Origin of the sequence: Campylobacter sp. B0100352/1, from assembly GCF_020135855.1 — a bacterium.
GTDB lineage: Bacteria > Campylobacterota > Campylobacteria > Campylobacterales > Campylobacteraceae > Campylobacter_D > Campylobacter_D taeniopygiae.
On record NZ_JACHTP010000003.1, the window covers coordinates 1 to 57,671 of the forward strand.

The window sequence follows — 57,671 nt, forward strand, 5'->3', positions numbered from 1 at the left end:
AGTTTTATTGATAGTGCAATTAGCAGCATTGACATCAGCTCCATATTTGATCAAAATTTCCAAACAAGTTTCAACAGGTTTTTTCTTAGATCTTGCAGCTATATGTAAAAGGGTTTTTCCTGCATCGATATGACTATGTTCATGTTCTGTTTTAATCCTTCTCATAATTTACATCGGCACCAAATTGTAAAGCCACTTCTAAAAAATTTACAGACTCAGGGTCACCAAGCAATATCTAAGAATGCAAAGGGGTGGCACCTTTTTCATCATAAACTTCAAATTTACATCCTTTTTTAAAAAAATAATCAATCATTTTTTTATTTTTTCCACCCACTCCAATATAATCAGTAAGAGCATTATTTCCTAAACACTCATCATCAGCTTTAAGTCCTAAACTCTCAAAATACTCCATCATTTCAAAACTTTGACTCTTATCATAAGCGATCCCTGCCCAAGCTAAAGTAGAACTAGGGCTAAAAAAAGGTATAGGATGATTACACCAATATATCTTACAACATTTCTCTAAAAATACTTCAGGCACGGGATAATCTTTTAAAAACTCTTTAACTTCTTTAAGTTTATTATCTTTAATAAGATCAAAAAACTCCCAACCTATCTCCGTTGCCGTTTCTTCATCCATAGCTTGAATTTCTTCTAAAGTTTTCATTTGTTTTTCCTTTTTTTGCATTTTTAAAATGTTACCTTCTATTTCTTAAAAAAAGATGTAATTTTATCCAAAAATGATAATTGCTTGTTTTCTTGTAATGTAAATACATTATCAATCCAAACAACATCGCAATCTTGATGTGCGCTACTAAAAGACACTTCAAATTCTTTATAATTTTCATCATAAAAAAAATGTTTAAAAGCATTATTTTGCTCTATAAATTCGAAAATCTTTTTATTTCTTATTTCATGATCTTGATAACTAAGCTCCAAATCTTCCAATTCCTCCACTTCTTCTAAGCCCGCAAATTTTACAAATTCGCCTTCGTTGTCGAGGCTAGAATAAGATTGAGATTTGAATTTAGATTCGCTAGTTTTACGAAATTTGATAACCATATTCAAACTACCCGCTATATATTCATATTCAAGGAAAGTTCTAAATACTTTCTCAAAACGAAAGCTAATATAACCTCTTTTTGATTCATCATGAATATTTATATCTATCTCAAATTCTGTATATTCCTTATCTTCTTCTTTTAAAAATTGCATAGGGGTTAAATAAATTTTCTTAAATTCTTCATAAAATTTTAAAGCATTTAATCCATCAAAAGGTTTTAAATTATCATACAAATTTTTAGCCAATTTTGCACTTTCTAAAGAAATAAAATTTTCAGATTCAAATTCATTTTTATTAATCTTTAATTTTTCTATTTGAAGCTCTTCTTGTATATAAGACGTTTTTAAACCGCAAAATGCATAAGGACTGTTGGAATAAAATTTAAATTCCTGTGTGCAAAATGGAAAATATTTTCTTATGACTTTATCGATATATTTAAAATCATATTCTAAGCTAGAATTAGTATATATCTTTTTATCTTTGCAAAACATAATATAAAGCACATCATCCTTTTCATGAACAAAAAGACTACTGCAAAAATTTGTATAAAAATCAATATAAGATGGAAATTTTTCATCAAAATAACATTTAAATTCTTCATATTCTTTTTCATCATATTCTTCTTCATATTCTTCTCCATCGTATTCATATTTTTCGCTTAGCTCTCTACCCATATAACCAACAACGATTTTTTTCAAATCACTTCTTAAATATTTTGAAAAATAATCCTCGCAAAAAGAAAAAATATGACCTATATATCTGTCGATTTCTATAAATTCATCTTTATGTTTTAGAGTATAACGACCCTGATAAAAACAAGAATTTAAAGCCATTGCCCCATCTATTTCAACATATAAATTGGCCATAAATGGAAGGGCATTTTTATTAAATTTTTTCTCTTTTATAAATTTCAATATTCCAATTTCTTCAACACTAGCACCAATAAATAAAGCTGTTTTTAAATTTTTGTTTTGCTCATTTTCTATAACAAAAACTTGTAGCTCTGTGTCTGTATTTTTGAGACAAAAATTAAAATTTATCTTAAATCTTAATATTCTAAAAACTTTACTTAGATAATAAAAAATTTCATTACTATCACGGATAAAAATGATATTAAATATTTCTTCTTTCTTTAAAAATTCATCTAAACTTTGATAAAAATTCGTATTTGCATGAAATTGAGGACTTTTTATTATCTTAACATCTAAAATAATATCAAATTCAGATTCTTGCACCATATTTAAATAATCTAAAATCATAATGAGAGCAAATTCTGCTTCATTTTGTGAAAATCCTTCAAATAATTCTACCGCTTGCTCTTCTATTTCTTGCTCATTACAATCTATTTGAGTATGAGCAAGCAAACGGATCTCTGATTTTGGTTTTCGGTTTTCTTTTTTGCTATTGATAAATCGCATGCTATTGTTATATTTTGTTTCTACTTTGTCATAAATAAAAATTTCATTATTTTCATATTCCCAATTCTTAAAATCATAATTTTGTAAAAATTCTTCTTTTTGTGATGAATTTAAGTCTTTTATTTGAGTTAGAATTTCTAAAATTTGTTCTAACATTACAAAGCGTGGATGGCTTTGTAAAAAATCTTCTAAATCATCTATTTTTCTTAAATCATTTAAACAAATAAGGCCGCCTTTTCTTGTGGTGCATTTTTGTCCTTTATGAACGTGCAAATATTCATTAAAGAATTTAACATTTAATTTATGCAATAAAGCAAAAAGATCCTTTGCTTCTTTTAATTGCTTTAAATGTTTTTCTGTAATAACCACGCCACATTTTAATAAAGTTTTAAAAGAATCTTGATTCAATTTAAAGGCAATGCGTTTGTCTTCAACTTCCAATGTGTAATATCTTTCATCTTCTTTTGTTTTGAAAACAGGCATAAAAGTAAGGATATTGATCTTTTTAAAAGTATTTTTACTCACACTTTTTCCCATTACAAATTCAAAAATTTGATCATGGATTAAATTATACATAGTGTCATCATCTAAAATACTATTCGCCAATGAACTCTCGCCGCACAATCTTTCACAAATATATCAGAAAAGATTTTATTTATAATCTTTTGGTGGAAACTTTCAATATTTTTACTTTCATCTAAATTCAAAATTTCTCTTATATTTTTTTGTTCTTCAAGACTTAAAGGAATGAATTTAATATCATCGTTTTCATCTTTGGAATCTGGATTTTGATTATCTTCATTATCTAAATTTATATCTTCATTATCTTTAAGCGGATCTGGATCGCTTTCTTCTTGAAAACGTTCGCTTAAAAAAGTTTCTATTGTATCAAAATTAAATTTCTCTCCAAATTGCTTAACTTGTTCTTTAAAAATATCGATTTTTTGGTTTAATTCTTTTTCGCTTAAATTTAAATCATATACATCATAGGCTATAAGTTTTCTTCCATTTTTATTATCTGTTATAAAAACTTCTATATATTCTTCTTTGTCCCAATCTTCATATAAATCTTCAATATCATCAAGCATGAAAATACGATTTTTACCTCGTGTTACCTGACAGCCTTGCAAAGCCAAATTAACTTTATTTAAAATTTTATAATTAGGCAAAGAGGAGCAAAAATCTTCAATTAATTGATTATTAAATACTAAAGCTTTCTTTTTTTATTGTATTTCTCACAAAGCTCACTTTGTAAGAAATAATAAATATGTGATACTGTTGCAATCCTTTCTGCATCTTCAAAATCTATATTTGCATCAGCTTTTAAAAGATCAAAAAAAATACTCTTTAATGTTTTTTGTAATAAAATTTTTAGATTTTATGAAATTTGTTTCAATGTTTAATTCTTGCATTAAAGGTTTTACTTTAAACACTGTCAAATTAGCATCATCTATTTTGCAAATATCAAGATGCTTTAAAACATCCTCTTGCAAAGCTTCATCGATATAGTCTTGCACTCTTTTGAAATCTTTTGAAGAAAGTTTGATAAATTCCTCTTGAGTAAAACTTAAAGCACCTATTAAAACATTGTGTTTATGATTTTCTAGATAATTTCTTAAAGATTTTTCCTCAGGATCCATGAAATTATCAACATCACTGTAATTTTCATTTTCTTCATTATCTTGTTCATCATGTATTTTATTTTCTTCTTCGAAAATTATTTTGTAATTTTCCAAAGCAAACTCGATTGTACCTTTAGCAAAAAGTGATGACTCTGTAATAATGATATTTTTTTATTTTCATAAAGCCAAATAATTTCAACGGAATTGATTGTTAGTGTATTTTCTCCTTCTTTATGCACATTAAATACACTTTTTTCACTCATAAGCTCCAAAAAATCTTCAAATAGATTATCCCCTTCTATCTCGAAATAAAGCTTACCATTTTTTTCATGCATAGTATAAAAATCCATATTCATCCTTTTATATTAAACCATTAAGCCATTGATGCAAAGCTTTTTATTTTATCATCTTTTTATAATATTTTGACAAGTTTAAAATTATTTTTCTGTTTATATTTCAATAGTCTTAACTTATTAAATAATATAGTAAGAAAATGATTGATTTTTAAATAATATTTTTAAACTCTTAGAAAAATGCGGCTTTAGAATACTTTTAATTTTTCAATAAATTTTAAAACATGAATGTTTTATTTTTTAGATAACTCTTTAATTAAGATTTTATCTTTTAAACAATAAACAACAAAAGCTCTTGAATTTTTTTTCAAGATTTCATCCACAGCAAGTTTATATTCACAAATTTGCTCTTTGTGCTTATCCTCCATTGCAAGGCTTGTTTTATAATCTATAATTATCGCTTCCTTATCATCTAAAGCAAGCAAATCTAGTCGTTTAATTTCTCCTTGAAAACTCAATGTTTGTTCTTTGAAAAGTTTTTTATTTTCAAGGAGGTTTTGAAATTCTTTGTTATTGAGTAAATTTTTAATTATTACAAACAATGTTTCAAATTCTTCATCATCCAAAAAATACCTAAATTTACTCTTAGTATTTTGATAAGCTAATTCGATATTTTCTCCATATGGCAGTTTTAAATTTTGCATAAAAAAATGAAAAGCGTTTCCAAAATAAATTTCTTTAGAATCTAATTTTTCATCATGATCAATTTCTTGCAAACCAACCTCTTCAAATTCTTTCAAAGCAGGAGGCAAAATTTCCTCTTTTTGCTCATATAAATTTTGAAATTCTAATGTTCCAATTTCTTGCTCATTGATTTCAAGCATTGAATTTAAATAACTAGGATAACTCCCATGCTTAAATTCACTATTTCTTTTAATAACAATCAAAGAATCTCTAGCTCTGGTAAAAGCCACATAAAGTTTGTTCATATCGTCTTCATAATCAGCCTTGGTTATATTGTCTATAAAAGCTTGATAATTATACTCTTTAGTTAATTTGCGTATATTATCTCTTAGATGAAGTTGCCAACCTTGATTGATATCATATTCTAGCATGATATTATCGCTATTTGTATTATTTTTTGAAAGACTGTCTATCAAAATAACGTGCTTAAATTCCAAACCTTTGGATTTATGCACAGTCATAATGCTTATCCCCATATTTTGTTCATTGATAATTTTTAAAGGACAAGGTTCAAATAAAAGTTTTAAAAAATCCTCTTTTTCTCTGGCATATTCTATAAATTGGATTAAAGCAATATCACTAAGATCAAGTCTTAAATTTTTAATCAAATAAAGTAAATTTTCTATAGCACTTCTTGCTAAATCAAGATTTAATCTCAAAGGTTCAAATCCTAAAAATTCTTTTAAAAAATGCAAATAAAACTCATCTCCAAAAATACAATATTTTGCATATTCTAAAACAACCCTCACACTAGCTTTATTTTCAAGCAAAATATTGCTTTGTGTAAATGCTTGAATTTTGTGTTCTTGTAAAAATTCTAAAATCATATCTGCATCATTATTTTTCCAACATAAAACACAAATATCATCTAAAGAAATATTTCTATCTTTTAAAAAATAAATTTGCTCTAGCAAAGTTTCAAATACTTTTTCTTTTATTTCTTGAAACTGATCTTTGGCTTTAGTTTCTTTTGTTTCAACAACGCGTACAAAGCCTCCTTTTTTATCCTCCAAAGAAAGCTGTGGCATATAATCTTTTATTTTATTTTTAAACACTTCATTGACAAAATAAACCAAATTTTCTTTAGAACGATAATTGACTTTAAGTTGATCTTTTTTGATTTGCTTAAAATCAAGCTGCAATAAATCAAAAAGCTCTTTCTTGCCTTTTCTAAAACGATAAATACTTTGTTTTTTATCTCCAACATAAAAAAAAGTTCTATTTTTTTTCACGCCCTCGCCTGAAACTAATTCAGCGATTAAAGGATATAAAATCTTATATTGTATAACGCTTGTATCTTGAAATTCATCGATAAGCAAATGAGAAATATATCCATCCAAGCGAAAATAAATCATATCCTTAAAATCACTTGTGATTAAATCAAAAACTCTTCGACTAATATCACTAAAACTTAAAACATTTTTTTCTTTTTGTATAGAATTTTTTGCCTTACTATAATAATTTAAAAGATTTATTAAATTAGCAATTTTATATTGCTCAAGCTCAATAGCATAACCATTTAAAGCATTGATAAATTCTTCTCTTTTTAATTTAAAATTTGTATCCTCATCGTTTAATTTTTGCAAATATTCCGTTTCATCAAATTTTGACATAAAACTTGTTTTGATAAATTCATTTAAATCCAAAGTTTCATTTTTAAAATTTTGTATTAAATTTGTATATCTTTTAACATGAGTTAAACTTAAACAATACGTTCTTAAATCATTGTAAGCTTTGTTTATTTTTGCTTTTGATGGATTTGGAATTTTTACACAATCTTTATGGTAAGCGTTTTCATAAAATCTTTCTAATTCATTATAAAAATCTTGATTTTCTTCTATATTGACCAAATAATAAGCTAAATCTTTTAATTCTTCTCTATTTAAAAGCCTTAAAAAAACAGCCTTGATATCGAGTTTTTCTTCGCTAATATTAAAATCGCTACTAAGTCCCAAATTTAAAGCAAAAGCTCTAACAATCTTGCTAAAAAAAGCATCAAAGGTGCTGATTTTTAACTCTTGTCTTAAAAATTCTTTTCTTTTAGTATCTCTTAAGGCTATAAGTTCTTTTTTTTCCACATCTAAAAGTCGGCATAATTCTTGAGATTCACTCTGTTTTTCTTCGCTTTCTAAATTTAAAAAAGTATCAATGATTCTTTTTTGCATTTCATTAGCAGCTTTTTTAGTAAAGGTTAAAGCTAAAATTTCATTTATTTTTGCGTTTTTTAAAATAAGAGCTATAAAACGAACACTCAAAGCAAAGGTTTTACCGCTACCAGCACTTGCTTCTAAAGCTAAAAAAGGCTCAAAAGTCATTTCACTTCCTTTTTATAAATCAACCTATAAGGGCAATATTCATCTTTTTTGTTTTCAAACTCCATTTCTTCTTTACTTTCATCTAGTAAATTTTTTAAACTTTCCTTCAAATCAATCAAACTTTTAGCTTTTTCTTTTGTAAATTTCATACGTTTTAAATCATAAAAAAAAGCTTGTGCATTCTCATCATAAAGAACTTGATAAAAGGCTAATTGATAAGAATCTGTAGGAATTTTTCCACTTTTATAATCGATAATAAAATTTTCACCCGCACAATGATCAATTCTATCAATAACTCCTATTAATTTTATAAATTCTTGTTTAAAATTTAAAACTTTAGAAATAGACAATTCTAGTTTATCAACCTTATATCCTTCATCAAAATGCTTTTGTTCATTTTTGTAAAAATTTTCAAATCGTATTTTTAAAATTTCGAGTTCCAAATCGCCGATGCCATATTTTGAACTTTCCCTTTGTAATAATTTATTAAAAATACTACAATCAAAATAATTTTTTGAATTTTCTTTATAGTAAATTTCTAAAATCTTATGGATAAAATTGCCCTCATGTTTAAAATTGCTTTCATAACTTAAGGCTCTAGCTTCCTTTAAATTTAAAATATAACGATAATAATAAGTTCTTTTTTGATTTAGGAGTAAGTTAAAGCGAGTAAAAGATAAAGGTTTTTCAAATGGATCGTGCTTTAAAATAGGAGCTTTAATAGGCTCTAAATTTAATCTTGCACTCTGATAATCAAGCTTTAATGCATCTAAATAAGTTTTAGAATTTGGTTTTTCATAAAAATATTTTATATCAAGATCATCTAAAAAACGTGATTTTCTCTGCTCTTCATTTTCAACATAAGAAATGCTTACTTTTTTAGCGTTTTTGATTAAATTTTCATAATAAAATCTTTGCAAATTCTCTCTTCGTTCATAGCTGATTAACCCTGCTTTTTTGCGAATTTCATTATTTAAAAAAAGCTCATTAATACTTCTTTTAGGAATCACATCTTCATTAAAATCAACAATTGCAACTCCATCAAAATGAAGTCCTCTGCTTTCTAAAAGCCCCATAACGGTAATTTTTCCGCCGCCAACATAACTTAAATTTAAATTTGAAATGTGTATAAAAAAAAGCTGGAGTAATTCTTTAAATTTCAAAGACTGATTTTTTAACAAATCCTTGATAAAATACAATTCTTTTTGGATAATGCTGACAAGTTCTTGTTTTTCATTTTCTAAAAATTGAATTATTAAATTTTCAAACTGCTCAAAATTAAATTGTTGATCAAATTGACTCTTAAAATTTTCAAAATCAAGATTTAAATAATGCAAAAAAGTATTATGATAATCAAAAATTGTATCTTCATTTAAAAAATAATCTTCTTGCTTTTGATAATAAAATGATTCAGAATTTGCAGAATCATAAAGTATTTTTAGTTTTTGATAAAATAAACTCTCTTTGATATTAATACCACTAGCGAAATTAAACATATTGTTTTTATCAAACAATCTTAAAAGATCACAAAAACTTTCATCTGGTGTTATAATAACTATATTTTCAGGCTTTAATCCTTCCCTTAAAAAATGAGAAACTTCATCCATTGCAAAGGCACATTGCAAACTTCTAATTTCAAAGGATTTGACTTTAACTTGTGAGTTCTGAGTATAAATTTTCTCTTTTTTAAGAATTTTTCCTTCATTTAAACTTACTTCATAATAAAATTCTATTTCAAGATCTATTTCTTTTAAAAAATCAAATTTGGAAAAATACTCATAATTAAACCGACTTACCCTAAAACATAAAATCACTTCTTTGTAGTCGGCAATTTGCAAAAACAAATCTTCTTCAAATTTACTTAAAAAACCCTCTAAATTATAAATAATAACATCATATTCATCTATAAAATCAAAATTAATCGAATAATCTTTCACCAAAGATAAATCATCATGAAGATGATTCTTTTTAAGCAAGGCAAGATAATGATCAAATACTTCTTTTAAAATTTCTAAATGTTCATTATAACTTGCATAATAATCATTATTTTTAAGATCATCAATACTTTTTTTCTCTAAGCTTAATTCTTTGAAAAAAGAGAATAAATATTCATTATTTTTTAAAAAAGTAAAAAAATCAGCACTAATTCCTAATTCTTTCTCTAAATTTTTACTTTTTAAACACGCTTCTTGCATTAAAAGCAAACTCTCATAAGAACTTGCCTTATGAGAATTAACTAAACATACTCTCTCTAGAAAATCTTGTATGCTTATAGCATTATCAAGCAAAGCATTTAAAGCTTTGCTTTGATCGTAATATTCTTTGATCTTCCTTGTAGAACCAAATATTCTAAGCTTCATTTAGCGTATAATTCATAACTAAAAAAGCCTATTGTTTGAGGATTTGCAATCAGCTTAAATTTTAATTGCCATCTACCTTCTTCGATTTTAGAAGGAAAGGTGATGCTTAAAATTCCTTGTTTTATTTGTCCTTGTAATTTTTGATCATCTTTTTTTGTATGAGGTCTAGTAAGTAAAATTTCATACTTTAAATTTTGAATATCTGCTTTTCCTAAAGATTCTATTTTGAAATTAGCTACATAAGAATTAGAATCAATATTATAAACAGGAATTTTCCTAGCACCTAGCAATTGTAAATTTTTATTTTCAAAATCAACCTTAAAAAGTTTATTAAAATTTTCTTGCTGCTTTTGAATTTCATTATAGTTATTTTCTACATTTTGATAAGAATCAAAATAAAAATCATCTTCATATACAGGATAATCGCTTGAAATAACAACGGTTGCAACAGAAGCCCCTATAATCAATAAAAAAGCAATCAATAAACCATAAGGCCAAAAAGTTTTTTTCTTATCCATTTCTTTTCCTCTTCATTCTTCTTTGTGTATAATAAAGTAATGCAAAACAAACAAAACCATAGATTAAAATTCTTAAAATATTTATTGTATCACGATTTGTATTACCTATAGAAGAATTTAATGTAATCCCTCTAGCTTGGGTTATGCGATCGACTATATCAGCATAGCCATTTAAAATAGCAGCATTATAAATATCGCCTTTTTGTGTTGCTAAAATTGGCAAAATCGAACCTGTTCCTGGATAAGGACTTAATATAGCTTCTTTATCAATTAAATTAAGAACACCCTTAGAACCAACTATATCGACTCTATGCGATTTTTTAGATAAAATGAGAAGAATGTAAGACTTTGGCAGTGTTTTTTGCATATTAAACAAAGTTTCAAAATCCATATTATCGCCTATAGCTACTCCTGCAAAAATTTGACTCTTTTCTTCAAGTTCTTTGCCTATTAAATTAATTTCTTGAACAACTTTTGGACTCAATACGCCTTCATTAAAAACCACATAATCAAGAGCAAAAACCCTCAAAGGAAAAAATAAAAAGATAGCTAAAAATAAGCTATCTCGTAATATTTTTTTCATCCTATGTGCAAGTGATTAGCAGTTAATACCGACCAAGCAGTAATTACCGCAGTAGTGATAAGTCCAATAACAATTAAATACTCTAATGCTTTACTCATTGTGCATCCTTTATAATTCTATGATCTTGCTCTTTTGAACCTAACATTTTTACACTTTGAATATCTTTAAGACTATAAGGTTTTTGCATCACTTCTCGTTGAGCTTTGATTCCAAAAATAGTTAGCACTACTAAAATAGCAATCAATAACACAGTTGCAATAAGCATTCCTGTAATACCTGAAAAAGAAAATACGCATCTATTTGTGTTTTCCATTATTTACCCCTTGAAAGAGAAATTACATACTCGCCAACAGCTTCTTTTTGCACGTTATTTAAAGTAGAAAATGCTGGCATAGTTCCTATAAAACCTTTTTTACCTCTATTTAAAACATCGACTACAAATTCTGCTGAACCATATTTTGTAAGATCAGGAAACATTCCACCCTCTCCTCCTTTTCCATCAGCTCCATGACAAGCAGCACAAGTTTCATAAACTTCTTTTCCTCTAGCTACTAACTTTTCATTTTTAGTTTTTTTAATCGCTGAGATTTCTTGTGCAACATAAGCAGCAACTGCTGGAATGTCTTCTTTTGCTATGCCTAAAACAGATGCATCTGGCATTTCTCCGCCTTCATAATTCATCCCTTTAGAACCATGTACAATTGTATTAATAATTCCTTCTTCGCTACCCCAAATATTTAAATTTTGAGCTTTACCATTGATTCCATCAGCAGTAATGCCATGACAAGCAGAACATTGAACTAAAAAAATATTTTCGCCCATATCTTTTTTATCATCAGCAGATAAATTTTTAAATTTTTTCTCAAATTTAGAATTATAGGCTTGCACTTCTTCATTGTATTGACCTATACTTGAAAAAGATTTCAAAGGATATCCCCACAAGAAATACCAAATTGCCCAAACAATAGTAAGACAAAAGACAATAGCCCAGCCTAAAGGAATAGGATTTTTATACTCTCCTATTCCATCCCATTCATGTTCACTAAGCTCAGCTTCACCTTTTTTTTCTTTCATTTTTCTAAACATTCTGCTTACAATTATAAGCGTGATTAGAACAATAAGAACAGCTCCAATCAAAGACAATAAATTAGTATTATCTTTTAAATTTAACCATTGCATCAAGCACTCCTTTTATTTTCTAAAACACTATCATTGATACTATCATCCAAAACAAGGTTTGCATATTTTTCATAATTTCTTTCGCCATTTTTCTCCGCTCTATAAAGATGATACAAATATGAATACAAAACCAATGACAAAAAAACAACAAGCAGGAAAAATCCATAAGCTTGGAAAATTCTCCACTCGTGTTGATTAATTTCACTCAAATTAAGAGTAGTTAATTTTTTAATTACATCTAATAAAATTAATAAATGTTCCATCATTTTACTTTAAACTATTTAAATAAGCGATCAAAGCAACAATTTCTTTAATTTCGCCTTTGGCAAAAGCTTTTTTCACTTCTTCATTTTTCATCTCATCAACTATAGTTTGCGCTTCCGCTTTTACTTCTTCTTGGGCATCTTTCCAAGAACCAAGTTTTACGCCACCTGGTACATCATAAGGCACATTGAAAACTTTTTTTACAGTTAAAGCTTCAGCATAAGCTGTTTCTATATCAGCATCATTTTTAAACATATGCTTATAAGCTGGCATAATAGAATGTGGAACTACCGAAGTAGGCTCCCACATATGATTTTCATGCCAATCAGTTGTTCTGTAACTTCCTACACGCATTAAATCAGGACCTGTTCTTTTTGAACCCCATAAAAATGGTCTATCATAAGCAAATTCGCCACTAACTGAATACATTCCATAACGATCAGTTTCAGATTTAAATGGACGTATAAGCTGAGAATGGCAAGCATTGCAACTTTCTTTTATATAAATTTGACGCCCTGCAAGCTGTAAAACAGTATAAGGTTTTTTTCCTTCAATAGGTCTTGCATTTTCAGTAAAATTAGGCAAAACTTCAACAATACCAGCATAAGCAATTACAACAAAAACAGCCACAGCAAAAAAGAATGGATTTTTTTCTAACCAACTAAACATTTTTCCTCCTTTTTACACTGCCATAGGTGAAGCACTTTTTGGCTCTTTATCTAGCACTCTTCCGCAAGCAATTGTTTTATAAATATTGTAAGTAAATATAAAGAAACCAATAAGGTACAATAAACCACCAATAGCTCTAATCCAATAATAAGGTATTATAGCCACAACTGTATCGATAAATGAATAAAGAAGATTACCGTATTTATCAACTGCACGCCACATCATACCTTGTGTGATACCTGCAATCCACATTGAACTGAAATAAAGCACTACGCCTGTAGTTTGGATCCAAAATTGAATTTCCATTAAAGATTTGCTATAAAGTTCTCTTTTAAACAATCTAGGTGTCATATGATAAAGTGCGGCCATAGTCATAAAGCCTACCCAACCTAAAGTTCCATCATGAACATGTCCTGGAATCCAATCAGTAAAATGTGCTAAAGCATTAACAGATTTTATAGAGAGAATAGGTCCTTCTAATGTCGAGAACATATAAAAAGTTGATGCTAAAATCATAAATTTAATCAATGGACTTTCTCTAAGCTGACTCCACTCACCTTTCATTGTAAGCATGATATTGATCGCTGATCCCCAAGAAGGTAAAATAAGCACTATTGAAAATACAGAACCCATAGTTTGCATCCAATCAGGAACAGTTGAATAAATCAAATGGTGTCCACCTGCCCAAAGATATACAAACATCAAGCCCCAAAACGCAAATAAAGAAAGTTTATAAGAAAAAATTGGCTGACCGCTTTCTTTTGGTAAAAAGTAATAAATTTGAGCAATAATACCAACAGTGAAAACAAAAGCAACCGCATTGTGTCCATACCACCATTGAACTAAAGCATCATTAGTTCCCGCATACATTGATACACTATGCCACCATTTTCCCATACCAGCAACAAAATAAGTTGGAACTTCCATATTGTTGAAAAGATAAAGCATAGCAATACCTAAAAAAGTTGCTATATAATACCAAAGAGAGATATAAAGAGTTTTTTCACGTCTGATTCCAATAAGACCAAAAATACTCATACCCCACAATACCCAAACAATAACAACCAAAATATCTAAAGGCCATTCAAGCTCTGCATATTCTTTAGAAGTTGTAATTCCTAAAAATAAAGAAATAACAGCAACAATCATCGTAAACATATAAAGCCAAAAATGAAGCTTTCCTACCGCCATTAAAAATTTTGATTCAGCCATACTTACCTTAAGAACACGTTGTCCTATATAATACCAAGTGGCCCAAATTCCAGAAAGCATAAAACCAAAAATAACCCCTGAGGTATGAAGAGGTCTTAATCTTGAAAAGGTTGCATACTCTCCTGCCAAATAATTCAAATCAGGATATGCCATTTGAAAAGCTATCAAAGTTCCTATGGCCATACCAATAATACCAAACAATACAGTTGCAAACATAAAACATTTAGCAACTGTATAGTCATAACTTAATGCATTACCTGGATGCATAGTTTTTTCTCCTTAACATTTTATTCATTGATAACATTATAAACTATTAATTATACATTTTTTCTTAAAAAAATAATTTTGTTTTATTTATTACATCTTAAAATTAAGAATTTATCGATATTTTCAGCATTTTGCTTTAAAAAAATAAAATAAAATTTACTAATCAAATTAAAAAATATAAATAAAATTATTTTATAAAAGTAATAAAACCTATATAACTAATATGCAATCCATAGATAATAATAATAATATAAGCCATATAATTAAAAATCATTTTTAAAAATTCGTTTAAAATTTGAGATAATCTAGCAAAAAATAACATAGCAGGAAGTGTTGAGATACCAAAAATAAGCATAATAAGCATACTTTCTAAAATATTTTCTCTTTTAAGAGCATCCGTTAAAAAAAAATAAACCAAACCACAAGGAACAAAGCCATTTGCAAATCCTAACATCAATGCAGATTTAACGCCTTTAAACTTCATCGATTTTTGCATTACAAATTTAAACAAAGAGTGAATTATTATATTATTTTCAAAAAAAGCTAAAAGACTACCTCTAAAAATTAAAGCACAGCCTAAAATAACCATAAAAATACCGATGATAAAAAATGAAAAACTTTGAATTTTAGCATTAATCGCTAAAATATTTCCAAAAATCCCACAAAGTATTCCTAAAAAAATATAGGCTAAAATTCTTGATAGTTGATACAAAAAAGTTAGTAAAAATAAATGTTTGTGTGAAGAATTCAACCTCATAAAGACTAAGGTAAAACCTCCGCACATAGCATAGCAGTGTCCAAAACTTGATAAAAAAGCAACACTGAAAATAACAAAAAAATCAATATTTAGCAAAATCACATCAAATCGATAAATTCTTTAAAAATATATTTACTCTCATGAGGACCAGAAGAACTTTCTGGATGATGCTGTACCGATATAATAGGATAATCTTTATATTTAACACCCTCTACATTATCTCCAAAAAGATTTCGATGGGTAATATAAGCAACTTCACAAAGCTCTTCAGGAACATTATAATTATGATTTTGTGCTGTAATTTCAACGCTTTTATTATTTAAATTAATAACAGGATGATTTGCACCATGTTGACCAAATTTCATTTTATAAGTTTCATAACCAAAAGCATTACTTAAAAGCTGGTGTCCTAGGCAAATTCCTAATATAGGAATTTTTGCTTTAGCCATTTTTTCAATTTCTGCAATTTCTTGTTTTAAAATTTTTGGCTCTCCAGGACCATTGGAAAGAAATATTCCTTGAATTTCACCTTTTTTATAAAGATCTATAAGTTCTTGCGCTTTAACATTATAAGGATAAACCTCTACTTCCAAACCTGCTTCAACAAGTTCATTTAAGATATTGATCTTAACTCCATAGTCGATAACAGCAACTTTTTTTGCACTTCTTTTAGCTTCATTATAACTTTGAGTTGTATGATTCCAAACACCTTGTTTATGGACATAAGATTGTTTTGTGCTGACTTCTTTAACAAAATTAACTTCATCGATTTTTGCTGATTTTTCTAAAGCACTTTTTAGTTCTTCTTTGTTTGAAATTTCAGTCGATACAACAGCTCTTAAATTTCCAAAATCTCGAATTGTTTTCACTAAAAATCTTGTATCAAGATCATATATTCCTATTTTTTCATGTCTTTTTAAATATTCATCCAAACTTTGTTTAGCACGAAAATTAGAAAAAGTAGAACTTAATTCTCGTATTAAAATACCACTTGCAAAAACTTCTTTGCTTTCATTATCATAATCATTAGTTCCCACTATACCGATCTCTGGCATAGAAAAAACGATAAATTGTCCCGCATAAGAAGGATCTGAAATGATCTCTTGATATCCGGTTAAAGAAGTATTAAAAACTAACTCTCCAAAGAAAGTTCCATTTTTACCAAAAGCTTTAGCTGTTAAAAAAATATCATTTTCTAAATAAACATAAGCTTTCATAATTTAAAACATTCCTCTTTTTCTAAGTTCTTCTTGATAAAGTTTTTCAAAGATTAATTCATATTCTTCGCTACCTGGAATTGGCTTGGTCTTATAATTGCTTATTTTCTCATACACTTCATCTTCTAGATTTTCATAAATTTTAAGATAATTATCAATGCTAGAAAAAATTAAATTTTTTACTCTATTTTCACTCACGATAAAATTAATAAAATCATTTTCTATGAGCTCTTCTAAAATCCTATGTGCCAAACGATTATGGCGATCTTCTAAATTTAAAATAACATCAAATTGAGGTGCAAGTTTTTTCTTCACAAGCCAAAACATATTTTTTCTATCAACTTGCATAAGCTCCATTTCATCTTCTTGTTCTTCTAAAAGTTCTTTAGTTTTTTCATCTAGTTTTCTTTCACTTAAGACATCATTTTCTAAAATCTTTGCAACACAAGGATTAAGTTCTTCCATACTGCTTTTAATTTCAACAAAAGAAGAATTGGCTAAATCTAATACTATTTTATTTGTGATATAAGGTATATGTGGTAATTTTATACGCATTTTCAAACCTTTAAATTATAATTTAAAATAATAATATATTTATGTTAAAAAACAAATTTAATGAGTCTTATTATTATCTAAATTTTTTAACAACAAGGTTAATTCACTTGCTTTTTTAGGATCCATTTTAGAAAGAACTCCTGAAATTTTACGAGAATCAAGCGAAAACATGATTTTGCTAGCATCTTCAGCATCCATTTGACTTAACACATCAGCTATAGCCGTATCTTTCATCTGAGAATAAATTTCTTTGACTCTACCTTCTGTTTTTTTATTGATGGAATTTAGAATTTTTTGCTGCTCTTCTAAAAGTTTAGCATTTTGATCTTTTAAGGATTGAATTTGTGCTAAAGTAGCATTCACTTCCGCTTCTTTTTTTACCAAAGCATCCATTCTTTCTTTTTGTAAAGCTTCAAAAGAAGCCTTATAGGCCTCTAAAGATTGCCTAGCTTCATCAAATTCTTTTGTTTGTAATTCTAGTTGTGCCTTTTTAGATTCAAAATATTCTTCACAATTTTGATCAGCTCCAAAAAGTGCAGTCAAGCAAAAAATTAAAAAAATACATTTTTTAGTCATTTTTATCCTTTTTAAAAAAGCGACTGATTGCAATTTCATCGAGAAATTTTTCTTCAATTTTAGCAAGTTCTTTTTTCTTCTGTTTGATTTCTTCAGCCTCTAAGACCTTCATTTTTTCATAATCTAAATGAGCTTTTTTATATAAAAACTGATAATGCATCATTTCTTTTTTAGAAAGCTCTACTCTTTCTTTAGCTCTAGACATTGCTTCTCTGCCAATTTGTCTCATTGATAAATTAGATCTTAATTCATTTACAGAACCTGATTTTGGCAAAACGCTTAAATTTTCACATTCTTTTCTTGAAAGCTCTAAAAGTCTTTCATTTTCAAGCTGTCTTTGCTTGGCTTGATTTAAATTAGATTCGGCTTTATCAAGTTGCTGTTTTTTCACCTTGACAACAGAATTATATTTGCTTTTCATAAAACAATCGTATCTTCCCTTTCTGGACTTGTAGAAATAAATTTCACTTTAACCCCGCAAAGCTCTTCTAATCTAGCGATATATTTTTTGGCATTTTCTGGCAATAAATCATAATCCCTGATTCCAAAAACCTTATCCCAACCATCCATTTCTTCATAAATAGGTTTAGCATTTTCTAAATCACTTGGCATATAATCAATTTCCATTCCATTATACTCATAAGCACGGCAAATTTTTACTTTTTCAAAACCATCCAAAACATCAAGTTTCATTAAAGATAAAACATCTAAACCATTTAATCTTGCCGTATATCTTACCGCTACAGCATCAAACCATCCACAGCGTCTTTTACGTCCAGTGCTTACGCCGATTTCTTTTCCAATACGTGCAATTTTTTCTCCATCTTCACCTTTATCTTCAGTAGGAAAAGCCCCATTGCCCACTCTAGTTGTATAGGCTTTTACTATGCCTATAATATTTCCTATTTCTTTAGGGTTTAAACCAAGTCCGATTAAAGCACCGCCTGAAATTGTACTTGAGCTTGTCACATAAGGATAAGTTCCATGATCAATATCAAGCATGGAGCCTTGAGCTCCTTCCAAAAGGACTTTTTTATCCTCATCCAAAGCTTTCCAAAGCATTCTAGTTGTATCTGTAATATAAGGGGTTAAAATTTCACTAAATCTCTTGAGATCATTTAATAAATCATCACTATCAGGAATTTCAACACCCAAAAATTCTAAATAACTTTTATTTAATTCAAAATCTTTCATTAAAGCATTATGAAGTCTTTGAGGATCTAAAAGCTCTCCAACTCTATGTCCTGTGCGATTGATTTTATCTGCATAAGAAGGGCCTATTCCTTTTCCTGTTGTTCCTATAGCATCCTTGCCTTTGAGTTTTTCTTTTGCAATATCTATCAAAGAATGATGCTTTAAATTAAGATGTGCTCTATCGCTAATATATAATCTGCCCTTTAAATTTTCAAATTGTGCCATTTCTGCAATTAAAACTTCAGGAGAAACGACAACACCATTACCTATAATATTGATGCACTTTGTATTTAAAACACCGCTTGGCATTAAATGAAGTGCATATCTTACACCTTGAACCCAAATGGTATGCCCCGCATTATGTCCACCTGCACTCCTGCAAACAAAATCATAATTTTCACATAATTTATCAACTATCTTACCCTTGCCTTCATCGCCCCATTGGATACCAACAACAATATCTGCTTTACTCATGACCTATTCCTTCAATCTTTAAACGGCGAGAAGATGAGAGAATCGAACTCCCCAAAGAATAGCCAGCTACCCTTTCATCTGATTTGAAGTCAGTGGCGATCACCAGATACGCTAATCTTCCAAAAAACTTTTAATTATAGCGACTTTTATTGAAAAATAAAATAAAATTAAGATTAAGGAATTTCATTAAGCATTTTCTCATAAGCCATTTTTGAACCAGAGCTTACCTTAGTCAATAAACTCCCAAAAATAATAACCAAAGAAGCTGTTAAAAAACCAGGTATCATTTCATATAAATTAGAATCAACGCAATTTTTCCATAATACCACTACTAAAGCACCTGAAATCATACCAGCAATAGCACCAAATTTTGTCATTCTTTTCCAAAAAAGTGAAAAAATAATAACCGCACCAAAACTACTACCAAAACCAGCCCAAGCATAAGAAACTATACTTAAAACGCTTGAATTTTTATCCATAGAAATAAAAAAAGCAACCAAGGCTACAATTAAAACACCTATTTTTCCTAAATTTAAAACCACCCTACTGGATGCATTTTTCTTAAAAATTTTTTTATAAAAATCCTCAGCTATAGTCGAACTCGATACTAAAAGTTGCGAACTTGCTGTACTCATAATAGCAGCTAAAATCGCAGAAAGTAAAATTCCTGCAACCCAAGGATTGAATAAAAGTTGAGACATGAGTATAAAAATTTTCTCAGGATCTTGCAAGCTAAGTTGGAATTTATAGATATAAGCAATACCTAAAATCCCTATCAAACAAGCACTAAATAAACACAAACTCATCCAAACAATTCCTATAAAGGTAGCAATAGGAATATCCTTAACCGATCTAATTGACATAAAACGCACTAAAATATGAGGTTGTCCAAAATATCCAAGCCCCCAAGCAAGAGCAGAAATAATACTTACAAAACTCACATGATTTATAGATAAAGCCTCAGGTTTGATTTCTTTTACAATAGAAAATGCCTTAGAAATGCCTCCTAAATGATAAAGCATAACCGATGGCACAACAATTAGCGCTCCAAGCATCAAAAGTCCTTGAATCATATCCGTCCAACAAACTGCTTTATATCCTCCTAAAAAAGTATAAATAACAATAATCAATGTTCCAGCAATTAAAGCATAATCATAACGAATTTGAAAAACACCTTCAAAGAGTTTTGCTCCACTCACAAGGCCTGAAGAAATATAAAAAGTAAAAAAAACTAAAATAACAATAGCGCAAATCACACGCAAAATATGTTTATTATCATCAAAACGGGTTTCTAAATAATCAGGAATCGTCAAGGAATTTGCAACAATGCCTGTATAAATTCTTAATCTTTTTGCTATAAAAATCCAATTTAAAGTCGCACCGATAATCAATCCTATCACAATATAAAAATTGATCAAACCACCGATATATAAAGCTCCTGGTAAACCCATCAAAAGCCAACCACTCATATCAGAAGCACCTGCACTTAAAGCAGAAAGAGTAGGCCCTAAAGATCTTCCTCCTAAGAAATAATCTTCAGAACTTTTATTTTGTTTATAAAAATAAAAACCTATAAAAAGCATTAAAAAAGTATAAACTGAAAACATTGTTATAATGGCCATATTTATATGAACAACTTCCATTTTTTTCCTTAAAAATATTAAACTTAATTTTTACACTAATTTAAACAAAGATAAATTTCTTTTCTGAAGCCAAAACACATTGGGCAACAATATTTGCCTCTATGCCTTCATTTCTTAACTCATCAAGACATTGCAAAGCTTGATTTTCATCTATGGCAATCAAAAGTCCTCCTGAAGTTTGAGGATCGCAAAGCAATAAATTTTCTTCATTTAAATCAGAATCCATCTCTTGAATAAATTCTAAATTTTTATACGCTCCAGCCGGAATTAATCCCATATTATAATATTTCAAAGTTCCATCTAGGTAAGGAATTTTTCCCTTAAAAACTTCAAAACTAATTTGATTATTTAACATTTCTCTTAAATGTCCTAAAAAGCCAAATCCTGTAATATCAGTCATAGCATGGACTTTAAATTTTAAAGCAATTTGACTAGCCTTAAAATTTAAAGACATCATGCTTTTAACCATAGAATTTAAATGTTTTTCTTCTAAAAAATCCGCCTTTAAAGCTGTGCTTAAAATTCCAACTCCTAAGGGCTTAGTTAAAATGATTTTATCACCTAATTTTGCACGATTATTAGCAACAAAACGATCAGGATGAACTTTTCCAGTAACACTGAGTCCAAAAAATAATTCTGAACTTTCAATTGTATGCCCACCAACAATCAAACCCTTACATTCATTTACTTTATCATTAGCACCCTCTAACATCTCCTTTAGTATCTCTAAAGAATGATTTTTGGCATCAAATCCTACTATATTTAAGGCATTTATTACTTCAGCCCCCATAGCAAATACATCACTAAGGGCATTAGCTGCAGCAATAGCACCAAAATGATAAGCACTATCGATTACAGGAGTGATAAAATCAAGAGTTTGAACAAGAGCTAAATCATTACTGATTTTATAAACACTCGCATCTTCATTATTGCCGATATCACTAAGCAAAGCTGGAGATTTTTGCATAAAATTTAAAATTGTTTTAAGGCCACCCGGGCTTAGTTTTGCTGCTCAACCTGCCGCTTTTACAAAATGGGTTAAATTTTGTTTTTTATACTCCAAATTTTATCCTATAAAGTAATGATTTTTGCTTTTCCGAAAAGTTCATTAACGATCTCATAAGCATTTCCAATAGAACCGATTTTTAATTCTTTAGTTTTTCTAAAAAATTCCAAACAAGCTCCACAACTTATAATCTCAACTCCTAAATTTTCTAATTCTTTCATAGCTTTATGCGCTTTATGATTTTCATCAGTATTTACCAAAACACTTTCATTTACACAAATAATTTTATCAGGAATATTTTTAATATTTTTTAAAGTATCTAAAAAACCAACAAATAAATTCTCTCCTAATTCTCCACAACCCACTTTATCGGTTTTTAAAAATAAAACACTGTATTCGTTAGGATTGGCTTGATTTAAATCAACTTCTTTTTTTTCAACACAAATGATAATTTCATCTTGATGTTCTTTAAAAGTCGGATTTAAATTTAAAGAGTTTAAAAATTTTAAAACATTATTTTTAGAGATAGTAGAATTTAAAATAATTTCTAAGCTCTCTCCATTATTTAGATTTTCAAGAGCTTTTTTTGTTTCAACGACAGGTTTAGGACAATCAAGATCTTTACAATCAATTCTCATTATTTTTCCTTAATAAAATTATACTTATTGCTAAGTATAATTTTATTTAGATAATCTTGTAAGTACTCTTAAATTTTTAAAATTTCTTTTTATTTACATCTTCTAAAATAGCACTAGCAATATGATTAACCTTGCTTGTAATTTGATTGGTTGCATTGGCAATTTCAGCGTTTTCTTTTGTAGCAGCTTCAAGTTGCATGATAGTATCATTAATTTGAGTGATTCCAAGAGTTTGCTCTTTCACAGACTCTGCAACTTCATTGATATTTTGCACTAATACATTAATATTTGCTTCAATTTCACTCAACGATTTTCCAGTTCTTTCAGCAAGCTGTCTTACTTCATCAGCTACAACAGCAAATCCGCGTCCATGTTCTCCTGCACGTGCAGCTTCTATAGCTGCATTAAGCGCTAAAAGATTAGTTTGCTCTGCGATGTCTTTAATAACACTCGCTATATTTCTAATATCATTAACTTGACTTGTAACCTCTAAAGTTCTACCATTAATATTTTGCATAGAATGGCTTATTTGCTCTATAGTAGTAGCACTTTGTTCAAGTGATTGCGCTTGAGTATCTGAACTCTCTGTTAATTTTTGCATTGAAGCTTTTAATTCTTCAGATTGAGAGGCCAATTCTTTAGAAAATTGAGAAGAAGTTATAAGCATTTTTCTAATTTCTTCACCTAAGATATTTGTTGTAAGCTCAACTTGTCCTTGGGCATTATCAACCGAAATGCTAAAATCAAGCGCCTTATAGCTGTCAAAGACTTTATTGATTTTATTCATATCAGAACCAATTTTATTTTGCAATACATCAAGCATTCTATTTAAAACATTTTTAAGCTCTATAAGTTGAGGGTTGATAGGAACTTTGGAAATTCTTGTTCTAAAATTTCCTCCTTCGATTTCTTTTACTGTTTGCACTGACTCATCAACCGCTTCTTGATCTTGCTTTAATGAAACACGAGTTTTTTCAATATTTTCATTTATCATTCTTCCCATAGAACCGAGTTCATCATTAGCGTAAATTTCTATAGGCTTAAGCTCTATCTTTTCATAATTTAAAAATTTAAAGAATGATTCTAGAGATTTTAAAATAATTGGAAGTCTTATTCCAACAATTCTTCTAACGCAGTAATAAACCACAGCTAAAACTACCAGAACAAAAGCTACAGAAGCTCCAATAATAAGCATTTGAAGTTTTCTTAAAGGTGCAAAAATAGACTCTTTTGGCGCTGTTACCATAATACTCCAAGTAGAATCTCCAGCCTTAAAACTACTCAAACTTGCGTAAGAATCATCATTCGTTGAAGCAACGTAATTAAAAATTCCATTTTTTCCTTCAGATAAAGCCCTATAAACTTCTTCTGTTTGTTCTCCTCTGTTATTAACCTTCATAAGATTTTGAAGGATTAAATTTTTATTAGGATGTACAGCTATATAACCTTGAGAATTTAATAAAACATTTAATTGTCCATTGAAAAGAAATGATTTTTTATCGAGTAAATAATTTGCGATATTTTCAAAATCCAAAACTAAACCTACAACGCCCACAAGTTTATTTTTTTTGCCAAAAATTGGCATAGCTAAATTCATACCATTAAATGCTTTACCGCTTAAATTCATTTTTATAGCTTGACCGATATAAATTTGATCTTCTCCGTATTTAGCATTTTTTATAATATCTTGCACCACGGAAAAATTTACAATATCATCTACAGATTGTAAAACTTCAATTCCACCACGTTTTTTAATATCTTCATCTGTATATAAAATAACAAAATTACCATTTTTGGTATTAAAAAATTTACTCTCATCTTTAAAGTATGCTGGTGGATCTAACAAATAAAGATAAGTATAACTTGCATAAGCACTATTATCAAAAAGATTGATAAGAACGTTTGTGATACTATCAATATCCCAATCATCTTTATCAGTTGATTTAAACATATCTGTTAATGTATAAGCTTCACTTTTATTTAAAGCTATCATTTCATTAAAGATACCTTGAGTATGAGTGGCATACTCTTTAGAAGTTGCAGAAATAATACTTTCGGTGTTTTTAGCGATATTTTGACTCACTTGATCTGTAATTAAAAAAATTAAAAATACCAAACCTAATATTACAACAATTGCAACCGATAAAATAAGTTTTGAAGCAATATTTAAAGACTTAAACATTTGATTTATAACCTCTTAATACATTTAAAAATAATCAAAATTATATTATTTTTTATAACAAAATAAGCTTAAAAGAAAAAAATTAATTTTTTTTATGTTTTAAAAATAATTCCTTAAAACGTTTATTAGCGTATTCTTCTATATCTTTTTGCAAAATAGCAAAATTCTCCATCAATTCTATAGCCCTAGGAGTTAATTTTGTCCCTGATTCTTTTGATCTTCCTTGTCTTGTGCTTACTAAAATTTCTTGAGAATTTTTTTGCAAAACCTGTAAGTGCATCCATGCTTTTTTGTAATTTATCCCCATTAATTTAGAAGCATGCAATAAACTTCCCGTTTGCCCTATTAGCTCCAACAGTTCAGTTTTTCCTTTACCAAAAAGCAAGTCCCCATCTGAATTTTCAATCCAAGTTTTAGTTCTAATAACAAATTGCTTCCCTTTTTTCTCCTTAAAACAACCAAGTTTACAATATTTCACATCAATTTTATATGCTTTTAAAGCCGAACGCATACTTTTTAAACCGCAACTTTTTTGGGCGATCTCTCTAGCTTCTTCACAAAAAATTCTTCTTTTATGATCGAGCTTAGGTTCTAATTCTTTTAAGACTTCAATTTTTCCTTTTTCAAAATCTAAATGCCCAAATTGACCCAATTCGCAATTATCAATTCTGATATTATTTTCATTAGCAAACTTACCTATTTCTTCAATATTTTTTGAAAATTTTTTCGCTATTTTAAAAGCTGTTCCACAATCTAATTTTTCATTGCTATTTAGCATTTCTTTCATATAAGCGAGTATTTTTTTATCATCCATGAATTCGAAAATCTCCACTATAAATATTGATCTTATCTTCCCTTGCAAAACCACAAAGACTTAAGTCAAATTTTCTTGCTATCATCACACCCAAGCAAGTAGGAGCCGTTCTTGAAACCAAAATTGGCACTCTATGCATAATCGTTTTAGCAACCATTTCAGAACTTAAACGACCGCTTACCATTAAAAAACACTGATCAAGTTTAACTCCGGCTAATCTTGCCTTTCCTAAAGCCTTATCTATAGTATTATGTTGAGCAATATCTTCTCCGATAAAAAACGTTTTTTCATCAAAAAAAAGCTTAGCTGTATGCACACACCCTGTTTTTTCATATAAATCACATTGAGTATAAAATTGACTCATTTGTTTTAGGATATAATCCTTGCTAAATCGAGCTTTAGAAGATATTTTCATGGCTTCAATATTTTCTATATCAATATTAGCCGTGTGTGCTCTCCCACAACCACTGATCACAACTCCTTGAGCATTGAGTTTAGCAAGATTTTCTTGATCGATCTTTGCTTCAATATGCACACTCATGCCATCATCTTTACTTTCAATTTTTTGGATATCTTCCACTCTAGCGATGATATTTTCACTCATCAAATACCCAACCGCTAAAGCTTGTTCATCAACCGGAGTTGCCATTAAAGCACCGATTCTTTCACCGTTGATAAAAATTTCAAGCTTGATTTCACGTACTAAAGTATCATCGCAAGTAAAAGCTTCATCGCCTTTGTATTTTAAAATTTGAGTTGTAAATAAAGGTTCCATCAGGTATCTCTTGAAAAAATAAACTGCAAATATTATATCAAAAAAGTAAATATTTTCTAATAATTAAGCTTAAATTTATGGGGGGGGGTATAATGCATTTTTTATTTTTATATTATTAAAAAAGGAGTTGTTTATGGCAAAAAAGAGTAAAATTTTACTCAGTATAGGTGCAGCTACTTTGCTTTATTCTAGTGGTTTCTCGAAGGAAATAACCATTAACTCATCAAATGATTTTAAAAATTGTTTCACGTTTGATAAAAATAGCAACAGTGTTTATTTACAAGATTCTTACAAAAATCAGGATTTAACTTTTAAATTTAACAAAGATCTTGGTTTGCCAGATGATTGGCCGGAACAAAAAGATGAAACCCCTAATCTTAATATCGATCTAGGAGATCATACCCTATCCTTTACACAAGATAATTCCAACAAACCCACTTATGTGACTAATTTCAATCTAAGTGCTAAAGATATCAAAACACAAAATATTATCCTACAAGCTTTCAAACCTTCGACCATCAATGGAAATTTAGAGATGGAAGGAAAAGGAAAAGTAACAGGAGAAGAAGGTGGCTCAATGATCTTGCTTTTTAATGATGACGGATCAGGTGATATAGCTTATAATGGCGGCTTAAATATCAATGGAAATCTTACAGCTGATAAAACAGTGTTTGCAACTTATGGTAATTTTGTCAAAGTAAAAGGTAATGCCAATATTTCAGATTCGGATTTTAAACTTGTAAAACGTTCTTATACCGATTTGGAAGCACACGATGTTGTAGTAATTCAGGCTAAAAATTTTAATAAAGATATTTTAGAAAAAAGCAATTTCGCAAGTGCATGGCTTTTAAAATTTATAAATGATTATGTTCCAAATGCAAATTTTATATCACAAGATTCTTTAGAATCTGGATATGTTATAGATGTTTCAGATAGTGACAAATTTGATCCTTTGGTGAATTATAAATTAAGCATTAAAGATTGTGGTGGAAATCAATGTTTAGTTATCAATGGGGGTGCAACCGATGCTGCTAAAGATAAACTCACTCAATTAAAAGTAGATGTAGCTATGATTGATACATTGCTAAAAGAAACATTCAATGATGATGAATCACAAAAAGAAGAATGGGAAAAGGCTAAAGCTGAACTAACAAAACAAAAACAAGAAATTCAAAAACTCATCAGCGAGGCACAAAGCAATGGTGGCAAAATAGACGATAGTAAGTATCTTGATCTTGTAGCACCTAATCTAAATTCTAATGATAAAGCTTCTATTTTAGCCCTTCGATCTATCACAGATCAATTAGGAAGTATAGGTGCTGACTTAGCAAGTAGAGAAGGTGTAAAACTCGCTCTTAATATCAAAAAAGATACTGATAATACAGGTAAATCCGTCTCTAACTTAAACTCAAGTTCAAGTTCTGTAAATACAACTATGAATGTGGCTAATGACGTTTCAATAGGTCAAAGAGTAGCTATACTAAATAACCCTTTTGGAAACTATGCGTCTAAAATGAGTGGGCTTAAATTTGCTGCTTTAGAAAGCGATATGAGACCAAGTTATGTAAATGATTATACTCAAAGTGTTTGGGCTAATGCTTTTGGTGGTGCAAATATCATCGATGGAGATAGTGGTGCAATGTATGGTGCAACCATAGGTTTAGACAAACAAGCAAATGATCACGTTTTATTAGGTGCATATTTTACCTATGCAAATGCTAAGATTAAAGACAATACTTTAGAACAAAAAAGTGATAATTTTCAATTAGGACTTTATTCAAGTATCAACATAGCTCCGCAATGGGAAATTAATCTAAAAGCTTACGCTCAAATTTCTCCAACAGATCAAGATCATGTACAAGTAGATGGTGCTTATAATTCAAGTTATATGAGTAAATTCTTAGGTCTTAGTGCCAATGCTGGTCGTGTGTTTGATTTTAGTGATAACACTTTCTTTGTTAAGCCATTTGCTGGAGTAAATTATTACTTAAGTTACACCCCATCTCATAGAGAAAATGGTGCTATTGCTAAGGATATTGATTCTATGAGAAATAATTCTGCAAGTCTTGAAATAGGAGCAGAATTTAGAAAATATATCAATGAAAAATCCTATATTTTTGCCACTCCGAAAATTGAACAATTTATTATCAATAGTGGAGATGACTACATAGCCAATTTATCCATAAACGATGCTTTTTTCACTAGCGTTGAAGCAAACAATAAGAAAAAAACTTATGGGCAAGTCATTGTGGGTGGAAATATAGATTTTACCGAACAATTAAGCATGAATGTTGGCTTAGGTGCTAAGCAAATTTTAGCTGGTAAAGTTGATAATAAAAATGAAACTTATTTAAGTGGCCAAATAGGACTAAAATATAAGTTTTAATTTTATAAATGAATATAAAATTTCTTTTATAGGGCTTAATAAGCCCTATAAAATAAGCTCCAACTGATTAATTATTTAACATTTTTATTATATAAAACCTATCTTGGTTATCAAATTAATAAGTAAAATTATAAAACATTGCATAATAAAAAATCGAATTATCTAATTTTTACAAAATTAGAACAAAAATTTATTATTATCTCTTGCAAATTAAAAAGATAACAGGTAAAAAAATTAAAAATGTATAATTATAAACAAAGATATTTTATCAAAGTTTTTAATAAATAATTTAGCCAAATACTTAATTAAGAGCTTAAGCTATATACTTCCCTATAAACGAATTCTGCATCAAAAATCGACAAGATAACCGATTTAATCTTAAGACTTTGAAAGAAAATAATTTTACAAGGTATAAACAATAAGCTTTTAAAACTCATAAAGTAATAAAATTTGATCAGTTTGAGAATATAATTTAATAAAAACCATAAGTGTGAAAAAAGATATCAAAGAGCTAAAAAATATCTTAATTGTTTTAAAAACAAAACCAAGAATGTTAGAAAAAGAACAAAAATAATATAAATACAGAAAATTATGGTTACAAAAGAAAAACACTTACTCTCTAATCAACCACGCTAACTAAGATACTTTTTTATAAAAAAAGAGTGTTATCCGAGTATAAAAGCAGAACAAAGATCACCGTCTTTTATTAAAAATTAAACATATATATCTAGAAACTGATCTTTTTTGCTAGTATCTGCATTTATGGAGTTGCTATTGTCTTTATCTTTTAATTTTGCTTCCTCTTCCTTTTCAGCTTTAGCTTCTACTTTTGCTTTTTTTTCTTGAAATTTCAAAGCTGAAGTTATGCTAATTCTTTTACTTTCGAAATTTGTATCTACTATTCCTCTACAAGCTGTATCAAGTAGCATTAGCAAGTTCCTAGATAATGACAATAGCCTTTTTGGAAAGCAAGTTGATAGATCTCTTTACTACTACATTTACTAAAATCCATTCCATACTGATAAACTAGAACACAACCTTCGTAATGTGGTTGAACTATAGGCTGTTGAGATACAGTAATTTTATATGCTGAAGCAACACTAGATAATGAAGCAATTAATGCTAAACCTAAGATAATTTTTTTCATTTTAGGCCCTTTCTATGGTTAAAATTTTGATATATAAATAATTATAAAAAACAAAAAATTAATTTAATATTAAACAAGAAAAAAATCAAAAATTTAATCAAAGGTTGAGAAAAATTTACTCATATTGCTGAAACTTTTTCTAAAGATGGATACACTTTTAAATTTTTATAAACCTTTTTTAAGTCTTCCTTAATATTTTTGCAAATTGATTATTTCATCACACCTTTTTATAAGCTTATCTTGATAAGAAATGCAGAAATCGAGAGTCAAGAAAAATTCAGCAATTTATCTTGACTCAAAAATAATTTTAAAAATACTTTTTAATAAAAATTAAAAACAAATACTGATTATTTAAATTATCCATTAGATTTTCTTTTTATCTTCGAGCTCTTTATACCAATAATGATGTAAAATATAAACCTCTTCTTCTTCTTTATAACCAGTGATCATAGAATGAATACTTCCTTTGATTGCAAAAACAGCCATATAAATATGCACTCCAAAAAATACCACACATACAATGCCTAAAATATTATGCATTATAGCAGAAATCCTTAAAAGTTCTATTTGAGTTAAACCTAAAAAATTTTGAATCACAACAGAGTCAAAATCTACAAAATACATAAACAAACCCGTGACAATCATCAAAAAGCCGCCAAATACAGCAATATAATACCAAGTTTTTTGACCAAAATTAAACTTACCTGCAGGAATTGGCTTTTTAACTTTGCTTAAATAACCCCCAACAATCATAAGCCATTTAATATCATAACTTGCAGGAAGCATTCTTCTAATCCAGCATAAAAACATAGGAATAATAGAAATGATAAATAAAATCATCGCTAAAGCATGTAAATTTTTACAAATTCTAACAAAATTTCCGCCCCCAAAAGTAGATCCAAACATCATAATTAAACCCGTAGGGATTAAAATAATCCAAGAAAGAGCCGCAATAAAATGAAAAATTCTTTCAAATAAGCTAAAAGTGTAAATTTTCTTTCCATTATGAGAAAATTGCTTTGGCCCAATCACCATATAATGCAAAGCAAAAGCACTCAAAGCAGCGATAATAGCGATTAGAGCAATCGTTGCAATATATTCTCCTTGCAAACTCGTCCAAAATTGACCAAAAGTATGATAATTTGGAATATTACTGATTCGATGATGATCCCATATTTGCGTATCTTGTCCCATTCTTTCTTCGCCATAAGCTAATAAATTTACAAAACAAGAAAAAAGCAAGATAAACATTTTTTTCATAAACGTTCCTTTCCTATATAGGCGATCTTCCATTCTATACTTTCTTTAGGTGAAACAATGCCATAGTTTCTATTACTAAGTCTATTTTGATAAATTTCTTCGATTTTTGAACTTTCGCCCACCAATAAAGCCTTAGTTGAACACATAGCCGCACACACCGGTACTTTACCTTCTGCGATACGATTTTGTCCATAAAGCTCTCTTTCTTTTTGTGAATTTGTTTCTTCAGGACCACCTGCACACATTGTACATTTATCCATAATGCCTTTATTGCCAAAAGCACTATCTTTTGGAAACTGTGGAGCACCAAAAGGACAAGCATACAAGCAATAACCACAACCTATACAAATTTCTTTATCATGCAAAACAATACCATCGGCACGTATATAAAAACAATCCACAGGACAAACAATAGAGCAAGGCGCATCATCACAATGCATACATGAAATAGAAGTTGAAACTTCTTTTCCTTGTACGCCTTCATTAAGAGTAATCACGCGCCGGCGACGGATATTAATAGGAAGTTCATGAGCCTCATCGCAAGCGACCGCACAACCATTACAATCAATACAACGTTCATTATCGCAAAAGAATTTTAAACGATCTTTTTCTAAATTTATAAAATTTTCTTTACTCATTTTCCATCCTTAGAAATGCGACAAAGTCCGCCTTTGGTTTCTGGAATTTGACACATAATATCATAACCATAATTTGTAATTGTATTGGCACTTTCTCCACTCACATAAGGCTTAGTTCCTTCGGGGAAATTATGAGTTAAATCCACCCCTTGCATCACTCCAGTAAAGTGAAAAGGTAAGAAAATCATTTCTTTTGCAATACCTGGATTGAATTTCACTCTAACATGAATTTTTGTTCCCTCTGGAGAATGGATCCAAATCATATCCCCTTTTTGGATATTTTTTTCTTTTGCAAGCTCTGGATTGATCTCACAAAACATTTCAGGCGTTAAACGTGAAAGATACATAGAAGCTCTATTTTCCATACCCGCACCATTTAGATTAACAAGCCTTGCTGTGATGAGATTGAGTGGAAATTCCTTAGAATAATCCTTAGCCTTTTGCATAGAAATAAATTTTGTATCCACGCGATAAAGTGCTTTTTGATCTTCAAAAGTAGGATATTTTTGTACCAAATCATTCCTTGGAGAATGAAGAGGTTCACGGTGAAGTGGAATTTTATCTTTAAAAGTCCAAACAATGGCCCTAGCTTTAGCATTACCATAAGGAACTATGCCTTTTTCCATACATTTATTTGCAATAATATTACTATCATCATAAGACCAAGTTGCACCCATTTTTTCTTTTTCTTCAGCACTTAAAGTAATTCCTAAAATTTTTTCAATATTTTCTTTAGTGATTTGTGGATATCCTGTATCAATAGGTGAATTTAAAGGCGCATTTTTAGCTAATAAACTTTCACCTTCATATTCAAGCCCAAAATTATTTCTAAAGCCCATACCACCTTTTGCTACTTCAACATCCACATTATAAAGCACAGGAGTTCCTGGATGCTTATCACTCCAGCAAGGCCAAGGAAGTCCGTAATATTCACCATCAACCTCATCTTTTCCCTCTAAAGTGACTTCGTTAAATTTATCCCAATTTAAAGTATGTTTTTTAAGTCTTTCAGGACTCCAACCATTTAAACCTATACTTCTAACCGCTCTAGCAATTTCTTTTGTAGCATTTTCAGGCCAAACAATCTCACCTTTTTCATCTCGCAAAGTTTTAGTGAAATCTTCATAAAAGCCAAGCTTTTTAGCAAGTTCAAATAAAATTTCTTGATCTTCCATGCTCTCATAAAGTGGATCAACAACCTTAAATCTCCATTGCGCACTACGATTAGTCGCTGTTACGCTTCCACTGGTTTCAAATTGAGTTGCAGCCGGTAAAAGATAAATTCCATCTTTTCTTTCTGCGATAATACCTGCTTCATTTACAAAAGGATCTGCTAAAACCAAAAGTTCTAAAGCCTCTAAACCTTCTTTAACTTTAGCTTGCTGTGCGGTTGAAGTGATACCATTTCCTAAAACAACTAAAGCTTTTAAAGGCGTTCCTGCATTATCAACCCTATCATTTCCATCTTTGCCATTTAAAGCTGCTGCCCACCATCTAGCAAGAGAAAGTCCGGTTTTATGCATCCAATCTTTGCTGACAAAATTTCCTAAAAGCCATTCATAATCCACACCCCAAATTTTAGCGTAATACCTCCAAGTCGCTTCATTTAAAGGATAATAACCTGGTAAATTTTCACTCAAACAAGCCATATCCGATGCGCCTTGAACGTTATCATGACCACGCAAGATATTAACCCCGCCGCCAAATTTACCTATATTTCCAAGCACCATCTGTAAAATAGGAGCTAAACGCGTATTTGAAGTTCCTACAGAATGTTGAGTTAAACCCATAGCCCATACTAAAGTAGTCGGTTTATTTTTAGCCACTTCATGAGTGATCTCTACTAAAAGCTCTTTAGAAATTCCTGTGACATTTTCAACTTCTTCTGCTGTCCATTTTGCGGCCTCTTCACGAATTTTATCGATTCCAAAAACCCTTTCATCGATATATTTTGTATCCTCTAAGCCCTCATCAAAAATAATTTTTAGCATTCCATACATAAAAGCTATATCAGTTCCTGGACGAATTCTTGCATAAATATCCGCCTTTGCCGCACTTTTTGTAAATCTAGGATCCACAACAATAAGCTTAGCACCCTTTTCTTTAGCTTTTAAGAAATGCCTAAAACCTACTGGATGATTTACTGCAGGATTTGCACCGATGATAATAATACACTTACTTTTTTGTATATCTCCAAGATGGTTTGTCATAGCGCCATAACCAAATGTATTCGCCACACCGGCGACTGTTGCACTATGTCAAATTCGAGCTTGATGATCTACGTTATTGGTTCCAAAAAATGCTGCAAATTTCCTTATATAATAAGCTTGTTCATTATTAAGTTTGGCAGATCCCAAAAACATCACGCTTTCTGGATTTTCTTTACGATAAGTGGCAAGTTTTTCTCCGATCTCGCTTAAAGCTTGTTCGTAAGAAATGCGTTTCCACTCTCCATTTTCTTTTTTCATAGGGTATTTTAAACGCACATGAGAACGCACCATATCGATCATATCAGATCCTTTGCAGCAGTGCCCACCTAAACTTATTGGATGATCTTGAGCGATTTCTTGACGTACCCAAACTCCATTTTGCACTTCAGCAATGATGCCACAACCCACAGAACAAGCTGTGCAGATTGTCTTAATTTTTTTGCTTCCCTCAAACGCTTCTTTTAATTCAGTCTTGCTTGCCTCTCTAAGATTTTCACTTCTTGCAAGCAAAGGGGTAGCTAAACTTGAAAGAGCCGTCATTTTTAAAAAATTACGACGATTAAGTTTTATATCAACACTTGACATTATTCAGCCTTTGTATAATAATTTTCCCAATTTGCACTTCTTTGAAAAAGCACTTCTTTTTTCTTACTTTTACCTTTTACTACATCTTTATTTTCTTCTTTAGCAAAAGCTAAACCGGCACTAGGCAATAAACTAGCACTTCCTAAAGCCAAAGCGGATTTTTTAAGAAATTCTCTACGATTTTGCATTCATCCTCCTTTTTTTATTAACCTCTCTTCTTAGAATTTCAGATCTTGAAAGATCGTTTTGAACTTTTTTAGAAGTGGTTTTTAAAACTTTACCAAGATTAAAACACGATCTTTCAAATTCTATAAAAGTTGCAAGTATCTTAGCTATTTCTTTATACAAATACGCTTTTTTATGCTCTAAAATTAGCGTGATAAATTCATCAATATTTTGATGAATTAGTTTTTGAAATAACTCCTTAGCTAAATCATCTTCTTTTAATTTTAAAAACTCACTCATTAATAAAAAACAAAATCCTACATTATCTTCACTTTCTTTAAATTTCATTTCATTGCGTCTTAAAATACTTTTTGAAAGAATTTCTCTCACACAAAGTAAGGCTTTTGAATTTTCAAAACCTTCTTCAAGATATGAAAATGTCATAGGAATAGCACTCTTTAAAGATAAAAAAAGCTCTTCATATTCTTTAAAAAATAACTCCAAGTTTTTTTGCGAATTTTGTAATAACAAATCAAAACTATCTAACAAATCTTCATCAAACAAATTTTCTTTCATTACTTCCAAACAACGATATAAAGAATCTAAATGTTGTTTAGAATAAGAAAAAACAAAAAGATCGCCAAAAAATTGATAATAAAGACTTCTTGCTAATCTCAATTGCTCTAAATTCATAATCAATTCCTAAAAATTTAGATTTGTAAAAATCAAACAGACTTTATTATGCAAATATGACTTAATATAGTCTTTAAATCCTAAATTTCAATAGGTTCTATCTTATTATGATTTGAGTTAAAAAAAACTGAATTTTACTCATTTTAAACACAATCAATTATTAAAAATAAGCAAAATTCATCATTTATAAAATATAGAATTTAAAAATTAATAATGTAAAAAATATCAGTATATTTTTAAGATGAAAAATATTTTATGCAAGATAGAAATAATAAATTAATTCCTTTTTGCATAATCCTCATAAGTAAATTCTCTTATAGTTTTTAAATTCTTATTTTTATCTAAAAACATTAAATTAGGCAATCTTATACCATTAAAAGTTGTATTTTTAACAATAGAATAATGAATTTGATCCAAAAACACAACCTTATCACCCCTTTTTAACTCTTTTTTAAAAGCATACTCTCCCATCACATCACCCGCTAAACAAGTATTTCCTGTTAGCAAATACGCTGTTTCATCTTTTTCCAAAGAAGAAATGCTTTCTCCTTCTCTTGTGCTTAAAATTCTAGCGTCTTGAACTTCACTTGTATAAGGCATGATAATAGTATCTGGCATATGTGCTTCACTTGAAGTATCTAAAATAGCGATTTTCTTTTCATTTTCTACAAGATCAACCACACTGGATACAAGCACACCTGTTTGCCAACCCACAGCTTCCCCTGGTTCCAAATACACTTGAACGCCGTATTTATCGCTAAATTTCTTACAAAGATCAATAAGTTTTTGGATATCATAGCCTTTTTTTGTGATATGATGACCCCCACCAAAATTAACCCATTTCATCTTCTTAATCCATGAAGAAAAATTATTTTCAAATACCTTTAAAACTTGCTCTAAAGCTTGTGCGCTTTCTTCACAAAGAGCATGAAAGTGCAAACCCTCAATACCTTCTAAATTAGCATCCATTAAATCCTTAGCACGAATTCCAAGCCTAGAATATCTTCCGCAAGGATTATAAAGCTCTTTTGGAGCTAAAGAAAATTCAAGGTTGCAGCGAAGTCCAAGGGAATTTTTAGCGCATATATTTTTATATTTTTCAAACTGATATAAAGAATTAAAAACGATGTGATGCGATAAAGAAGAAATTGTTTTGATTTCATCATCTTTAAAAGCTGGAGAATAAGTATGAATTTCTTTATCCATGTATTCTTTAGCAAATTGTGCTTCCCAAAGTCCGCTACAAGTACAACCTTGCAAATATTCTCCGACAATCCTCATCGCTCCTGAAAAAGCAAAGCCTTTAAGGGCTAATAAAATTTTTGCCCCACTTTCTTCACCGACATAAGCTAAAAGTTCGCAATTTTTACGTAATTTATCTTCTTCTAAAATATAAGCTGGGGTTTGAATTTTTCCATACATAAACACTTCCTTATAATTTGCGAAATGATACCAAAAACAAGCCAAATTTTAAATAATTTACTGAGCTTTTAAAAATAATGATTATAATACGATTTTATCATTTAAGGAATTTATAATGAATAGAAGACAATTTTTAAAATTTAATGCTTTAAGTTTAGCAAGTATTGGTATAGCTTATGGTTCCCCTATGCATCAAACGCATCACAATAATACCCCTAATGCCATCAACACTTCTTTTATCAATTTTGCACCTAATGATCTTAAACTTCTTAGCAAGGATCAGTTTCCAAGTGGAAAAAAACTAAAAAAATTAACTTTGCTTAAAAATGAAAGTAAAGAAAAAAATTTTTTCCGCGCTACTATAGAGATTAAAGAAAGCCAAATAGAACTCATCAAAGGCAAAAAAACCAAATGCTACACTTACAATGGTTTAATCCCTGGCCCAAAAATAGAAGTTTATGAAGGCGACACGGTTGAAATTTTAGTCAAAAATCAACTCAAAGAACCTACAACTATACATTGGCATGGCGTTCCTGTTCCTCCTGATCAAGACGGTAGCCCACATGATCCTATTTTAGCAGGAAAGGAAAAAATTTATCGTTTCACATTGCCTTTAAATTCTGCAGGCACATACTGGTATCATCCACATCCTCATTACATCACCTCTAAACAAGTTTATATGGGGCTTGCTGGAATTTTTGTGATCAAGGCTAGAAAAGATGCTTTATCTCATTTTGATGAAAAAGATTTAGTTTTTAGTGATTTAAGACTCGATGAAAACGCGCAAATTCCTGAAAATACTTTAACAGATTGGCTTAATGGAAGAGAGGGTGAATTTGTCTTGATCAATGGACAATATCAACCTAAAATTTCTCTACAAGGTGAAAGAATTCGTCTTTATAATCTTTGTTCGGCAAGATATTTAAATTTAAAAATTCAAAACGCTAAATTTATCTTAGTGGGAACTGATGGTGGGCTTATAGAAAAACCTATAATCAAAGAAGAATTATTTTTAGCTCCTGCTTCAAGAATGGAAGTTTTCATACAAACGGATAAAAAAGGGGAGTTAAAACTAGAAAGCATTTATTATGATAGAGATAAAATGATGGTTAAGGAAAAGAAAGAAAATTTATTCTTAGCCCATCTTAATATAGAAAAAAATCCTAAAAATCTGCCTTCTACTTTGAGAAAATTTGAAACCTTAAAAGATCCGCAAGATTTCAAAGAAATCATAATGAGTGAAGATCATCACAAAATGCACGGCATGATGAAAAAAAGCAAAGAAGAACAAAAAGCTGCTTTAGCTTCTATGTTTTTAATCAATAAAAAAACCTACGATCTAAACCGCATAGACTTGATTTCAAAGGTTGGAGTTGTTGAGGATTGGATCGTTATCAATGACTCGCACATGGATCATCCTTTTCATATACATGGAACGCAATTTGAACTTATTTCATCGAAACTAAATGGTGATATAAAAAAAGCTGAATTTAGAGCCTTAAGAGATACCATTAACGTGCGTCCAAAAGAAGAATTAAGACTAAGAATGAAACAAGATTTTGTTGGACTTAGAATGTATCATTGTCATATTTTAGAACATGAAGATTTAGGCATGATGGGAAATTTAAAAGTAAAGGAAAATAATGGTAAAAATTGAATTTTTAGGACCCATTAATAAAGCTAGTTTGGAATTAGAAGTTAAAAATTTAAAAGAATTAAAAGAGTTGTTAAAACAAGATGAAAGTTTGAAAAAATGGCTTGATCTTTGTGCGGTAGCCTTAAACGATGAAATCATTTTTGATGAAAATACAACTTTTAAAGATGGAGATAAAATCGCACTTTTACCTCCTGTTGGCGGTGGTTGATGGAATACTTTTCACTCCATAAAGGCCCTTTAAATATCCCTGAAATTTATACAAAATGGTATGAATTTAGCATCAAACAAAATTGTGGGGCTTTAATCACTTTTTGCGGCATAGTCAGAGATGATGATAAGGTGGAAGGTTTGAGTTTTGATATTTACGAGCCTTTACTCATTTCTTGGTTTAAAAATTGGCAAGAAAGACTTCAAAAAGAGCCTGTTTATCTTTTATTTGCGCATTCTATTGGCGATGTAAAAATTGGAGAAAGTTCATATTTTGCAGGTGTTTTAAGCAAACAAAGAAAATTAGGCTTAAAACTTATAAATGACTTTGTTGAAGATTTTAAAGCTAATGCACCCATTTGGAAATACGATCTTAAACATGGTGAAAGAATTTATGCCCTAGATAGATCAAGTAAGCTTTTAGGGGCTGGAATTTTATCATGATCAAACAAATTTTTAAAGCAACAACTTTAAGTGATAAAAAACCAAAAAGCGATAAACAAACTTGAAAAATCTTTCCTTTATGGAAAGATTTTCATCGTGTTTTCGGTGCTCCTGATGAAATTTATAGTGTTTATTATGATTATAAAGATTTGGAATTTAAATTGGTAAAGGATAATTAATGTTAATTTCTTATGAAGAAAGTTTAAAAATTTTACATTCTCATATAAAAAGTTATGAAAGAATAGAAAAAATAGCACTCACTCAATGTTTAGGACGTATCTTAGCTTGTGATATTAAAGCGCTTAAAAATCAGCCTGAAATGGAAACTTCGGCTATGGATGGCTATGCGATTAAATTTGAAGATCAAGATAAGGCTTTAAAAATTTTAGGCGCAACTCCTGCGGGCACCATGCCACAATTTGAAGTAACAAATGGAACTTGTGTCAAAACTTTTACAGGCTCTTTGATGAGTTTAGGAAGCGACACGCTTGTTCCAGTTGAAAACGTCCGCATGGAAAAAGATCAAATTTTTATAGAAAAAAGCGTTAAAAAAGGTTTTGCGGTTAGAAAAATTGGAGAAAATTATAAAAAAGATGAAATTTTACTCAAAAAAGGTACAAAATTAAATTATAGTGAAATTGCACTTTTAGCAGAATTAGGCTTTTTTCACATCAGCGTTTTTGTAAAACCAATCATTGGAGTTTTAAGCAGCGGTAGTGAAATCAAAGATCTAGGAGAAACCTTGGACAATCCTGCTCAAATTCGCTCCTCTAATCACATTGCTATCGCTAATTTAGCTAAAAATTTAGCTTGTGATACAAGGGTTTTTCCACTTTTAAAAGATGATGAAAAAGCGACATTGGCAACTTTAGAAAGTGCTTTAGAGTCCTGCGATATTTTAATCACGACAGGCGGAGTTTCTATGGGAGATTTTGATTTTTTGAAAAGCGCTGTTAAAGAATATGAAATCATCATTGATAAAGTAGATATCAAACCAGGACGCCACATCAAAATCGCTAAAGCAAATCATAAATTCATCATCGCCTTACCTGGTTTTCCATACTCTGCTATGGTGATGTTTAATCTTTATGCAAGAGAGATTTTAAATTCTTGGTTGTGTCAAGAAAAAGATTATATCATTAAAGCTTTTTTGCAAGGAAGTTATAAGAAAAAAACGCCTTATTTGGAATTCGTTGCTTGCAATGTAGAATTTAAGGAAGGACGTATTTTAGTCAATTTAGAAGGAAAAAAAGAAGGCTCTAGTGCGATCATTAACAACCTTAATCACAAGGCTGCATTAATGATCGTTCCTAAAGAATGTGAAATTTTAGAAAATGAGAGTTTGGTTGATATAGTTTTTATGCCTTAGGCATAATTTTTATCTTCAACCGACTCCAAGCAATGATAAAAAGGATGATATAGATACAATTTAAATTAATACGAAAATAAGTAAATTTTTCTAAATCAAAAAACATTATAAAACTTTTTAAATAAACTTTTATAAAATCATTTAAGCCAAAAAATTTCATAAGATCTTCTAATTGAGAAATTACCAGCACATTATCTATTGGGTAAAAATGATAAGCAAAGAAAAAAATATAAACTACAAAAAAGATTTTCATGCTGCTTATTTTGACTAGTTCTTTAAAAAAGAAAAATGCTGATGTAATACTTAAAATCAAAGATAAGGCACTACAAAGAAAAAACCCATATAAAGATGTAAAATAATCATATAGCGGAATCACATATAGTGGAATCAAATGACTACCGATACAATCAAAAACCATCCACGAAATAAAAAACAATAACATTTTATACGATCGTATTTTTTTGCAAAGCAGCATGACAGATATAAAAGAAAATATATAAAAAAGACATTCTAAAACAATTGCAATTGCTTTAGGGGAAAAAATCGACTCGAAATTAAAAACTTCTATTTCTGAGAAAAAAATATAAGGGAAAATAAAATCATAAACAATCTGAACACTAGTGTTCAAAAGAAAATTTGATATTAAAGCAAAAATCATTATAATTTTAATAAGCTTTAATCCTTGAGTAGTTGTTGTATAATTTTCTTCTTTCATCCCTTCATCAAAGCTTTCAAAATTTAACCAAGCTAAAACATAATAAATAAACCCTATAATTAAAAATAAAGCTGCTATAAAAATTAAGATTGAAGCACCAATTGAAAAAAAGGCGTTATTCTCATCAAATCCTCTATCTAAAAGCACATTAAGTATATAAGAAAGAGAAAAATCAACATTTAAATTTAATAAAAATAAACCTATGCTCACACTTACAACAAATATAAATAAACCTATAAAAAACAAATTAAAAGCTTTGATAAAATATTTTTGATGGGTTACTCTTGCGATTTCATAAAATATATTCTTGACAAATTTATAAGATAATAAACAATCAATAATCATACATACTGCAATTATTTCCACTACATGTTCAAAACTTATATGACCGGTTGGATGCAAAATTAAAATAGCAAAGGAAAAGAAAATTAAATTTATAAATATGGCAATAAAAAAATTACTGAATAAATTCTTAGCACCAGCATGAATTTTAAGTTTATAAAAAACAATGATAAATAAAATAGAGCTAACTAAACTAAGATATAAACCTACCATAGGAGTAAAACCTAACAAGCCAAGCATTAAACCTATAAGAGCAAAAATTTTCACATTTCTAGCGATTTTTTGTCGATTTTCCATAGATTTTCCTTGTAAAAATAATTCAAACTTTTAGTTGATTAGTTTATGCCTTAGGCATAATTTTTATTTTCAACCGACTCCAAGCAACAATAGAAAGGATGATATAGATGCAATTTATCAAATCAATTAAAACTACAGGATAAGATTCTACAAGATCGCTTAAACTAAAAAAATCTAGTAAATATCCCGAATCAGAAAATCTTAAAAAACGATCTATTAAAATATCTGCTATTGGTTGAAACCAAACATAAAAACCACAAATAAATAAAAAACTAAAAACTACAAAAAAGATTTTCATTCCACTTATTTTGACTAGTTCTTTAAAAAAGAAAAATGCTGATGCAATACTTAAAATCAAAGATAAGGCACTACAAAGAAAAAACCCATATAAAGATGTAAAATAATCAAATAGCGGAATCACATAGCTACCGATACAACCAAAAACCATCCACGAAATAAAAAACAATAACATTTTATACGATCGTATTTTTTTGCAAAGCAGCATGACAGATATAAAAGAAAGTGTATAAAAAAGACAAATTCCAGTAATATTAACAATTTGCATAGAATTAGAAAGAAAATTCAAACCATTGAAAATAAACTTAAAATCAACCCATAAGCCAATATTTAAAATAAAATTTAATGATAAATTAGAAATCATTATAATTTTGATAAGTTTTAATCCTTGAGTGGTTGTTGTATAGTTTTTTTCTTTTTTCTCTTCATCAAAGCTTTCAAAATTTAACCAAGCTAAAGCATGATAAATAAAACTTACAAGAGAAAATATAACTCCCACACAAAGCAAAATCGAAGCAACTGCTAAGATAGAAATACTTTTAAAATCTATATTGCCACCTATAGGAACGAAACCTAGATTAATAACTTTCATTTCTAAATTCCCTAAAGATAAACCCATGCCTACAATAAAGATTAACAAACCTATAAAAAACAACTTAAAAGCTTTGATAAAATATTTTTGATGAGTTACTCTTGCGATTTCATAAAATATATTTTTGACAAATTTATAAGATAATAAATAATCAAAAATCATACATGCCGTAATTAGCACTATCATATATTCATTGCCTATCATACCTTTTGCATGTAAAATTAAAAATACAGGCATTAAAAAAGCTAGATTAATACCTATTATACTAAACAAATTACTAAATAAATTCTTAGCACCGGCATAAACTTTGAGTTTATAAAAAACAATGATAAATAAAATAGAGCTAACTAAACTAAAATATAAACCTACCATAGGAGTAAAACCTAACAAGCCAAGCATTAAACCTATAAGAGCAAGAATTTTCACATTTCTAGCGATTTTTTGTCGATTTTTCATAGATTTTCCTTGTAAAAATAATTCAAACTTTTAGTTGATTAGTTTATGCCTTAGGCATAATTTTTATCTTCAACCGACTCCAAGTAATAATAAAAGGGATGATATAGATACAATTTATTAACTTAGGTAAATTTCTAGAATAAGATCTTAAAAGCTGTCTTATGTTAAATAAGTCTAAATAATCTAATCTTGCAAAATAATCACCCATTAAAATATCTGCTATTGGTCGAAACCAAACATAAAAATCATACAAAAATAAAAAAATAAAAACTACAAAAAAGATTTTCATTCCACTTATTTTGACTAGTTCTTTAAAAAAGAAAAATGCTGATGCAATACTTAAAATCAAAGATAAGGCACTACAAAGAAAAAACCCATATAAAGATGTAAAATAATCATATAGCGGAATCAAATATAGCGGAATCAAATGACTACCGATACAATCAAAAACTATCCACGAAATAAAAAACAATAACATTTTATACGATCGTATTTTTTTGCAAAGCAGCATGACAGATATAAAAGAAAGTGTATAAAAAAGACAAATTCCAATAATAATAGCAATTAGCAAACCCTTTACAGAGAAATACTCTACTAAAAAATCTTTATTCAAAATAAAAGCAATCCATAAGCCAATATTTAAAATAAAATTTAATGATAAATTAGAAATCATTATAATTTTGATAAGTTTTAATCCTTGAGTGGTTGTTGTGTAATTTTCTTCTTTTACCCCTTCATCAAAGCTTTCAAAATTTAACCAAGCTAAAGCATGATAAATAAAATTTATAAGAGAAAATATAACTCCCACACAAAGCAAAATCGAAGCAACTGCTAAGATAGAAATACTTTTAAAATCTATATTGCTACTCATAGGAGTAAAACCCATATTGCCGCCCATAGGAATGAAATCTAGATTAATAATTCTTATTTCTAAATTCCATAAAAATAAACCCATGCCTACAATAAAAACTAGAATGCCTATAAAACCTGTGTAAAAAGCTCTAATAAAATATTTTTGATGCGTTACTCTTGCGATTTCATAAAATATATTCTTAGAAAATTTATAAAAAACTATCAAGATAATAACACTTAATAACAATTTCAAAACTATAGCAGTAAGTTGTTCAGCACCTTGTATCAAAATAGCTCCAATGATACCACTAAATATAATAATACCTACCATACTAAACAAATTACTAAATAAATTCTTAGCACCGGCATGAACTTTGAGTTTATAAAAAACAATGATAAATAAAATAGAGCTAACTAAACTAAAATATAAACCTATCATAGGAGTAAAACCTAACAAGCCAAGCGTTAAACCTATAAGAGCAAAAATTTTCACATTTCTAGCGATTTTTTGTCGATCTTCCAATAAGATTTCCTTTTATTTTTTTGAGTTTAAATCAATTTGATTTTCTATATTATTTATTTCTATCTCTTCATCAAAACTTTTAAATTTAATCCAAGCTAAAACATAATAAATACAACTTATAATCAAAAGTACAATTCCTACAAAAACTAAAATTGAAATAATTGTTAAGATAAAAATACTTTCATTTCCATTTAATCCTAAAATCAAAACTATACCTGCATCTACAACAAAAACTAAAATACCTATAAAACCTGTGTAAAAAGCTTTGATAAAATATTTTTGATGAGTTACTCTTGCGATTTCATAAAACATATTCTTAGCAAATATGTAAGAAACTGCTAAAGAAATAATCCACAATAAAATTTCTACAACTATAATAGTGCCTTGTTCATGAACGCCATACAGTAAAATACCCACAATGATACCACCAAAAAAACCGATACCTACCATACTAAAAAAATTAATAAATAACTTCTTAGCGCCAGCATGAACTTTGAGTTTATATAAAACAATGATATATAAAATCCAACTAACTATACTCAATAACGGTATTAAACCGCCTAACGCACCAAAAATCAAACTCGCAAAAGCAAAAATTTTCACATTTCTAGCGATTTTTTGTCGATCTTCCATAAATTTTCCTTGTAAAAAAATAATTTAAGCTTTTTATTATATATAAATCATTTTAAATCTAGTTTATCTTATAGTTTTTAAGATGCCAACAAATAACTCTTTAGCTTTTTCTTGATTTTGTTTTAATTCCTCTAAAATTTCTTCCACTTCACGCAAAGATTTTTCTTCTTTAACATTTGGATTTTTAGCGCTTAGATCATAATTTCTATTTTTGAGTTCTTCAAGGCTAACAAGATAAGAATTAGCCGTGATTTTTCTATCTTTATAACATTTTAAAAACTCATCAAAATGCGTGTATTCTAAAGGTTTATTTTTTGTCAGTTTATAAGGAGGAATCAATTCATAATAATACACATCTTTAGTTTTTTCATCTATGATACTTCTTAAACCTTTGGAAAAAAACAATACATTAGTCTTAACCGCACTATAAGGCAAAAATACCCCGCTTGGCAAACTCAAAACACATTCTAAATTAAAATCATCAAGTAAATCCCTCTTAACACTCACAAAAGCATTTGAATTCTGAAAAAGCACGCCTTCAGGCACGACAATAGCACATCTTCCGTTGTTTTTTAAAGATTTTAAAATGTGCTGTAAAAATAAAAGTTCAGTAGCGTTTGACTTTACAGGAAAATTTTCTTGAATTTGTTCTTTTTCTTTGCCTCCAAAAGGCGGATTTGCTAAGATCACTTCATATTTTTCATCTTCGCTTATATCTGTAATTTTTTTGCTAAGCGTGTTTGTTTTGATGATATTTGGACTTGAAATTTCATGAAGTATCATATTCATAACACCCATTGCATAACTAAGCGGAGTTTTTTCCTTACCAAAAAGCGCATCATTTTTTAAAAATTCAAGCTCTTCTACGCTCAAATTCGCCTTTTCTCTCTTAGCTCTATCTTTGTATAAAATATGAAAAAAGCTCTCCACCAAAAAACCACAACTTCCACAAGATGGATCGTAAATTCTTTCCTTAGCCTTAGGATTTATCACCTCAACCATAGTTTTTATTAGAGGACGTGGAGTGTAAAATTCTCCACTATTTCCCCCATCACTTCCCATATCTTTTAAAAGCTTTTCATAAATTTCTCCTAAAGCAAAAACATCACTTTCTTTGTTAAAGCTCAACTCATCGATGATATTTATAACTTCTCTTAAGGTGTGTCCATTGGCGATGCGATTGTCTATAAATTCAAATATACCGCCTATTTTGTATTCTATGCTTTTAAAATTTTCATTGTTTTTAAAATTTTTAAGATAAACAAAAAGTTCTTTATTGACAAAATCAAGCAAATCTGATCCGCTCAAAGCATTTTTTACATCAAGTTTGCCATCTTTTTTTGGCGCTGCCCAAACCTGCCATCTGAATTTCTCATCTAAGATGCTTTGATAAGATTTGTCATTTAACATCGCCTCGATTTTTAATTCTTCTTCATAATCATCTAAAAATTTCAAAAAAAGTATCCAGCTAATCTGCTCGGTATAATGCATAGCACCACTTATACCATCATCGCGTCTTAAAATATCGGTGATTCGATCGATCTTATTTTGCATTTTTATCCTTTAAAAAAATATGTTAAAAAAATCAAAAATTTTTAACATATCTAGCTAATGTGTTAAAATTTTTCAAAAATTTTAACATTTACAATCTTCCTTCAAAGGCTTTTTTCAGTAGTGATTTTTTAAGTTCTTCATAGTCTTTGATTTGAGTTTTGTAATTTTCTTTCAAAGCCTTGATATTTAAAGAAAGCTCATCTAAATACGAAGCGATTTGCTCTTGCTCTTTTAGTGGTGGTAGTGGGATTTTAAATTCTTTGATTTTTGTCTTACTTACTTCTTTATAAGTTGTACCTTGTGCTAACAATTCTATTTCTTTGGTAAAATGTTTTAATGCAAAATATAAAAATTCATAATACAATACACTTTCATCACAAATAAAATTCTTATAACCTTGATTTGTTGCGGTTTCTACTTTCGCGATGCTTATCTCTCCAATTGAAGCACGAGATGAGAAAATAACAGAATTTATAGGCAATAAAGTTGCATTGCTACAATCTAAGCCTTTTTGTGTAATTTTCTTTTTTGTTCGATATAAATATTTTTCTTTTGTATCTACAAGGGTTGCCCAATAATAGTTTTTTTCCAAGGGGGACAAGGGGGCTTTAATTGCGAAGTCGCTCCCCTTATCCCCCTTAAAATCCCCCAAACCCCCGACAACGCTTTTTTCACATTGTGTTTCATCTGTTTGATTTGAATACCAAAAAATAGGATTTTTTGTATCTGGAGTTCCGCCGCCTAAAATTTGGCAAATCTCACCTAGGCTTTTCCATTCCCAACCCTGCGGGAGTTGATAATTTTCCTTAGCATTGTCTTTTAAAGGATTGAAAGCCTTTTGTAAAGCACTTTGCATCAATTCATCTAAATTGAGCAAATCTTGCTCTAAAATTTTTATACTCTCATCGATCTTTGCAAAACTCTCATCTAAAATCCCCACTATCCTTTCTTGCTCTTTGAGTGGCGGTATAGGAATTTGTTCTTTTTTATAATCTCTAAAATAAATGTGCGGTATAGCTGTACCTAAAACATACTTTGAAAAATCAATATTATTGAGAAAATAAAACAAATACTTAAGATTGATATTTTCAAAAGTTTCTAAATAATTTAAAGTTCCTATAACTGAAGTATTTTTTGGCAATATAAAAATTCTTCCTACCCCTGCCCCATCTTTAACTATGCCCAAACATTCTTTATCTTTATGATAAAAATCCACATAGCCGACAATCCCACTAGCACCAAAAACAGGATATCGTCCATTTTTATCTTTAATATCTTTTAATGCTAAATTTGAACTTGAATTTTTACAAACTTCTTCAAGTGTTTTAATTTCCCAATTTTTCAACATAACCTATTTAAAACGAGTATTTAAAATATTCTTTTTTGACTCTTCATCAATATCTTTTCCAAAAAAAGCATATAAATTTTGGCTTTTTTCCATATCTCCACATATTTTAATTAGGTTCGAATTTTTTAATTTTTGCTTAAACATTCCAATCATTTTTAAAAATTGCTCTCTTGCTATTTGGCTAAATTCCAACTTTCTATTTATCTCATCTTCTAAAATTGATTGTATGGCTAATTTCATTTGATTTTCTGTAAAATTTTTTATTAACAATAAATAAATTTCACAAGCTTCCCATGAAACTCCAAATCGATTGCCTAAAAATACATTAATCATAGTTAAAACATACTCATATTCTATATTTTTTGGAATATCAAATTTTTTACCAACCAAATTCTCTATTTTTTTAGCATAATATGGCTCTTTATAAAAATTATCATATGCATTGTGCGCATTGATAAGATTTTCCAACTCTTTTTTTAACTCTACAATTTTATGTTCTTTACATAAATAAGACATTCCATCATCAACATTTTTTAATAACTCTTTTCCCTTAGCGCTTCTATTATTGTCACCATTTGCAGAATATTCTGCAATTTTAATACCAATTTTATACTTTGTTTCATCTTTTAAATTGTTCCATATATATGGATATAAAGCATCTATATTATCAATAACAAAATTAGCAGTATTTTCATCAGTGTAAATACCAAATAAACCTAATGCTAAAGCATTAATTTTTTTATCGGATTGATTTTCTATAAATGCTCCAATTTCTATAATCTCTAATTCAGATAAAGAGTTTTTTTTAATATTTCCTAGAAATTTTTTCACTTTTATTGCTATTTCTGACTCTTTAGAACAAATTACTTCATCTATACAAGTTTGCAAATGCGATAGCATATCATAAGCATTCAAAGCATTGTTATTTGGGTGTGCTGCACTCATTTCATTTCGCATCTCTCTAATATAATTTAATTTTTTATAACCAGTCTCACTCAACAAATCAATTTCTTTGGCACCTTTTAATAAATCAAAGTCTGTTAATTTACTTAAATCTTCATCTGATTTAATTTGTCGTTTATTATTCTCATTTAAAGAAGATTGCTCTAAAAAATAAGAGATATCATATTGTATTATTTTATTTCTGATATTTAGTATAGTTTCATTCCATAAATAATTTAACGCAGCATCAAATAAACCAACAGAAATGGAAGCCATAAATTTTGAAATATAGTTTGCTTGTTGTAATTTATGTTTCTCAATGCGAGATAAAATATTTTCAAGATTAACTATAACTGTTATTCTGTCATTATAATTTTGAAATACATCTGCTGGTATACCTAATTTTTGAACCATTTCATTAAACGAACCAGAATATTTTTCAAGTTGTTTATTATGAACCTCAATTATTGTATTTTTTGCCATAAAATATCCTTTTATTTTTTATTAAATAATTAAACCATACTATCTTAAATAAATCTCCCTTTGCAAGTCATCAAAACTTTGCTTTAAATTTTCTAAACTTCCAAATTCATTGGCCAATTCTCTAACACTACCCAAAGAACTAAGCTCTATAAGTGGTTTTAAACCCTCATCAAAATCTTTTATGCCGTATTCTTGATATCGATTCAGTAAAAATTCTATAAATTTTATAGCCTTTTCTCTTTGAAAACGTTTTAAGAATTCGCTATTTTCTACTTGCAAAACACGTTCTTGCCTTGTTTTGATCTCGCTATTAAAACTTAAATGCGCCAAAACATCATATATATCACAATCTTTCTTTTCAAAAATTTCACTCAAATCTTTTAAAGCATCCTCATCCACTCCATCTTTTGCAAGAGCTTTTAAAAAATTCTCTCTATTGCTTTGAACACTCCAAATTTCACGCAATTTTTTCTCATCATCATAATACTCACCCAGCTTGCCTATCAAAAATTCCAAAAATTCCTTAGTGCGAAGTGGCTTACCCTCTAATCCCACATAACTTGTCACGATATCTAAAACTTTAAGTTTTGTACCTACAAGATGCACAGTTACTCTTTTTTTCTCTTTGCTTTCTTCTTTTGTTTTCTTTATCTCTTTGGTGACTTTTCTTTCTTTTTCTTGCTCTTTTTCTTTGATTTCTTCTATTTTTTCACCATCCCATTTTGGATCGTAAAAAAGCTTAGTAGCGCCAACAAAATCAAGTATGGTAAAAAAGTCTTTACCTTCATACACTCTAGTTCCACGCCCAATAATTTGCTTAAATTCCACCATAGAACCTATATTTGCTAGTAAAACGATATTGCGGACATTTTTAGCATCCACGCCCGTTGTAAGCATTTTAGAACTTGTAAGTATAACGGGAAAGCTTTTATCATTGTCTTGAAACTGCTTTAGATAATCAATCCCTATTTTACCTTCATCGCTCGTTACCCTTACACAATAATCATCTTCTTTAACGCTTTTGTATTTATCTATAGCTCTTTTTACCTCACTCGCATGGGTTTGATTGACACAAAAAACGATAGTTTTATCCATAGGATTTATAAGCTCTAAAATTTTCTTAGCGATAAAATCATTATATCTTGGTAAAAATATATTTCTTTCAAATTCACTTTGCTTGTAAAAACCTTTTTCAAGATCCCCTTGTATCAAATCATTAGGATTATAAACATAACCATCACTCAAGCTTGTTTTGATGAGTTTGACTTTATAAGGTGTTAAAAAGCCATCTTCAATACCACTTTTAAGACTATAATCATAAACACTTTCGCCAAAATATTCATAAGTATCTATATTTTCTTCTTTTTTTGGGGTAGCGGTTAAACCGATTTGAGTCGCGTAAGAAAAATACTCAAGCACCGCTCTCCAACTTCCCTCTTCATTGGCTCCGCCTCTATGACATTCATCTATAATGATAAGATCAAAAAAATCTTTTGGATATTGAAGATAAAATTTACTCTCTTGTTGTTCTTCGGTATTTTCTTGTTCTTTTGAATTTGAAGCTAAACTTTGATAAATTCCAAAAAAGACATTAGCATTTGTTATGATTTTTCCACCATTTTTCTTTATCTCTTCAGCGCTAATTGCCTTGCAATCACCCTCTATAGGATTAAATTCCCCCAAAGCTTGATCTCTTAAGGTAATCCTATCGCATAAAAATAATATTTTAGGTTTTTGATCTTTATTTTCTTTATTCCATTTTGCTTCCAATAAACAATAACATAAAGCAAAAGCTATAGTTGTTTTTCCTGTACCCGTAGCAAGAGTAAGTAAAATTCTATCTTTATCATTTATAATTGCTTCTATGACTTTATCAACCGCTATTTTTTGATAATACCTTAACTCTTTTTCTGGCATATACATCGGTTTTTGCGTTAAAAGTTTGTATTGCCACTCTTTAAGATTGCCATGAATTCGATCAAAAAGCTCTTTTGGAGTTGGAAATTTATCTATGTATTCTCCTTTAGAGCTTCTCATATCGTATTCATAAATTTTTTCTCCATTGGTGCTATATACAAAAAATACATTTAAATTTTTTGCATATTCTATGCCTTGAGATAATCCATCTAAGGCATCTTTACTAAGTTTTTTAGCTTCGATTACGGCAAGATTTTTTCCTTCATATGTGAGCAAATAATCCACAAATTTTCTTTCGCCTCTTTTACCACCTAAAAGCTTTCTACCTGTTGTAAAATAATAATTTCTGCGAATATCAGCTTCACTCCAAGAACTACTATAAAGCTTAGTATCTATAAATTTTACTCTAGTATCATCTTCTGAAAGAAATTTCATCACAATCCCCAAAAAGCTAAAAAATCACTCTAAAACTATACCTTCATTGATCACAATTTCACCGATGATAAAAGCATCACTTGCCTCTAAAACCTTGCTTACATTTGATGGATCAACCACCATCACTAAACCAACACCCATGTTAAAACTTCTATACATTTCATTTTCTTCAACCGCTTCGCCTATGGTATAGAAAATTTCAGGGGTTTTAAGATGATGTTTTCGGATGATTGCTCCCATTCCACGCGGTAAAACACGCGGTAAATTTTCAACCAAGCCCCCACCGGTAATATGTGCTAAAGCATTGATAAAAGGTTTTAAAGTAAGAAAATCACGCACATAAATTCTTGTAGGCTCTAATAAAACATCGATTAAATTTTTTCCTTCTACTTTATCATCAAACTTCATCTTTAAACTTTCAAAAAGCACTTTTCTAGCTAAAGAATAGCCATTAGAATGAAGTCCAGAACTTGGAAGTGCCAATAAAATATCACCATTTTTTACAAATTTGCTTCGATCGATTTCATCTTCTTCAGCCATGCCTACAGCAAAACCAGCAAGATCAAAATCATCTTTTGCATACATTCCAGGCATTTCAGCAGTTTCACCGCCGATTAAAGCACAATTTGCCAACTTACAACCCTTAGCGATCCCTTCAACAACAACTTTTGCAACATCCACTTCTAATTTAGCCGTAGCATAATAATCCAAAAAGAATAAAGGCGTAGCAAAATTACAAATAAGATCATTCACACACATCGCAACCAAATCTTGCCCTATGGTGTCGTATTTTTTTGCGTCTATAGCTAAGCGAAGTTTAGTCCCAACTCCATCTGTAGCACTTAACATCACAGGCTTTTTAAAGCCACTTGGCATTCTAAAAGCACCTGAAAAAGATCCTATGCCACCGATAACATTTTCATTAAAAGTTTCTTTTACAAGTGGCTTTATAGCTTCAACAAAAGCATTACCGTTATCTATACTTACTCCAGCATCTTCGTATGAAATTTTCATTAATTTTCCTTTAAGAAATAAAAAGTTATTTTAACGAAAAAAGTTTTAATAAGGCATAAGATGAAGAATGCTTTTTTTGTAACCGCTTCAATCGCTTGCGGCAAAAGCACTTTTATACAAATTGCAAATTCTATGGGATTTCAAAGCATCAGCGCAGATGAAATCGCTCATGAAATTTTAGATCAACACTCTTTAGAACTTGCACAAATGTTTTCAAAATTCAATACAAAAAATCAAAAATTATTAAAAGAGAACAAAAAAATCGATAGAAAAATTCTTGGTAGTATCATTTTTAACGATCAGGAAGCAAAAAAAATATTAGAAGATTTTACCCACTCAAAAATCAGAATGCAAATTTTAGAGCAAATGCAAATTTTAGAAAAACAAAATAAACCCTATTTCGTTGAAATTCCACTTTTTTTTGAAAGCAAAGCTTATGAGAATTTAGGCAAAGTGATCTTGATATATTCTCCTAAAGAATTAAGCCTAGAAAGACTTATGAAAAGGGATAATTTAAATTTAAAAGCTGCCAAAGAAAGGCTTTATTCTCAAATGGATATCGAAGAAAAACTTAAAAAAGCGGATTTGATTATAAAAAATACTGGCTCTTATGCCGATTTTGAAAAAGAATGTATACTGACGATTAAAAAAATCTCCAAAGGAATAATTTGAAATTTTATAAATATTGTGCTAATGGCAATGATTTTATCATTACAAATGCTGATAAAAAAGAAAATAGAAGTGAATTAGCTAAAGAAATTTGCGATCGCTATAAAGGCATAGGTGCAGATGGTTTTATCGTGATCTTGCCTCATGAAAAATACGATTTTGAATGGGAATTTTATAACAATGATGGCTCTTATGCAAGTATGTGTGGCAATGGCTCAAGGGCTGCGGCACATTTTGCACATCATATCAATAAAACACCATCAAAAATGACTTTTTTAACTGGAGCAGGTGTGATCAAGGCCGAAGTTGAAAATGATTTGGTAGAAATTTCATTTGGACAAGTTAAAAATATAAAAAGCCCGTTTGAAGAATTTGGAAAAACTTGGCAAATTTGCGATACTGGAGTGCCACATTTAGTACATTTTTGTAAAAATTTAGATGAATTTGATATCATACTTTGTGAAAAAATGAGAAAAAAGTATGATGCAAATGTCAATTTTGCAAAAATCATAAATGAAAATTCCTTAAAGGTACGAACCTTTGAACGCGGTGTCGAAAATGAAACTTTAGCTTGTGGAACAGGAATGGGAGCTTGTTTTTATCTTGCATTTTTAGAGCAAAAAATTCAAGATAAAGCTAGCGTATTTCCAAAAAGCGGAGAAAAAGTTGATTTTAGATTAGAACATGAAGAATTGTTTTTTAAAGGAAAGGTAAGATACTGTTTTGAGGCGAATTATAATTTTTCTTAGTCTTTTTTTGAGTCAAATTTTTGCTACATCAAATTTAGAAGATGGCTTTGGGGAAGATTATTATAACTTAAGCATAGAAGAAAAAAGGCAAGTTTTTTTTGTTAAAATGAATGCGATGTTTGATGAAAGTTTTAAAGAAATCGCTAAAGAGCAAGATTTCATCGATGCATTTTTTAAATACGAATTTCAAAATGGCTTTAGATTGGCCAATCAACAAGCTTTTGCCAAACTTTTAGAACTCAAAGAAAAATATCGAGTGCAAAATCTTTTTGATTATTACGAGTATAAAAAAAGAATCGCTCCTATCCCAAAATCTATGGGCATAGCACAAGCTTTAGTTGAAAGCGCAACCGGCACTAGTCGTTTTGCAAAAGAAGCAAACAATCTTTTTGGGGAATGGACTTGGGGTGATAAAGGCTTGATTCCCGATCTAAGACATCCTAATAAAAAGCATAAAATTAAAATTTTTGATTCTTTACAAGATAGTGTTAATTCTTACGTTTTAAATTTAAACAGACATTTTGCTTACGCTAATTTTAGAGAAGCAAGGTATCAAGATATGAAAGAAGGCAAACTTATAAAAGGCTTTGAAGCTATAAGAACCTTACACGCTTATTCAGAACGTAAAGATTTTTATATCGATATCGTAACAAAGGTCATGGATAAATATCATCTTGAAAAATACGATAATCTTAATTCTAAGCCAAGCTTAGATCTTTTTAAAAATTAAAAACCGAGTGCAAATTTATCAAAAGGCAAAATTTCAAATTTAACCCCTTGCTCTAAAAAACTATCTTCACTCGAAAGGGTGATAAATATCACATTATAAATTCCTAATTCTAAAGCCTTAGAAACGATTTTTCTTGCACGAATTTTAATCAAATCAATATCCAAAGTCGGACTAGAAATATAAGCGATTTTTAACTCTTTGCTAAAAAAATGAAAATATTTATTGTAAAAAAAATCTTCTTGAAATTTAAAAAGCTCATTTAAAATCACATTTTCAAATAAATGTGCAAAATCCTTATAAATGCAAAGATTATTCCTTAAACCAAAATCTCTAAAATAAATCTTTTGAAGTTTTTTTTCACCATGCATAATAGGATAAATAATATAACGATTTTCAAGCTCTTTTATGGCATGATAAACACTGTCTTTTGAAGTTTTTATCTTTGTTTTAAGCTCTAAAAATAACTTAGAAATGCTGATTTGTTGCCCTAAATTTTTGGCTAAATATTTTAAAATTTCAAGCTCTAAAAAGTTAAAACTTTGCTTTAAAAGATCATTTTTTTGGCTCAATTCACTGCGTCCAGTTTGCAAAAAAAGCCCTACTAAGTGATTAATGGGTAGATTTTTTTTATTGATACTTATGAATTCTTCAAAATCAAAATAATCAAGCCAAAGTTCTTTAAAATCTTTAAAATGCAAATCCTTTTTATCTGTGCTTACTATAATAGGAATTTTGATATCTTGCAAATCCAAAGTAAAATCAAGATCATAAAGACAAAGAATTTTGATTTGATGATGATTTTGCAAAAAAACTCCAAGTTGTTTTAAACTCTCTTTTTCAAAACGTATATCGCTTAAATTTAAAAATAAAATTTCTTCGGGTTTAAATTGGGATAGATAATTAAAAATTAAGGTTTTTTTGCCTGATTTTTTAGGGCCTTTAAGGATGATATTGGCTTGTGAAATTTGCACTTTTCTTTCATAGTCTATTTCAAATTTGGGTGCATTTTCATAGAAAAAATTCAATATTTTCATTTTTTTCCTTTTAAAAAGGATATTATAATAATTTTTTCTTCATAAAAGTTTTAAAACTTTATAAATCATCATAGGACAAAGTCTTGGATGATGCAATCTTGTTCCTAAATTTAAGATGATCTCATTTCCCTTCTTAGAGTACAAGGCTTGGACAAAATTAAAATGATGCCAGCAAATTTGCTCCTTAGGCAAATGATGGGTATAAAAATGATAAGAATTATTTTTTATATGTAAGCTGTTATTTTTTATATTTTTAGAAAGCCCAGGAGCTTGAAAGGTATAAATTCTATCTACAGCAAATCCTAAACGCGCCATAAAAATTTGTGCTAAATATCCGCCTAAAGAATGTCCTACTAGAGTGATTTTTTTAAATTGAAATTTTGATTTGAGTTTTTTATAAAAGGAGCAAAGGGATAAATATTGTGCTTTGGGGATTTTGTGATTTAAAATTAAAAAATCACTCCAAATATCTCCAAGATCAAATTTAATCGGCCTTAAATCACTCCCAGCAATGGCTAAAATAAATTCTTGAGTGTTTCTATCTTGAAACAAACTCGCTCTAAAACCGCCTTTAGATTCTAAGAAATTTTCATTAATATGAGCGAGTAAAACGAAATTTTTTATAAAATAAAATGCTATAAAAGGATCAAATTTTCCTATGGCTATACCATTTTTATAAGAAAAATTTGTTAAAACCCTAAAGAATTCTTTTTGACTAACTTTAACAAAGATATCTTTTAAATCTAAATTCAAATAAGCAGCATGAGAAAGCAAAGAATAATGATACATTTGGATCAAATATTCTTTATTTTCTTGAAATTTAGAGTGTAATTTTTCTTTGGAATTTAATTCTTGAAGAGTTAAAGATTTTTTAGATGATAAATTTAAAAAAGTATCAAAATCATAAAGGGGTAAAAACCCCTTTTTAATTACATTTTGCAAGTGTTTTGTAAAGTGGAGCTAAGCATCCAAAGACTTTTTTCATATTTTGCAATATTTTCCTGTGCAAATGCGGCTGTAGTTGTATCTCCTTCTTTTTCTGAAGCCTCATTTAACTTTTTAAATTCAGCCAAAAGATACTCATAATCTTGTTTGATTAACTCGATCACTTCAGTTGGTGTAAAGCAATCTTTACCCACTTTAGGACTTTTTGCATTTTCCATTAAAACTTTTTGGCAAGTGATCGCTTTTTCACCAAGTTGCAAAACCCTTTCAGCACAATCATCAAAAAGCTCTGCCATTTCTTCATAAGCCTTTTCTGTGTATTCATGGATTGAAAAAAATTGCAAACCTTTTACATTCCAATGATAATTATGGAATTTAATCCATAAGTGATGAGCGTCCGCTTGCATTTGTAATAATTGTTTAACTACTGACATTTTAAACTCCTTTTTTAATTTTTGAAAATTATAACATAAAATTCTTAAATAATAATTATTATTAGTTAAAAATTTATATCATATAATTTATCTAATAACTATTATACTCTTTTTATTTAAAAAATGGTTAGGATTTTAAAATATTTTTTAAAATCAATTTCCCCACTTCAACACCAGGCTGATTGTAGG

At 29.2% G+C, this 57,671-nt stretch carries 57 protein-coding genes and 1 tRNA gene (1 of these 58 running past the window's edge); 8 read left to right on the top strand and 50 right to left on the bottom strand.

Going from position 1 to position 57,671, the window contains the following annotated elements; all coding sequences use genetic code 11:
* The 29 genes from H2279_RS08880 to fdhD all read right to left on the bottom strand — a co-directional run.
* Nucleotides 1-165 (bottom strand): ankyrin repeat domain-containing protein (locus H2279_RS08880; protein ID WP_442862183.1); only part of this gene is annotated, 165 nt, incomplete at its 3' end.
* A 70-nt stretch (nt 166-235) separates the two neighbouring features.
* Nucleotides 236-667: a hypothetical protein gene (locus H2279_RS01420; protein ID WP_337195352.1), complete on the bottom strand. Its 432-nt coding sequence runs from the start codon at nt 665-667 to the stop codon at nt 236-238.
* A gap of 38 nt (nt 668-705) precedes the next feature.
* Nucleotides 706-3,087, bottom strand: a complete 2,382-nt coding sequence (locus tag H2279_RS01425; protein ID WP_337195353.1) for a hypothetical protein — start codon at nt 3,085-3,087, stop codon at nt 706-708.
* Nucleotides 3,069-3,650: a hypothetical protein gene (locus tag H2279_RS01430; RefSeq protein ID WP_337195354.1), complete on the bottom strand. Its 582-nt coding sequence runs from the start codon at nt 3,648-3,650 to the stop codon at nt 3,069-3,071. Before H2279_RS01430 ends, H2279_RS01425 begins: the two co-directional genes overlap by 19 nt.
* 162 nt (nt 3,651-3,812) lie before the next feature.
* Nucleotides 3,813-4,217 (bottom strand): hypothetical protein, encoded by a 405-nt coding sequence (locus H2279_RS01435; protein WP_337195355.1) that lies wholly within the window; start codon nt 4,215-4,217, stop codon nt 3,813-3,815.
* Nucleotides 4,199-4,453 carry a hypothetical protein gene (locus tag H2279_RS01440; protein ID WP_337195356.1) on the bottom strand — a complete coding sequence of 85 codons (255 nt, stop codon included), beginning with the start codon at nt 4,451-4,453 and terminating at the stop codon, nt 4,199-4,201. Before H2279_RS01440 ends, H2279_RS01435 begins: the two co-directional genes overlap by 19 nt.
* A gap of 236 nt (nt 4,454-4,689) precedes the next feature.
* Nucleotides 4,690-7,455 carry a RecB-like helicase gene (locus H2279_RS01445; protein ID WP_337195357.1) on the bottom strand — a complete coding sequence of 922 codons (2,766 nt, stop codon included), beginning with the start codon at nt 7,453-7,455 and terminating at the stop codon, nt 4,690-4,692.
* Nucleotides 7,452-9,815, bottom strand: a complete 2,364-nt coding sequence (locus H2279_RS01450) for a PD-(D/E)XK nuclease family protein (protein ID WP_337195358.1) — start codon at nt 9,813-9,815, stop codon at nt 7,452-7,454. Before H2279_RS01450 ends, H2279_RS01445 begins: the two co-directional genes overlap by 4 nt.
* A complete protein-coding gene (locus tag H2279_RS01455; RefSeq protein ID WP_137623041.1) occupies nt 9,812-10,333 on the bottom strand; it encodes a FixH family protein in 522 nt (173 codons plus the stop codon). Before H2279_RS01455 ends, H2279_RS01450 begins: the two co-directional genes overlap by 4 nt.
* Nucleotides 10,326-10,916, bottom strand: coding sequence for a hypothetical protein (locus H2279_RS01460; protein ID WP_137623042.1), 591 nt, complete (start codon nt 10,914-10,916; stop codon nt 10,326-10,328). The genes H2279_RS01455 and H2279_RS01460 overlap by 8 nt, the downstream gene beginning before the upstream one ends.
* Entirely contained in the window at nt 10,913-11,014 is a 102-nt protein-coding gene (locus H2279_RS01465) for a hypothetical protein (protein ID WP_137623043.1), read from the bottom strand. Before H2279_RS01465 ends, H2279_RS01460 begins: the two co-directional genes overlap by 4 nt.
* The gene (locus H2279_RS01470) at nt 11,011-11,232 is read right to left on the bottom strand and encodes a DUF4006 family protein (protein ID WP_137623044.1); all 222 of its coding nucleotides are present in this window, start codon (nt 11,230-11,232) and stop codon (nt 11,011-11,013) included. Before H2279_RS01470 ends, H2279_RS01465 begins: the two co-directional genes overlap by 4 nt.
* Complete coding sequence (ccoP, locus tag H2279_RS01475; RefSeq protein ID WP_137623045.1) at nt 11,229-12,095, bottom strand: cytochrome-c oxidase, cbb3-type subunit III; 867 nt, start codon at nt 12,093-12,095, stop codon at nt 11,229-11,231. The genes H2279_RS01470 and ccoP overlap by 4 nt, the downstream gene beginning before the upstream one ends.
* The gene (locus H2279_RS01480; RefSeq protein ID WP_137623046.1) at nt 12,095-12,358 is read right to left on the bottom strand and encodes a cytochrome c oxidase, cbb3-type, CcoQ subunit; all 264 of its coding nucleotides are present in this window, start codon (nt 12,356-12,358) and stop codon (nt 12,095-12,097) included. Before H2279_RS01480 ends, ccoP begins: the two co-directional genes overlap by 1 nt.
* 4 nt (nt 12,359-12,362) lie before the next feature.
* Nucleotides 12,363-13,028: a cytochrome-c oxidase, cbb3-type subunit II gene (gene ccoO, locus H2279_RS01485; protein WP_137623047.1), complete on the bottom strand. Its 666-nt coding sequence runs from the start codon at nt 13,026-13,028 to the stop codon at nt 12,363-12,365.
* Between the two features lie 12 nt (nt 13,029-13,040).
* The gene (ccoN, locus tag H2279_RS01490) at nt 13,041-14,507 is read right to left on the bottom strand and encodes a cytochrome-c oxidase, cbb3-type subunit I (protein WP_137623048.1); all 1,467 of its coding nucleotides are present in this window, start codon (nt 14,505-14,507) and stop codon (nt 13,041-13,043) included.
* 187 nt (nt 14,508-14,694) lie between these two features.
* Nucleotides 14,695-15,360: a sulfite exporter TauE/SafE family protein gene (locus tag H2279_RS01495; RefSeq protein ID WP_337195359.1), complete on the bottom strand. Its 666-nt coding sequence runs from the start codon at nt 15,358-15,360 to the stop codon at nt 14,695-14,697.
* A gap of 2 nt (nt 15,361-15,362) precedes the next feature.
* Nucleotides 15,363-16,481 (bottom strand): glutamine-hydrolyzing carbamoyl-phosphate synthase small subunit, encoded by a 1,119-nt coding sequence (carA, locus tag H2279_RS01500; RefSeq protein WP_337195360.1) that lies wholly within the window; start codon nt 16,479-16,481, stop codon nt 15,363-15,365.
* Between the two features lie 3 nt (nt 16,482-16,484).
* On the bottom strand, nt 16,485-17,036 hold the full coding sequence (locus H2279_RS01505) for a DUF507 family protein (protein ID WP_137623050.1): 552 nt from the start codon (nt 17,034-17,036) through the stop codon (nt 16,485-16,487).
* Nucleotides 17,037-17,093: 57 nt separating this feature from the next.
* A complete protein-coding gene (locus tag H2279_RS01510) occupies nt 17,094-17,612 on the bottom strand; it encodes a MotE family protein (RefSeq protein WP_137623051.1) in 519 nt (172 codons plus the stop codon).
* Nucleotides 17,605-18,033: a flagellar export protein FliJ gene (locus tag H2279_RS01515; protein WP_337195361.1), complete on the bottom strand. Its 429-nt coding sequence runs from the start codon at nt 18,031-18,033 to the stop codon at nt 17,605-17,607. Before H2279_RS01515 ends, H2279_RS01510 begins: the two co-directional genes overlap by 8 nt.
* Complete coding sequence (locus tag H2279_RS01520; protein ID WP_137623053.1) at nt 18,030-19,280, bottom strand: adenylosuccinate synthase; 1,251 nt, start codon at nt 19,278-19,280, stop codon at nt 18,030-18,032. Before H2279_RS01520 ends, H2279_RS01515 begins: the two co-directional genes overlap by 4 nt.
* Nucleotides 19,281-19,306: 26 nt before the next feature.
* Nucleotides 19,307-19,401: transfer RNA gene (locus tag H2279_RS01525), tRNA-Sec, on the bottom strand.
* A 52-nt stretch (nt 19,402-19,453) separates the two neighbouring features.
* Nucleotides 19,454-20,923, bottom strand: a complete 1,470-nt coding sequence (gene putP / locus H2279_RS01530) for a sodium/proline symporter PutP (protein WP_337195362.1) — start codon at nt 20,921-20,923, stop codon at nt 19,454-19,456.
* Between the two features lie 40 nt (nt 20,924-20,963).
* Nucleotides 20,964-21,986, bottom strand: coding sequence for a selenide, water dikinase SelD (gene selD, locus H2279_RS01535; protein ID WP_337195363.1), 1,023 nt, complete (start codon nt 21,984-21,986; stop codon nt 20,964-20,966).
* Between the two features lie 8 nt (nt 21,987-21,994).
* The gene (yedF, locus tag H2279_RS01540) at nt 21,995-22,567 is read right to left on the bottom strand and encodes a sulfurtransferase-like selenium metabolism protein YedF (RefSeq protein WP_337195364.1); all 573 of its coding nucleotides are present in this window, start codon (nt 22,565-22,567) and stop codon (nt 21,995-21,997) included.
* 76 nt (nt 22,568-22,643) lie between these two features.
* Nucleotides 22,644-24,749 carry an aspartate chemotaxis receptor CcaA gene (gene ccaA, locus H2279_RS01545; RefSeq protein WP_337195365.1) on the bottom strand — a complete coding sequence of 702 codons (2,106 nt, stop codon included), beginning with the start codon at nt 24,747-24,749 and terminating at the stop codon, nt 22,644-22,646.
* Between the two features lie 82 nt (nt 24,750-24,831).
* A complete protein-coding gene (locus H2279_RS01550) occupies nt 24,832-25,563 on the bottom strand; it encodes a winged helix-turn-helix domain-containing protein (RefSeq protein ID WP_337195366.1) in 732 nt (243 codons plus the stop codon).
* The gene (fdhD, locus tag H2279_RS01555; protein WP_337195367.1) at nt 25,556-26,338 is read right to left on the bottom strand and encodes a formate dehydrogenase accessory sulfurtransferase FdhD; all 783 of its coding nucleotides are present in this window, start codon (nt 26,336-26,338) and stop codon (nt 25,556-25,558) included. Before fdhD ends, H2279_RS01550 begins: the two co-directional genes overlap by 8 nt.
* A 133-nt stretch (nt 26,339-26,471) precedes the next feature.
* Between fdhD and H2279_RS01560 the strand changes: the two genes are divergently transcribed.
* Nucleotides 26,472-28,724 (top strand): autotransporter outer membrane beta-barrel domain-containing protein, encoded by a 2,253-nt coding sequence (locus H2279_RS01560; protein WP_337195368.1) that lies wholly within the window; start codon nt 26,472-26,474, stop codon nt 28,722-28,724.
* Between the two features lie 713 nt (nt 28,725-29,437).
* Here H2279_RS01560 and H2279_RS01565 read toward each other — a convergent pair.
* The 8 genes from H2279_RS01565 to nspC form a co-directional block, all read right to left on the bottom strand.
* Entirely contained in the window at nt 29,438-29,653 is a 216-nt protein-coding gene (locus H2279_RS01565; protein WP_137623061.1) for a hypothetical protein, read from the bottom strand.
* Nucleotides 29,653-29,871, bottom strand: coding sequence for a hypothetical protein (locus tag H2279_RS01570; RefSeq protein WP_137623062.1), 219 nt, complete (start codon nt 29,869-29,871; stop codon nt 29,653-29,655). Before H2279_RS01570 ends, H2279_RS01565 begins: the two co-directional genes overlap by 1 nt.
* A gap of 363 nt (nt 29,872-30,234) precedes the next feature.
* Entirely contained in the window at nt 30,235-31,131 is an 897-nt protein-coding gene (locus tag H2279_RS01575; RefSeq protein WP_337195369.1) for a formate dehydrogenase subunit gamma, read from the bottom strand.
* The gene (gene fdh3B / locus H2279_RS01580; RefSeq protein ID WP_137621607.1) at nt 31,128-31,769 is read right to left on the bottom strand and encodes a formate dehydrogenase FDH3 subunit beta; all 642 of its coding nucleotides are present in this window, start codon (nt 31,767-31,769) and stop codon (nt 31,128-31,130) included. The genes H2279_RS01575 and fdh3B overlap by 4 nt, the downstream gene beginning before the upstream one ends.
* Nucleotides 31,766-34,564 carry a formate dehydrogenase subunit alpha gene (locus tag H2279_RS01585; RefSeq protein ID WP_337195370.1) on the bottom strand — a complete coding sequence of 933 codons (2,799 nt, stop codon included), beginning with the start codon at nt 34,562-34,564 and terminating at the stop codon, nt 31,766-31,768. The genes fdh3B and H2279_RS01585 overlap by 4 nt, the downstream gene beginning before the upstream one ends.
* Nucleotides 34,564-34,752, bottom strand: coding sequence for a twin-arginine translocation signal domain-containing protein (locus H2279_RS01590; RefSeq protein WP_137623065.1), 189 nt, complete (start codon nt 34,750-34,752; stop codon nt 34,564-34,566). The genes H2279_RS01585 and H2279_RS01590 overlap by 1 nt, the downstream gene beginning before the upstream one ends.
* The gene (locus tag H2279_RS01595; protein WP_337195371.1) at nt 34,739-35,422 is read right to left on the bottom strand and encodes a molecular chaperone TorD family protein; all 684 of its coding nucleotides are present in this window, start codon (nt 35,420-35,422) and stop codon (nt 34,739-34,741) included. The genes H2279_RS01590 and H2279_RS01595 overlap by 14 nt, the downstream gene beginning before the upstream one ends.
* Before the next feature lie 276 nt (nt 35,423-35,698).
* Nucleotides 35,699-36,844 (bottom strand): carboxynorspermidine decarboxylase, encoded by a 1,146-nt coding sequence (gene nspC, locus H2279_RS01600; RefSeq protein WP_337195372.1) that lies wholly within the window; start codon nt 36,842-36,844, stop codon nt 35,699-35,701.
* A 115-nt stretch (nt 36,845-36,959) separates the two neighbouring features.
* Between nspC and H2279_RS01605 the strand changes: the two genes are divergently transcribed.
* The 4 genes from H2279_RS01605 to H2279_RS01620 all read left to right on the top strand — a co-directional run bounded on the left by H2279_RS01605 (nt 36,960) and on the right by H2279_RS01620 (nt 40,521).
* Entirely contained in the window at nt 36,960-38,501 is a 1,542-nt protein-coding gene (locus H2279_RS01605; protein WP_337195373.1) for a multicopper oxidase family protein, read from the top strand.
* Nucleotides 38,488-38,709 (top strand): MoaD/ThiS family protein, encoded by a 222-nt coding sequence (locus tag H2279_RS01610; RefSeq protein ID WP_337195374.1) that lies wholly within the window; start codon nt 38,488-38,490, stop codon nt 38,707-38,709. The genes H2279_RS01605 and H2279_RS01610 overlap by 14 nt, the downstream gene beginning before the upstream one ends.
* Nucleotides 38,709-39,152, top strand: a complete 444-nt coding sequence (locus H2279_RS01615) for a molybdopterin synthase catalytic subunit (protein ID WP_337195375.1) — start codon at nt 38,709-38,711, stop codon at nt 39,150-39,152. Before H2279_RS01610 ends, H2279_RS01615 begins: the two co-directional genes overlap by 1 nt.
* Nucleotides 39,153-39,330: 178 nt before the next feature.
* Nucleotides 39,331-40,521, top strand: coding sequence for a molybdopterin molybdotransferase MoeA (locus H2279_RS01620; RefSeq protein ID WP_337195376.1), 1,191 nt, complete (start codon nt 39,331-39,333; stop codon nt 40,519-40,521).
* Here the strand turns inward: H2279_RS01620 and H2279_RS01625 are convergent.
* The 9 genes from H2279_RS01625 to purM all read right to left on the bottom strand — a co-directional run bounded on the left by H2279_RS01625 (nt 40,511) and on the right by purM (nt 52,921).
* Nucleotides 40,511-41,875, bottom strand: a complete 1,365-nt coding sequence (locus tag H2279_RS01625) for a hypothetical protein (protein WP_337195377.1) — start codon at nt 41,873-41,875, stop codon at nt 40,511-40,513. The genes H2279_RS01620 and H2279_RS01625 overlap by 11 nt on opposite strands.
* Nucleotides 41,876-41,918: 43 nt before the next feature.
* On the bottom strand, nt 41,919-43,220 hold the full coding sequence (locus H2279_RS01630) for a hypothetical protein (protein ID WP_337195378.1): 1,302 nt from the start codon (nt 43,218-43,220) through the stop codon (nt 41,919-41,921).
* A gap of 43 nt (nt 43,221-43,263) precedes the next feature.
* Entirely contained in the window at nt 43,264-44,595 is a 1,332-nt protein-coding gene (locus tag H2279_RS01635; protein ID WP_337195379.1) for a hypothetical protein, read from the bottom strand.
* Between the two features lie 12 nt (nt 44,596-44,607).
* The gene (locus H2279_RS01640; protein ID WP_337195380.1) at nt 44,608-45,228 is read right to left on the bottom strand and encodes a hypothetical protein; all 621 of its coding nucleotides are present in this window, start codon (nt 45,226-45,228) and stop codon (nt 44,608-44,610) included.
* A gap of 63 nt (nt 45,229-45,291) precedes the next feature.
* Nucleotides 45,292-46,782, bottom strand: coding sequence for a type I restriction-modification system subunit M (locus H2279_RS01645; RefSeq protein ID WP_337195381.1), 1,491 nt, complete (start codon nt 46,780-46,782; stop codon nt 45,292-45,294).
* Nucleotides 46,783-46,870: 88 nt separating this feature from the next.
* Nucleotides 46,871-48,127, bottom strand: a complete 1,257-nt coding sequence (locus H2279_RS01650; protein WP_337195382.1) for a restriction endonuclease subunit S — start codon at nt 48,125-48,127, stop codon at nt 46,871-46,873.
* 6 nt (nt 48,128-48,133) lie between these two features.
* Nucleotides 48,134-49,555 carry a hypothetical protein gene (locus tag H2279_RS01655; RefSeq protein WP_337195383.1) on the bottom strand — a complete coding sequence of 474 codons (1,422 nt, stop codon included), beginning with the start codon at nt 49,553-49,555 and terminating at the stop codon, nt 48,134-48,136.
* A 39-nt stretch (nt 49,556-49,594) separates the two neighbouring features.
* Nucleotides 49,595-51,907 (bottom strand): EcoAI/FtnUII family type I restriction enzme subunit R, encoded by a 2,313-nt coding sequence (hsdR, locus tag H2279_RS01660; RefSeq protein ID WP_337195384.1) that lies wholly within the window; start codon nt 51,905-51,907, stop codon nt 49,595-49,597.
* A gap of 24 nt (nt 51,908-51,931) precedes the next feature.
* The gene (gene purM, locus H2279_RS01665) at nt 51,932-52,921 is read right to left on the bottom strand and encodes a phosphoribosylformylglycinamidine cyclo-ligase (protein WP_337195385.1); all 990 of its coding nucleotides are present in this window, start codon (nt 52,919-52,921) and stop codon (nt 51,932-51,934) included.
* Between the two features lie 60 nt (nt 52,922-52,981).
* Between purM and coaE the strand changes: the two genes are divergently transcribed.
* Genes coaE through H2279_RS01680 form a run of 3 tightly spaced genes read left to right on the top strand, consistent with a single transcriptional unit; the run spans nt 52,982 to nt 55,069 of the window.
* The gene (gene coaE, locus H2279_RS01670; protein ID WP_337195386.1) at nt 52,982-53,593 is read left to right on the top strand and encodes a dephospho-CoA kinase; all 612 of its coding nucleotides are present in this window, start codon (nt 52,982-52,984) and stop codon (nt 53,591-53,593) included.
* The gene (gene dapF / locus H2279_RS01675; protein ID WP_137623078.1) at nt 53,590-54,339 is read left to right on the top strand and encodes a diaminopimelate epimerase; all 750 of its coding nucleotides are present in this window, start codon (nt 53,590-53,592) and stop codon (nt 54,337-54,339) included. The genes coaE and dapF overlap by 4 nt, the downstream gene beginning before the upstream one ends.
* Nucleotides 54,314-55,069 carry a glucosaminidase domain-containing protein gene (locus tag H2279_RS01680; RefSeq protein ID WP_137623079.1) on the top strand — a complete coding sequence of 252 codons (756 nt, stop codon included), beginning with the start codon at nt 54,314-54,316 and terminating at the stop codon, nt 55,067-55,069. The genes dapF and H2279_RS01680 overlap by 26 nt, the downstream gene beginning before the upstream one ends.
* On the opposite strand, the gene H2279_RS01685 is transcribed toward H2279_RS01680, so the two are convergent.
* The 4 genes from H2279_RS01685 to H2279_RS01700 form a co-directional block, all read right to left on the bottom strand.
* Nucleotides 55,066-56,103 (bottom strand): ATP-binding protein, encoded by a 1,038-nt coding sequence (locus H2279_RS01685; protein ID WP_337195387.1) that lies wholly within the window; start codon nt 56,101-56,103, stop codon nt 55,066-55,068. The genes H2279_RS01680 and H2279_RS01685 overlap by 4 nt on opposite strands.
* 39 nt (nt 56,104-56,142) lie before the next feature.
* Nucleotides 56,143-57,045, bottom strand: coding sequence for a lipase family protein (locus tag H2279_RS01690; protein WP_337195388.1), 903 nt, complete (start codon nt 57,043-57,045; stop codon nt 56,143-56,145).
* Nucleotides 57,033-57,482 (bottom strand): Dps family protein, encoded by a 450-nt coding sequence (locus H2279_RS01695; RefSeq protein ID WP_137623081.1) that lies wholly within the window; start codon nt 57,480-57,482, stop codon nt 57,033-57,035. Before H2279_RS01695 ends, H2279_RS01690 begins: the two co-directional genes overlap by 13 nt.
* Before the next feature lie 127 nt (nt 57,483-57,609).
* Nucleotides 57,610-57,671, bottom strand: partial view of a glucose-6-phosphate isomerase gene (locus H2279_RS01700; RefSeq protein ID WP_337195389.1) — the final stretch only. It continues 1,159 nt past the right edge of the window; only the last 62 of its 1,221 coding nucleotides appear in the window; the start codon falls outside the window, past its right edge — the gene reads right to left on this strand; the stop codon is at nt 57,610-57,612.

What these genes read in the sequence shown, in the direction of transcription:
- H2279_RS01515 (WP_337195361.1), bottom strand. Translation starts at nt 18,033, where the DNA reads ATGAAAAGCAAATATAATTCTGTTGTCAAGGTGAAAAAACAGCAACTT.
- ccoN (WP_137623048.1), bottom strand. Translation starts at nt 14,507, where the DNA reads ATGCATCCAGGTAATGCATTAAGTTATGACTATACAGTTGCTAAATGT.
- H2279_RS01445 (WP_337195357.1), bottom strand. Translation starts at nt 7,455, where the DNA reads ATGACTTTTGAGCCTTTTTTAGCTTTAGAAGCAAGTGCTGGTAGCGGT.
- H2279_RS01420 (WP_337195352.1), bottom strand. Translation starts at nt 667, where the DNA reads ATGAAAACTTTAGAAGAAATTCAAGCTATGGATGAAGAAACGGCAACG.
- H2279_RS01465 (WP_137623043.1), bottom strand. Translation starts at nt 11,014, where the DNA reads ATGAGTAAAGCATTAGAGTATTTAATTGTTATTGGACTTATCACTACT.
- H2279_RS01510 (WP_137623051.1), bottom strand. Translation starts at nt 17,612, where the DNA reads ATGACTAAAAAATGTATTTTTTTAATTTTTTGCTTGACTGCACTTTTT.
- fdh3B (WP_137621607.1), bottom strand. Translation starts at nt 31,769, where the DNA reads ATGAGTAAAGAAAATTTTATAAATTTAGAAAAAGATCGTTTAAAATTC.
- H2279_RS01560 (WP_337195368.1), top strand. Translation starts at nt 26,472, where the DNA reads ATGGCAAAAAAGAGTAAAATTTTACTCAGTATAGGTGCAGCTACTTTG.
- purM (WP_337195385.1), bottom strand. Translation starts at nt 52,921, where the DNA reads ATGAAAATTTCATACGAAGATGCTGGAGTAAGTATAGATAACGGTAAT.
- H2279_RS01685 (WP_337195387.1), bottom strand. Translation starts at nt 56,103, where the DNA reads ATGAAAATATTGAATTTTTTCTATGAAAATGCACCCAAATTTGAAATA.
- carA (WP_337195360.1), bottom strand. Translation starts at nt 16,481, where the DNA reads ATGAAAGCTTATGTTTATTTAGAAAATGATATTTTTTTAACAGCTAAA.
- fdhD (WP_337195367.1), bottom strand. Translation starts at nt 26,338, where the DNA reads ATGGAACCTTTATTTACAACTCAAATTTTAAAATACAAAGGCGATGAA.
- H2279_RS01645 (WP_337195381.1), bottom strand. Translation starts at nt 46,782, where the DNA reads ATGCAAAATAAGATCGATCGAATCACCGATATTTTAAGACGCGATGAT.
- H2279_RS01505 (WP_137623050.1), bottom strand. Translation starts at nt 17,036, where the DNA reads ATGCGTATAAAATTACCACATATACCTTATATCACAAATAAAATAGTA.
- H2279_RS01695 (WP_137623081.1), bottom strand. Translation starts at nt 57,482, where the DNA reads ATGTCAGTAGTTAAACAATTATTACAAATGCAAGCGGACGCTCATCAC.
- H2279_RS01565 (WP_137623061.1), bottom strand. Translation starts at nt 29,653, where the DNA reads ATGCTACTTGATACAGCTTGTAGAGGAATAGTAGATACAAATTTCGAA.
- H2279_RS01640 (WP_337195380.1), bottom strand. Translation starts at nt 45,228, where the DNA reads ATGGAAGATCGACAAAAAATCGCTAGAAATGTGAAAATTTTTGCTTTT.
- H2279_RS01605 (WP_337195373.1), top strand. Translation starts at nt 36,960, where the DNA reads ATGAATAGAAGACAATTTTTAAAATTTAATGCTTTAAGTTTAGCAAGT.
- yedF (WP_337195364.1), bottom strand. Translation starts at nt 22,567, where the DNA reads ATGAGAATTGATTGTAAAGATCTTGATTGTCCTAAACCTGTCGTTGAA.
- H2279_RS01455 (WP_137623041.1), bottom strand. Translation starts at nt 10,333, where the DNA reads ATGGATAAGAAAAAAACTTTTTGGCCTTATGGTTTATTGATTGCTTTT.
- H2279_RS01480 (WP_137623046.1), bottom strand. Translation starts at nt 12,358, where the DNA reads ATGGAACATTTATTAATTTTATTAGATGTAATTAAAAAATTAACTACT.
- H2279_RS01610 (WP_337195374.1), top strand. Translation starts at nt 38,488, where the DNA reads ATGGTAAAAATTGAATTTTTAGGACCCATTAATAAAGCTAGTTTGGAA.
- H2279_RS01590 (WP_137623065.1), bottom strand. Translation starts at nt 34,752, where the DNA reads ATGCAAAATCGTAGAGAATTTCTTAAAAAATCCGCTTTGGCTTTAGGA.
- putP (WP_337195362.1), bottom strand. Translation starts at nt 20,923, where the DNA reads ATGGAAGTTGTTCATATAAATATGGCCATTATAACAATGTTTTCAGTT.
- H2279_RS01460 (WP_137623042.1), bottom strand. Translation starts at nt 10,916, where the DNA reads ATGAAAAAAATATTACGAGATAGCTTATTTTTAGCTATCTTTTTATTT.
- H2279_RS01440 (WP_337195356.1), bottom strand. Translation starts at nt 4,453, where the DNA reads ATGGATTTTTATACTATGCATGAAAAAAATGGTAAGCTTTATTTCGAG.
- H2279_RS01575 (WP_337195369.1), bottom strand. Translation starts at nt 31,131, where the DNA reads ATGAAAAAAATGTTTATCTTGCTTTTTTCTTGTTTTGTAAATTTATTA.
- ccaA (WP_337195365.1), bottom strand. Translation starts at nt 24,749, where the DNA reads ATGTTTAAGTCTTTAAATATTGCTTCAAAACTTATTTTATCGGTTGCA.
- H2279_RS01595 (WP_337195371.1), bottom strand. Translation starts at nt 35,422, where the DNA reads ATGAATTTAGAGCAATTGAGATTAGCAAGAAGTCTTTATTATCAATTT.
- H2279_RS01630 (WP_337195378.1), bottom strand. Translation starts at nt 43,220, where the DNA reads ATGAAAAATCGACAAAAAATCGCTAGAAATGTGAAAATTCTTGCTCTT.
- H2279_RS01570 (WP_137623062.1), bottom strand. Translation starts at nt 29,871, where the DNA reads ATGAAAAAAATTATCTTAGGTTTAGCATTAATTGCTTCATTATCTAGT.
- H2279_RS01520 (WP_137623053.1), bottom strand. Translation starts at nt 19,280, where the DNA reads ATGAGTAAAGCAGATATTGTTGTTGGTATCCAATGGGGCGATGAAGGC.
- H2279_RS01615 (WP_337195375.1), top strand. Translation starts at nt 38,709, where the DNA reads ATGGAATACTTTTCACTCCATAAAGGCCCTTTAAATATCCCTGAAATT.
- H2279_RS01550 (WP_337195366.1), bottom strand. Translation starts at nt 25,563, where the DNA reads ATGGATGATAAAAAAATACTCGCTTATATGAAAGAAATGCTAAATAGC.
- H2279_RS01625 (WP_337195377.1), bottom strand. Translation starts at nt 41,875, where the DNA reads ATGGAAAATCGACAAAAAATCGCTAGAAATGTGAAAATTTTTGCTCTT.
- H2279_RS01620 (WP_337195376.1), top strand. Translation starts at nt 39,331, where the DNA reads ATGTTAATTTCTTATGAAGAAAGTTTAAAAATTTTACATTCTCATATA.
- ccoO (WP_137623047.1), bottom strand. Translation starts at nt 13,028, where the DNA reads ATGTTTAGTTGGTTAGAAAAAAATCCATTCTTTTTTGCTGTGGCTGTT.
- coaE (WP_337195386.1), top strand. Translation starts at nt 52,982, where the DNA reads ATGAAGAATGCTTTTTTTGTAACCGCTTCAATCGCTTGCGGCAAAAGC.
- H2279_RS01450 (WP_337195358.1), bottom strand. Translation starts at nt 9,815, where the DNA reads ATGAAGCTTAGAATATTTGGTTCTACAAGGAAGATCAAAGAATATTAC.
- ccoP (WP_137623045.1), bottom strand. Translation starts at nt 12,095, where the DNA reads ATGCAATGGTTAAATTTAAAAGATAATACTAATTTATTGTCTTTGATT.
- hsdR (WP_337195384.1), bottom strand. Translation starts at nt 51,907, where the DNA reads ATGAAATTTCTTTCAGAAGATGATACTAGAGTAAAATTTATAGATACT.
- H2279_RS01655 (WP_337195383.1), bottom strand. Translation starts at nt 49,555, where the DNA reads ATGGCAAAAAATACAATAATTGAGGTTCATAATAAACAACTTGAAAAA.
- nspC (WP_337195372.1), bottom strand. Translation starts at nt 36,844, where the DNA reads ATGTATGGAAAAATTCAAACCCCAGCTTATATTTTAGAAGAAGATAAA.